Consider the following 57,046-nt stretch of genomic DNA (forward strand, 5'->3'; position numbering starts at 1 on the left):
GTCACGGAACGGCGGCAGGCCCTCGAGGGGGTCGCCCCCGGGACCTGCGGTCCGGTAGACGTCCACAGGCTCGTGGACGGAGCCGTCCGGGGCATCATGGAGGTGAACCCGGGTCACGGGGACCTCCATGCCCTCGCTGTCGCTGACGCTCGCCCGTTCGTGGGCAGGGTGGACCTCCATGGTGGGGGAGGTGGAGACAGAGGTGTGCTGAGAGAAATCGCTCATGATGAGCCCTCACTTCCTACGCCGGCATGACCCGGTCAGGTTCGACGGTCCAGGCGTGCATCGCCTGATCTCAGCCCCTGCAGGGGCACCCGTGTGGACTCGTCGAGCGTAGCCCACTGCACGGCGCGGACGTCGGCATATGACGCGTGACCTGGGAGGACGGGAGCGCGTCGGGTGTCGGTCGTGCATCGCGTCACGTGTCCCGGGTGCATCCCGTGGCCGCGAATCACGGGATCTGGAGGTGCTCGTCGGCGCGCCCCGGGCAGATGCCGTCAGACGTGGCCACTCGAGAAGTGTGGGGTGCGGAGAAACGTTGACGCCGGGAGAGGAAACGGCACCGCAGACGCGACGAGGCCCCCGGCCAGATGACCGGGGGCCTCGTGCTGTGGGCGGAGGATGGGGGATTTGAACCCCCGAGGGCGTGAACCCAACACGCGTTCCAAGCGTGCGCCATAGGCCGCTAGGCGAATCCTCCTTCAGCGCTCGATCTGCGGGTGCGAACACCCGGCGTCGCGAGAGCAGACTCCATGCTAGCGGAGAACAGCAGGAAAATGCACATCGTGCCCGGATCTGGGTTCCGGCGGGTGCTCAGCTGGCGTGTGTGGAGCCCTGCGGGCTACCATGGTTGCCGGCCCCACGTGTGGTGTCATCCTGCTGAACTCCCCCAGGACCGGAAGGTAGCAAGGGTAGGCGGGCTCTGGCAGGTGCACGTGGGGCCTCCTCATGCCTCCGGGCGGAACCACGAACTCCCCCTCCGGGATGACGACGACGCCGTGCTTCCTCCCTACCGTGGAGCACATGACTGATCCCACGCCTCGACGCACACCGTCTCCGCTGCTCCAGATCTGCCGTGGTCCCATCGGCCAGGGCCTGGCGAGTGGCGCCGTCGCACTCATCCCCGTCCGCCGCTACCCGCGCTGGCTGCGGGAGACCATCGTCTGGGCCCCCTCGATCACGATGGCGGGGATGTTCCTCTGTCCCGAGCAGGCGCAGCGGATCGCCCGGCAGATCGGGCTGGAGGGCGACGAGCGAGCCGAGCCCCCTCGATCCGAGGCCGACGGCGAGGCCGAGGCCGAATGCGAGTCCCCGCTGGCCGTCCGTCTGGCTGCCGCCGGATTCTTCGGAGGTGCCGCCTACGCCGTGATGCGCACGGGCCTCTGGGCAGACACGGCACTGGAGTCAGGGCTGCGCCGGCTCCGTGTCCCCGCACCGCGGGTAGTACTGGCACTGGCCGGAGGTGTCGTCACCTGGAGGATCGCTGAGATGGAGCGCCGACAGGCGGACGGGCAGGGCACCCCCGGCTGACGCGCGCGGGACCTCCGGACTTCCTGGACAATGGGGCAGGCGCATCCTGTGACCCGGGACGCACTGACCTCTTCAATCCGGCGGACGCCCACAAGGCGGACCGCCATGACCGGAAGGCTGACCACGTGTCCGAGAACCCCACCCCTGAGGCTCCGGCTTCGTCTCCGAGCCCGAGCACGCCGGGCTACACGATCGGCGACTACCTGCTCGACCGGCTCGCCGAACTGGGCCTGACCGAGCTCTTCGGCGTCCCCGGTGACTTCAACCTGCATTTCCTGGACCACGTGGTCGCCCACCGGGACATCCGATGGGTCGGCTCCGCCAATGAGCTCAATGCCGGCTACACCGCCGACGGTTACGCGCGCATCCGCGGGATCGGTGCCTTCCTGACCACCTATGGCGTCGGTGAGCTCTCCGCGATCAACGCCCTGGCCGGCTCCTACGCGGAGTCAGTGCCGGTGGTGCAGATCGTCGGCGCCCCGCCGAAGGAGACGCAGGCGTCCGGACGCAAGATCCATCACTCGCTGGGCGACGGCGACTTCAAACACTTCCTGCGCATGGCCGAGGAGGTCACCTGCGCCCACGCCGATCTCGATGCCGCCACCGCCACCTGGGAGATCGACCGGGTCCTGCGCGACGTCGTCTTCCGCCGTCGCCCCGGCTATCTGATGCTGGCCGCCGACGTCGCCGCGGTCCCCGCCTTCCCTCCGTCGGAGCCGCTGACCACCGACCTGCCGGTGACCACCCCCGGTGCGGAGGCCGCCTTCGAGGAGGCGCTGCGCCGCTTCCTGCCCGGCCGGCGCACCGCCGTGCTGGCGGATCTGCTGGTCCACCGGCTCGGTGCCACCGAGGAGCTCGCCTCCTTCCTCGCCGACTCGAACCTGCCCTTCGCGACTCTGGCCTGGGGTAAGACCCTGGTGGACGAGTCCGATGAGAACTTCGTCGGCATCTACTCCGGGGCGGCCTCGCAGCAGCGGGTCAGGGACGTCATCGAAGGTGCGGACGCACTGATCACTCTCGGAGTCGAGTACACGGACAACACCACCGCCGGATTCTCCATGGATCTGGACCCCGCTCGGCTCATCGACGTCTCCCGCTTCGGAGCACGCATCGGCGACGAGGTCTTCACCCCGATCTCCCTGGAGCGGGCGCTGGCTGTGGTGCACCGGGTGGTGGTCGACCTCGACGACGTCGTCCCCATGCCTGCCGCCCAGGCGCCCGAGCCGGAGGCTCCACGCCACCCGACCGAGGGCCCGCTCACCCAGAACGGAATGTGGGAGATCCTGGCCTCCCAGCTGGAGTCGGAGAACATCGTGGCCGCCGACCAGGGCACCAGCTACTTCGGCATGGCCACCCACCGGTTCCCGGCCCGATCCACCTTCATCGGCCAGCCCATGTGGGGCTCCATCGGCTACACGCTGCCGGCCATCCTCGGGGCAGGCCTGGCCGACCGCAGCCGCCGGCCCATGCTCCTGATCGGCGACGGCTCCGCCCAGCTGACCATCCAGGAGATGGGAGTGATCATCCGCGAGAAGCTGCCCGCCGTCATCGTGCTGGTCAACAACGACGGCTACACCGTCGAGCGCGCCATCCACGGCCCCGACGAGATCTACAACGACATCGCCCCCTGGCGGTGGGAGCTGGTGCCGCAGCTCTTCGGCGCCACGGAGGAGGGCCACCTCTTCCGCCGGGCCACCACCGAGGCCGAGCTGCTGCAGGCCTGCCAGGATGCCATGGAGAACCGCGAGAAGCTGGTGTTCATCGAGGCCGTGACCCACCGCGATGACATTCCGCAGCTGTTGGAAGATGTGGCCAACGCGTTGAAGCGCTGACTCTGGCCTGCTGTGATGCCCGGTCCGGGTGCAGTTTTCTGCACCTGGGTCGGGCAGTTGGATGGCTCGCGGACTCATTCCAGGCGGCATAGGCTCGAAAGCGATGACCACGACACCCCAGCTCCAGGCCAGCACGACGCCCGACGACGGCGTCCGGCTCAGCCTGCGGGCGCGTCTGGAGCGGATGGTCACGGAACTGATCTCGGTGATCATGGGGTGGGCGGTGTGGATGCTGCCGATGGCGGCGTTCCTGCTGCTGTGGCGGTTCCTGACCTTCAGCCCCGGAGCTGCCGGCCCCGGCTTCCTGGGCGGCATCGATTCGTGGCCCCTGGCAGCTCGCCTGGCGGCCGTCTGCGTCACGACGGTGGTGGTCCTCCCCGCCGCCGCTCGGATCGCGGACCAGCTGCAGTTCTCTCGGGCAACCCACCTGCTGGGAGAGACGCTGAACCCGCCGCCCACCCCGGAGGGGAAGCCCTGGTGGCGTTGTCTGGTCCTCGCCAAGGACCGGACCAAGCCGGGCATGCTCGGCCGGTCCCTGGGCGGTGCCCTGGCCTCCAGCCTGCTCGCCGCGGGAGCGGTGCTGTGCACCGTCACCGCCGCTGTGCTGCTGATGCTGCTCCTGACCAGCGATGCGGCCTTCCGGAACTCCACACTCTTCGACAGCAGCACGCGGCTGCTCCTGACGGTGCCCGCTGTGGCCACGTTGATCGCCTCTCCGTGGATCATTCACGGCCTGAGCGAGCTCGATCGACGCCTGCTGCGCACCTTCTACGGCACGGATGAGGCCGCCCAGCTCCAGGCCCGCATCCGGCAGGCCGATCAGGCCCGCTCCGACGCGGTGGATACAGCCGACGCCGAGCGACGCCGGATCGAACGTGATCTCCACGACGGCGCCCAGCAGCGGCTCACCGCGCTCGCCGTGGACCTGGGCCTCTCCCGACGCATGCACGCCCAGGACCCCGAGGAGCTGCGCGAGACGCTCGTCCGCGCCCAGGGCGAGGTGACGTCGGCTCTGCAGGAGATCCGGGATCTGGTGCGCGGGCTGCACCCGGCGGTGCTGGAGGACCGCGGGCTCGACGCCGCCGTCTCCGCGCTGGCCGATCGCGCGCCGTTCCCGGTAACGGTTCACATCGACGTCGACCCCCGCCCGGCCGTCAGCATCGAGGCCGTGGCGTACTTCGTGGTCGCCGAAGCACTGAACAACGCCATGCGCCATGCCGGTCCGAGGCGTGCCGAGGTCACGATCCTCCGCGACGGGGGCGAGCTGCGGGTCACGGTCGGGGACGACGGCGTCGGCGGTGCGGACACGGGGGCCGGAACCGGGCTGAGCGGTCTGCGCCGCCGGGTCAACGCCGTCAACGGATGGCTGGAGATCCACAGCCCTGACGGTGGGGGCACCACGGTGACGGCGGTGCTCCCATGCGAGTGATCATCGCGGAGGACTCCGTGCTGCTGCGTGAAGGTCTGGTGCGCCTGCTGGCCCACGACGGGATCGACGTCGTCGCCTCCGTCGGAGACGCCCAAGCCCTGCTGGAAGCCGTCGCCGCGCATCGGCCCGATCTGGTGATCGTGGATGTGCGCATGCCGCCCACCCACACCGATGAAGGCATCCGGGCCGCTCTGCAGCTGCGCCGGGAGGACCCCGCTCTGGCGGTGGTGGTGCTGTCCCAGTACGTGGAGGAGCGCTATGCGGTGGATCTGCTCACCGGGGAGACCCGCGGCGTCGCCTACCTGCTGAAGGACCGGGTGGCCGACGTCGATGAGTTCCTGCGGACGGTGCACACCGTGGCCGACGGCGGCACGATCCTGGACCCGGAGGTCGTCTCCCAGCTGCTGACCCGCCGGGCCGGGCGCGACGGGATCGACCTGCTGACCCGCCGTGAACGGGAGGTGCTCGGACTCATGGCCGAGGGGCGCTCCAACGCTGGGATCGCCGCGGCGCTGCACCTGAGCGACTCGGCGGTGTCCAAGCACATCAACGCCATCTTCTCCACGTTGGACATCCCTCCGGCGAGCACCGACAACCGACGGGTCCTGGCCGTGCTGACGTACCTGTCCTCCGGCCCGGAGAGGGGGCACTCATGAGCTCGACGACCGACCGGCCATGGCCCCGGAGGCTGTGGGGCGGCATCGGTGCGGTCCTCACCGCTGTGGTGCTGGCCGCCTGTGTGCACCCGTCTCTGGTGGGGATCCTGCAGATGACCTGGTTGGCCGACGGCCGCGAGTCGGAGCAGGTCCAGCGCACACTCGGTGATCCGCAGGACACGATCTGGTACTCCGGCGAGGCGCTGCAGATGACGTTCTCCGGGGAGGACCGTGACGGCATGGAGCTGACCGAGAACCTCCACCGGACCCCCGGAGCCCCCTTCACCGAGGTCACCCAGCTCGACGGCGCCACGGCCGTGACCACCCGCTGCGCCCCGGACTGCGGGACCCTGGTCGATCAGGAGCTGCAGGTCCCGCGCGAGACGGACCTGAGTGTGGTCTCTGCCGAGGGCATGTACTACACGGTCCAGCATCTGGAGGGCGACCTGGACCTGTGGCTGACTGGAGGAGACCTCGCCGAGGTCACCTTGGTGGGCGAGCCCGACTACGTGGCCGGCCACGTCATGCTGTTCGGGATCCAGGGAGACGTCGAGGTCCGGACTCTCCAGTCCGGGGTGTACGCCGAAGGACTGGGCGGCCAGGACGTCGCTGTGCAGACGGGCGCCGGATCAGTGGACCTGACCCACACCTCCGTGCCCGAGGACCTGGAGGTCAGCACCGGCCGCGGCGACATCAGCATCACCCTGCCGGCCCAGGAGGATCCGTGGCGGTGCACGGTGGAGACCGAGGCGTCGGGGGAGGTCGACGTCGACCTCGGAGAGGGCACAGACGACCGGGAGGATGACGCCGAGGCGCCCTGCCGGATCGCCCTGCGCACCGGGGACGGCGACATCACCGTGTCCAGTGCGCGGCCCCAGCCGTGGCAGCAGGATTGAACACGGCCCACAGAGTCGGTTCGTGACCCCGTCCCACCGTGCGAGGGTCGATGACGGCGGGCCGGCCGCCGAGGATGTCTCCCCAGTGGCCGGCCCGCCGTGGCCGTGGTGTCACCGACTCGGCGTCACACGCTGGCCGGGACCTTCGCCGCCAGCTCAGCGCGCACGACGGCGGTGGCGTTGACCAGATGACGGAGCGAGGCCTCGGTCTCCTCCCAGCCGCGGGTCTTCAGCCCGCAGTCCGGGTTGGACCACACGCGCTGGGTCCCGAGCACCTCGGCCGCCAGCCGCAGCCGGTCGATCAGCTCGTCGACGCCGGGCACCCGGGGGGAGTGGATGTCCCACACCCCGGGGCCGATCCCGCGGGAGAAGCCGTGCTCGGAGAGCGCGGAGACCACCTCGAAGCCGGAGCGTGAGGCCTCCAGGGTGGTGACGTCGGCGTCCAGGGCGTCGATCGCGTCGATGACGGTCTCGAACTCCGAGTAGCACAGGTGGGTGTGCAGCTGAGTGGCGGCGTTGGCCCCGGAGGTGGAGAGCCGGAAGGACTCCACCGACCAGCGGAGGTAGTCCGGACGCTCGGCCACCTGCAGGGGGAGCAGCTCGCGCAGCGCGGGCTCGTCCACCTGGATGATCTTCACCCCGGCGGCCTGCAGATCCTGCACCTCATCACGCAGCGCCAGGGCGATCTGATCGGCAGTGTCGGCCAGCGGCTGGTCATCACGCACGAAGGACCACGCCAGGATCGTCACCGGGCCGGTGAGCATCCCCTTGACGGGCTTCTTCGTCAGCGAGGCCGCATACCGGATCCAGTCCACCGTGATCGGCGCCGGACGGTGCACGTCGCCGAAGAGGATCGGGGGACGCAGGCACCGGGAGCCATAGGACTGCACCCAGCCGTGGGCGGTGGTGATGAACCCCTCCAGGTTCTCCGCGAAGTACTGGACCATGTCGTTGCGCTCGGCCTCGCCGTGGACCAGCACGTCCAGCCCGAGGTCCTCCTGCCGGCGGACGCAGTCGGCGATCTGCTCGCGGATGGCCTCCTCGTAGCCCTGCTGGTCCAGCGAGCCGCGGCGGTGCGCGGCACGGATCCGCCGGATCTCGCCGGTCTGCGGAAAGGACCCGATGGTGGTGGTCGGCAGCGGCGGCAGGCCCAGTCCGGTCTCCTGGGCGGCCCGCCGATGCTCCGCCTCGGCGCGACGCCGGTCCTGAGGCTCCACAGCGGTCAGTCGGCTGCGGACGGACTCCACGTGCACCTGCGGGTGCTGCTCCCGCAGACGGCGCCGAGCGGCGTCGTCGGCGCGCAGGCCCTCCAACGCGTCGGCGCCTCCGGTGAGGTGACCTGCCAGGGCCAGCACCTCGCCGACCTTCTGGTCCGCGAAGGCCAGCCAGCCGGCTACCTGCGGGTCCAGCTGGGTCTCTCGGGCGGCGTCGTGGGGCACGTGCTGCAGGGACGTGGAGCTGCTGACCGTGAGCGGACCCTGGTGACGTTCCCCCAGGGTGTCCAGCAGCGCGGCGGCGCGGGAGACATCCGTGCGCCAGACGTTGAGGCCACCGACGACGCCGGCCGCGAGGGTCGTGCCGGCCAGCGGCCGCAGCGCCTCTGCGGAGGGGAGTGCGCCGCGCTCCAGATCGATGCCGACAGCCTCCACGGCAGTTCCGCCCAGGGCGGCCAGGGCGTCGTCGCCTGCGGTGCCGTAGCTGACGGGCACGAACAGCGCGGGCCGCTCGGTCAGCCTCCCCAGCTGCTCGTAGGCACTGCTGATCCCGGCGATGACCTGCTCCCGGGGGATGTCCCAGCCGTCGGAGGACAGCACCGGCTCCTCCAGCTGGATCCAGGCGGCTCCGGCCTCGTGCAGGGCGCCCAGCAGGGCCGCGTAGGCGCCGACCAGCTCCTCGAGCCGGTCGAAGCGAGCGGCCTGGGAGGTCTCAGCGGCGGCGCCGACGGACTTGGCCAGCACCAGGAAGCTGACCGGGCCGAGCAGGGTGGGGCGGGGCAGGGGTGCCGCGCCCACAGTGCGCTCCGACTGCTCGGCGAGCGCGCGGAACGCCCGGAACCGGTCGGCGAGGGCCGTGGCCTGCGGAGCGAAGGCGACGTCGGCCTCGATCTCCGGGACGTAGTAGTGGTAGTTGGTGTCGAACCACTTGGTCAGCTCCAGCGGCTCCACCTCGGAGGTCCCGCGGGCCAGCGCCGAGATCAGCGTCAGACCCTCCGGGGCGTCAGGGGCGACGGCGGCGAATCCGGCGTCGCGGAACCGGCGGGGGACCAGACCCAGCAGGACCGAGGCGTCGAGGACCTGATCGATGACGGCGCCGTCGGCGGGGACCGCGGAGTCCTCCTCCAGGCCCAGACCCACCAGATGGTCCAGGGTGCGGCGGCGGTGGGAGCTGATCGCCTCGATCAGTGCGGCGACGTCCCCGCCGCCCCAGTGGGCCTCCAAGGCCTTCTTGATCTCACGGTCGGGACCGATGCGCGGATAGCCGAGCACGGTGGGGGGCAGTGCGTGGGTGGGCGGTGCGGTGGTCATGGTGACTCCTTGTCGATGTGTCAGGGCAGGTCGTGCCTGGGCGGGATGTGAGGAGGGGATGTCAGGACGGACGCCCGACGGGGTGGCTGGGCAGCGCTGCGCGTACTGGGGAGAGCGTGGCCCCGGCGTCGCGGAGCCGGCGTGCGGCCGGGTCTTCTCCGGCCGGAGGTGCTGCGGGGCCTCGGTCAGCCGGCGTCGAAGATGTTGCGCTGTCGGCGGGCGGCGTCGCGGATCCTGAGATGGTCCAGGATCGCCAGCGCCGGGGGGTGCTGGTTGAAGGTGAACAGGTGCAGCCCGGGGCAGCCGAGCTCCAGCACCGTGTCGATCAGGTTCAGCGTGGCGGCGACCCCGCGACGGCGCCGTTCGGCCGCGTCGTCGACGTCCAGGTAGTCCACCAGGTGCCGGGGCACCGGGACCCCGGTGATCTCCTCCAGTCGGCGCAGACGCCTGGGGCTGGTCAGCGGGGCGATGCCGGCGACGATCGGCAGGTGGATGCCCTGGGATCGGGCTGAGTCCACCAGCTGCGCGTAGTCCTCCGGATCGTAGAAGACCTGGGTGACGGCGTAGTCTGCGCCGGCCTCCTGCTTCTCCCAGAGGGCGTGGAGGTCGGCGGCATGATCCCGATCCGTGCCGGAGGGCGGATACGCGGCCACTGAGACCGAGACCGGCCGAGCTCCGGGCCCCTCAGGCGGGGACAGCCGCTCCTGCTCGACCTCGCGGACCAGCTCGACGACCTCCGCGGCACGGTTCAGGCCTCCGGGCTGGTGGATCCACTCCTTGCCGCCGTCGGGCGGGTCGCCGCGCAGCGCGAGGATGTCCCGGACTCCCAGGTCCAGCAGCTCGGTGATGGAGCCGCGGAGCTGGGAGGAGGTGCTGCCTGCGCAGATCAGATGCGCCATCACCGGTGAGGGCGTGGTGCGCAGCAGGTGGCGGATGACCTCCACGTTCGCGCCCTCGGGCTGGTTGTGCCCGTGGGTGACGGAGAAGTAGTCCGGGGCGGCCTCGGCCATCAGCTCGATGCTGCGCCAGGGATCCCGACCCGCGGTGGCGGGGCGTGGCGGGAAGACCTCGAAGGAGATCAGCGACCTCCGCCGAGTGCGCTGGACCAGGACGGATGTGGTGTGGGACGGGTCCGACGTCGCAGGCGGCGTCAGACGGACGGCGCCCGGAGAGGGCGTCGAGACAGGCATGGAGAGTCCTCCGTGTTGGCGTTCATCATCGTTCATGAGGCGCCACAGGGAGGCTTCCCCTGCGCCGTGCTTGCCGCTGAAGATAAAGCCATCTCAGTGAAGATGGCCGGTGCGGCCGGATCGTCATCTGGGGCACCCCGTCACGCGGGAAAGGGTTGCCGACCGGCCAAGCCAGAGCTGTTGTGACCGGTTCTCGTGATCCATCTGTGCCTGTGACGTTAGCACGGGGGCGCCGGGTCGGAAACCTGCGACGGGAACAATGACGATATATGAACATATTGAGCACTCGCGGATGAGGTGGCGACGCGGCAACCCCCGCGCGCAGGTGGAGCAGGGGCGGCGAGGCTCTGCTCGCCGCTGCTCAGGGCGATCTGCGGCCAGCCCTCCGTCGCGTCAGCGGCGCCGGATAAGGTGGAGCGCATGCCCGATCGGTATCTGAAGAATGCGATGCGCCGCAACGCACGCAAGACCGTGCGCCGGTCGCTGCGCACCGCTCCCCGCGGCGGGCGTCGGGGCGGAGGGAGTCAGGGCCTCCTGTGGTGGCTGCTGGCCGTGCTCGGGGTCATCCTCATCGGCGCCGTGATCAGCTGGCTCCAGGGGCTCGGTGCGGAGGAGCCGCAGGAGCGCCCGGAGGGTGCCGAGGCCGGCACCCTGGTGCGCGTGATCGACGGCGACACCCTCATCGTGGAGCTCGACGGCCAGGACGAGCGGATCCGGCTCCTCAACATCGACACACCTGAGTCCGTCCACCCCACGGAGCCGGTCGAGTGCTTGGGACCGGAGTCCTCCGCCCACATGGAGACCCTGGTGTCGCCGGGGGACGAGGTCTTCCTGGAGTACGACCAGGAGCGCACCGATCGCTACGATCGGATGCTGGCCGGAGTGTGGGCGGATGAGGTGCTGCTCAACGTGCAGATGGCACGAGCCGGCTATGGCGCGCCGGTGCACTATCCGCCCAATGATCGGTTCCTCGCCGCGGTCGAGCAGGCCTGGGAGCAGGCGGAGGCGGACGGCGTTGGGCTCTTCGCCGCGGACCTGGACTGCGAACCGGCGCTGCCCTGACGCGGGCAGATGCCCTCCCGAAATAGGATGGACCCATGAGCAGCTCCCCGGCGCCGGCGACCCGGCGGCAGAAGATCGCCGTCGCGACAGGCACCATCGGAGTCCTGGGTGCGATCACCGCTGGCAGCTGGCTGATGATCGACGGCACCATCGACGTGGACCTCATCGGCGGCGGTTCGATCCCGGCCGGCGAGGACTGCCCCACCGGCACATTGTCCCCGGTGGTGCCCGAGCGGGTGCCGGTGATCGTGCTCAACTCCACCAATGAGCCCGGACTCGCCGGCGACGTGGCCGAGGAGCTTGCCGACCGCGAGTTCCGAGTGGCCTCCGTGGACAACGACTACTTCGCGGACACCGGTTTCCAAGCCATCATCCGCGCCGGGGAACGGGGTCTGCGGCAGGCCTACACGCTGCAGCAGCACCTTCCGGGAGCGCTGGTCGACCTCGATGATCGTGACGGCTACAGCGTCGACCTCGTGCTGGGCTCGGAGTTCGCCGGACTGACGGACTCCGAGGAGATCGAGATGGAGCCCGGGCGTCTCGACTGCTCCGGCAGTCCCGGCTGAGCCGCGACCTCGACGACGTCCGCCGAGACGCCAGCGGGCCGCCCCGAGGTTCTCGGAGCGGCCCGCTGCGGCGGCGCTGGACGAGTTCCGCGCCGCAGGATGAGGCTCAGGCTTCGGTGTTCTTCCATCGCCGGGCACGGATGAAGGAGCGCACTCCGACGACGATGTAGACGATCAGCAGCACGAAGGTGACGGTGCTGACGATGACCGCGGCAGGCCGCTCGGCGTCGCCGGCGAACAGCGCGCCCAGCTGCATCACGTTCATCGAGGTGCCGATGGCGCCCAGCAACGCCACCACCAGGGCGATGTGGATGCCGATCTTCGCGTTCTTGAAGCCGATCAGGCCGCTGACCAGCAGTACCAGGCCCAGGAAGGCCGGGATCAGAGCGGTCACACTGGCGAAGGACGTGGCGGCGTAGGCGATGATGCCGAGCAGGATGAGGATCCCGCCCAGCCCGACGGTGATGCGGGGCATGAGGCTCCTTGGTGTGAGGTCGGGAGGACGTGCTGTCCTCCATCGAGGGCCGGCCGGAGCGCCCGAAGGGTCCCTCCGGGCGGAGGCTCGGCCGAACGTTCTTCTACACAGTGTAGTAGGCCCACGCTCCAGGAGAAGTCCTGATCAGTCCGGAATCTCCGGGGTGAGCGGGAGCCAGCAGGCGGGGGAGGCGGGATGCGGAGAGCTCAGCCGACCTTGGTCCAGGTTCCGCAGGTCTCGGTGTTGAAGATCAGATGCTCGCGCGCGTCAAGGGTGATCTGCAGCGGCTCACCGAACTCCGGATCCTCCTGGGGTACGACGTCGGACTCCGTCGGTTCCACGCCGCTTCGGATGTCTCCGTAGATGTCCCACCAGCAGAACGACGTCTCCAGGTCCCAGGTCAGCTCGTAGTCGCCGGGCTCGATGTGCCCGCCGACCACGTACATGCCGGTGCCGAACTCGGTGGCCGCAGAATCTGGGTAGGTCTCCTCCAGCGGGAGCCAGTCGCCGCAGTCGACGGAGTCGAAGACGGTGCCATCCTCGAGGACCGCGATGCCGCGCTCCTTGGCGCCGGTGCGGACCACCGTGGGGTCGGAACGGTCGGCATAGATCACATAGAAGCAGGTCGCATCCTCGGAGCCGGAGCCCGGGTCCTGGCGGTAGGCCCCGGGGGCGATGTCCTCGCCGACGATCAGTCCCTCACCGTCGGAGAAGGGGGCCCCGCCTCCCGGCAGCGGATCCTCCACGGCCTCCTTGCGGAGCCGGGCGCCGCCGCCAGGCTCCTCGGCGGGGGCGTCGCCGCTGTGTGCCTGCTCGTGGGCAGCGGTGTCCTGCGGCGAGTGGGAGATACCGGAGCCGTGGACGGTGGTGAGTGCGACGACGAGGACCACCAGCACCAGGGCCCAGTAGCCGATGAGGAGCAGGCCCCACCGGTACTGGGAGACGAAGCTGATGTCAGCGGCGGGTGAGGAAGCAGGTGTGGGGTGGGCAGGTCGGGAGCGGGCGTCGGCGGGCTCCTCCGGTGAGGCGGGCTCCTCCGGTGAGGCGGGCTCCTCGGGCGAGGCAGGTTCTGCAGCCGGCGTTCGCCGGTCCGGCGGCGTCGGGCTCATCGTTTAGTTCTCCCCATCCGCAGGCGGCATCCTCTCTCCTGTGATCGTCCTCCTGTCGGCGTCCAGAGTGCGGCCAGGCCGCCGGCGTGTCCCCAGGGCTGGGCACGCCGCATCCCGCGGCATCACCGGGGCTCGAGCCTCACTGCCCCGTCGAGGCGGATCACCTCGCCGTTGAGCATCGGATTCTCCAGGATCTGCCGCACCAGCAGGGCGTAGTCCTCGGGTCGGCCCAGCCGTGCAGGATGAGGGGTCTTCGTGGCCAGCGCCTCCCGGGCCGCTTCCGGAAGGCCCGCCATCATGGGGGTCTCGAAGAGCCCCGGGGCGATGGTGACGGTTCGGACTTGTGAGGAGGCGAGCTCTCGGGCCACCGGCAGCGTCATCGACGCCACAGCTCCCTTCGAGGCGGCATAGGCCACCTGCCCGATCTGTCCCTCGAAGGCGGCGGCCGAGGCGGTGTTGATCAGCACGCCGCGGTCCTCGCCGTCGAGTTCGTTCTCCCGCATCGCTGCCGCCGCCTGGGCCATGAAGTTCATGGTGCCGCCGACGTTGATGGCGAGCACCTTCATGAAGGTCTCCACCGGAAGAGGACCGCCGCGGCCCACCAGTCTGCCGGGCGTCGCGACGCCGGCGCAGTTGACCAGAATCCTCAGCGGAGCGTGCTCCTGGGCCGTCGCCACGGCGCGTGCCGCCGTCTCCGGGTCGGTGACATCACCGGGGCAGAAATGCGCGCGTCCACCGATGGCGGCCACAGAGTCGGCGCGCGCCCCGCCCTCCGCGGTGCTCTCGTCAGTGTCAGGGAGGTCCACGACGACGACGGCGGCACCGGCGTCGTGCAGTGTCTGGGCGGTCGCACGGCCCAGTCCTGAGGCTCCGCCGGTGACGATCGCGCTGGCGCTGGTCAGATCCATCGATGAGTCCTCTCCTCGGCCGGAAGATGTCCGTGGCACCAGACTACGGCCGTGTGCATGGCGTGCCCATTCGCATGCCTGAATTCGTCCGGGGGCTGGCTGCATGCCTCCATGGCGAGGTCCCTCCGGAGCCCTTCTCGCGCATCTTCGCGCAGCTGAAGCGCTTTGTCCCTCCTCAGTGGCTGCGGCGCCTCCGATCCGTCGCTGATTCCGGTGAATCTTGCGAATCTGCGAAGAAGTGCAGATCTTTTCCCAGATGTCTGTGGTCGGCAGCTGCAAGAGGGGCCAAAACTGGAGAAGTACCAACCACTGGTCACCGATTCGAAGGAGAACACCGTGACTGCCACCGTCAACGCACCCACCGACATCCGCGGAGACTTTGAGGAGCGCGTCGAGCGCATCGAGCAGGACTGGGCCTCGAACCCCCGTTGGGAGAACGTGCGCCGCGACTACACCGCGGACGAGGTGGTCAAGCTCCAGGGCTCGGTCCAGGAGGAGCAGACTCTGGCCAAGCGCGGGTCGCAGAAGCTCTGGGAGCAGCTCACCTCCGAGCACGCCGAGGGCACCTACACGAATTCGCTGGGCGCCCTGACTGGCAATATGGCCGTCCAGCAGGTCAAGGCTGGGCTGCGCGCCATCTACCTCTCCGGCTGGCAGGTCGCCGGTGACGCCAACCTCTCCGGCAACACCTATCCGGACCAGTCGCTCTACCCGGCCAACTCCGTGCCGCACGTGGTCCGTCGCATCAACAACGCCCTGCAGCGCGCCGATCAGATCGAGTACCTCGAGGGCATCCGGACCGTGGAGGACTGGCTGGTGCCGATCATCGCCGACGCCGAGGCCGGCTTCGGGGGACCGCTCAACGCCTACGAGCTCATGAAGTCCATGATCGGTGCGGGGGCCTCCGGCGTGCACTGGGAGGACCAGCTCGCCTCGGAGAAGAAGTGCGGCCACCTCGGCGGAAAGGTGCTGGTCCCCACCGGACAGCACATCCGCACCCTGCAGGCCGCCCGGCTCGCCGCCGACGTCGCCGGCACCCCCTCGGTGATCATCGCTCGCACCGATGCTGAGGCCGCCAGCCTGATCACCTCCGACGTGGACGAGCGCGACGCCGAGTTCCTCACCGGAGAGCGCACCGCGGAGGGCTTCTACAAGGTGCGCAACGGCATCGAGCCCTGCATCGCCCGCGCCAAGGCCTACGCCCCCTACTCGGACCTGATCTGGATGGAGACCGGCACCCCGGACCTGGAGCATGCCAAGCAGTTCGCCGAAGCGGTGAAGGCCGAACACCCGGACCAGATGCTGGCCTACAACTGCTCGCCGTCCTTCAACTGGAGGAAGCATCTCGACGACGCCACCATCGCGAAGTTCCAGCGTGAGCTCGGCGCGATGGGCTTCACCTTCCAGTTCATCACCCTGGCCGGCTTCCACGCCCTGAACTACTCGATGTTCGAGCTGGCCAAGGGCTACAAGGCCGAACAGATGAAGGCCTACGTGGAGCTGCAGGAGAAGGAATTCGCCGCTGAGGGCGAGGGCTACACCGCCACCAAGCACCAGCGCGAGGTCGGCACCGGCTACTTCGACGCCATCTCCACCACGCTCAACCCGGAGTCCTCGACCGTCGCGCTGAAGGGCTCCACCGAAGAAGGACAGTTCCACTGACCCGAGACGGAGCGCGGTGACGGCCTCAATGGGGAGGCCGTCGCCGCTCCCGCCGCAGCACCTCTTGAGGAGACAGCCATGAACACCCCTGAACTCTCGATCACGATCAACGGCATCGCCCTGTCGGCCCCGCGGGTGCCGCGGCAGAAGGAGGTCCTCACGGCCGAGGCCCTCAGCTTCCTGGCCAGGCTCCACGAGGAGTTCGGTGCACGGGCCACGGCTCTGGGAGTGCGGGAGGACGGCGCCGGCGCCGACCTGATCATCGAAGCCTCCTGGCGAGCGCTGATCACCAAGCAGCTCGCCGAGCCGGCCAGCTCCATCGTCCGTCCCCGCTGCCTGGGACGCCGGGAGGGTCGGATGTTCTACCGGGGGGAGGCGCTCTCTGCAGGACTGGTGGACTTCGGGATCCACGTCCACCACAGCGCCCGGCGTCTGCTGGCCGAGGGGCGAGCTCCGTTCGTCGAGCTGCCGTCCTTCGAGCAGGAGGAGGAGGTCGCGCTGTGGCAGGAGATCTTCAGCCGTGCCGAGCAGCTGCTGGAGATCCCGGACGGCACCATCCGTGCCATCCACCTGAATCCGCGGGCCGCCGCTGAGGCGCGGTCCGCCCGGACGGCCGGCACCACCGGGAGCCGGCGGCTCACCGGAGCAGCAGCCTAGGGACCTGCAGCACGCTCCGTGGGGTCGGCACGGCCAGGGCGCCGCACCATGAGGTCTGGTGCGGCGCCCAGGCCGGCCCGGCCGACCGCCGTCTGAGTCTTCGAGGTCGGCTCAGACGGCGGTCGGCCGTATGAGAGAGCGGCGTCGTGCCGGTGCTCAGTGGAAGCTGAACAGGCCCAGCGTCAGGGCCCCGAGCATGACGAGGATCGAGAAGCCCCAGATGATGAAGAAGGAGTACCGCAGGTGCTGTCCCAGGTTCGCCCCCGAGAGGCCCAGCGCCAGCCACAGGGCGGGCGAGAACGGGCTGACGAAGGTGCCGATCACGTTGCCGGCCATCATCGCGTGGGCGACCTCCATGGAACCGATCCCGAACTGCGCCGAGGTGGCGTCCACCAGGGGCAGCACGGAGAAGTAGTACGCGTCGGTGGAGGTCAGCAGGTCCATCGGCACACCCAGGACGCCCATGATGATGTGCAGGTTCGCCCCGGCGCCCTCCGGGATGACCGCCAGGGTGGACAGCGCCACGGACTCGAGCATCTCGGACTCGTTGAGCACTCCCAGGAACACCGCGGCGCCCAGGATCACCGCGCCCATCATGAGCGCGTTCGGCGCGTGGGCGCGGATGCGCTCCATCTGCAGGTTGGAGCCCTTGAAGTTCAGCGGCAGCGCGAGCGCCACACCCAGCATGAACGCCAGCGGCGGGGGCAGGATGTCGGCGAGCATCAGCCCGATGACGCCCAGCGCGAGCACGGCATTGGCCCAGAAGATCGCCGGGTGAGAGTTCATGCGCTCCACGATCTCGGCGCGTGCGTAGTGCTGGCGCTCGGTGAACTCGTCGGCGATCTGTCGCACGTCCACCGCCTCCGGAGAGCCGCCCTCGGTGGCCATCACCCGGCGCCTGATCCGGCGCACCTCACGCAGGCCCAGCAGCCAGGCGATGACCAGCACCAGTACCACGGCGATGATCTGCAGCGGGATCAGCGGACGATACAGCTCGATCGGGTCGATTCCGGTCACGGAGGCGGCACGGCCCAGCGGCCCGCCCCAGGGGATCATGTTCACGATCCCGGCCGAGAGCGCCAGGAGCAGTAGCAGGAGGTATCGGCTCATGTGCAGCGCCTGATACAGCGGCAGCAGGGCGGGGACGGTCAGCAGGAACGTCGTCGCCCCGGCGCCGTCGACGTGGGCCACGATGCCGATCAGCGCGGTGCCGACGGCCACCAGCACGACTCGGCCTCGGGTCAGCAGGATCAGGGACCGCACGATCGGATCGAAGAGCCCTGCGTCCGAGAGGATGCCGAAGAACAGGATCGCGAAGATGAACATCACCACGACGCTCATCACCTGGTTGACTCCGGAGTCGAAGAACTCGACGATGTCACCGACCCCGAAGCCGACCAGGAGCGCTCCGAGGATCGGAGTCACCACCATGGCCACCACGGGGGAGACCTTGTTCCACATCAGCAGGCCGACTGTCACGGCGATGATGCCGAGTCCGCCGACGGTCAAGAGAGTTGAAGGCTCGTCCATGAGCAGCTGTAATCCTTGCGAAGTTCCGTCAGGGTCAGGGGGCAGGCTCGGCAGGCAGGTGTGCGCCGACCGCCACGCACAGAGGTCCTCCGTGCCGTCAGCGGGGCTCCTCTCCGAGGGTGTGAGGAGAGCTGGGACGCCCCGGATCCGTCCGACCGTCCTGCGAGCCGGATCACACCCTAACCGCTGCATCACAGATGTGCACGTCTGCTCTGTAGAATGAGCGCCATGCGGCCCGTGCCCGACACCCCGCGCTCAGCGCGGCCGACGACGACGTCTCCGACCGGTTCAGGGGGCAGGATTCCCGCCGGTCGGGCACATCTGCGCTCCGTGGACCCCGGCGCCGACGGCGAGCCGGGCCTCGACCTCATCGCGCTGGGGCGCCGGGTGCGGCACCTGCGCAAGCAGTCCGGAATGACCCTCGACGTCCTCGCAGAACAGCTGGGCACCGCTCCGAGCCAGCTCTCACTGCTGGAGAACGGCAAGCGGGAGCCGAAGATCTCTCAGCTCAGCCAGCTCGCCGGGGCCTTCGGCGTCACTCTCGACGACCTCTTCGGCGCCGAGCCGCCGTCGCGCCGCGCGGCCCTGGAGATCGAGCTGGAGAAGGCCCAGCGGGGCCCCCTCTATGCTGCGCTGAATCTGCCCACGGTGCGGATCAGCAGCCGGCTGCCCATGGACGTGCTGGAATCCCTGGTGGGGCTGCAGCGCGAGCTGCGTCGTCGTCTCGAGGAGCAGGCGGCCACCCCGGAGGAGGCGCGCCGGGCCAACACCGAGCTGCGCGAGGAGATGCGCGACCGGAACAACTACTACCCCGAGATCGAGGCCGCCGCGCAGCAGCTGCTCGACGCCGTCGGGCATGGTTCCGGTCCGCTGTCCCACCATGTCGCCGCCGACATCGCCGAGCACCTGGGCTTCTCCCTGCGGTTCGTGCCCAATCTGCCTGATTCCACCCGCTCGGTCACCGACCAGCGCAACCGGATCATCTACATGACCCAGGGGCGCTCCCGGGACTGGGACGCCCGCTCGGTGCTCCTGCAGGCCCTGGGACATCATGTGCTGGGCCACACCGAACCGGAGGACTACTCGGACTTCCTGCGTCAGCGGGTCTACACCAACTACTTCGCCGCGTCGCTGCTGATGCCCGAGCGCAGCACGGTCGCGTTCCTCAAAGAGGCCAAGGCGCGCAAGGAGCTGGCCATCGAGGATCTGCGCGACGCGTTCGCGGTCTCCTACGAGTCCGCTGCCCATCGCTTCACCAATCTCGCCACGGAGCACCTGGGTATCACCTGCCACTTCCAGAAGGTCCATGAGTCGGGAATCATCCACAAGGCCTATGAGAATGACGGCGTGAACTTCCCGGCCGATCACTCCGGGGCCATCGAGGGCCAGACCGTCTGCCGGAACTGGACTTCACGGGTGGTCTTCGACGTCGAGGACAAGTTTCGTTCCTTCAACCAGTACACGGACACCTCGGTGGGGACCTTCTGGTGCACGGCACGCACGGAGGGCCATTCCTCGGGCATGTACTCGCTGAGCATCGGGGTGCCCTTCGAGCATGTGAAATGGTTCCGCGGACGTGACACCACCGAGCGCTGCACCTCGCGGTGCCCGGACGACCCGACCTGCTGCCGCCAGCCCCCGCGGGAGCTCGCCGAGGTCTGGGAGGGCAAGGCATGGCCGGCGGCCCGCGCCAACACCCATCTGCTGGCCGCTATGCCGCAGGGGGCGTTCCCCGGGGTGGACACCACCGAGGTCTACGAGTTCCTGGCCCGCCACGAGGCGCGGGACTGAGACGGGCTCAGCTGCGGCGAGGTCTCCGGGATTCGCCCTGCTTGACGCTGAACCGACCGTGCAGCATCCAGTAGAGCACCAGGGTCAGCGCGACGATCACTGCGCAGGCGCCGAACATGATCCGGTAGCTGCCGTGCTCCACCAACGGCCCGAGCACGAGCGGGGAGAGGCCGAAGCCGGTGTCGAGCAGGATGAAGAACGTGGAGATGCCGATGCTGGTCCGGGTGGTGGGCAGCATCGAGGCGATGGTGGCCTGGAACGCCGGCAGCAGCGCACCGAAGCCCAGTCCCGCCAGCACCCCGGCGATCAGGATCGTGGCCTGGTTCGGTGACCAGGCCAGCAGGCCCAGGGCGACGGCGTAGAGCACGATCGTGGGATAGACCACCACGTTGTCTCCGAACCGGTCCTGGATCTTGCCGGCGAAGAGACGCGTCACCAGCACTGCCACCGCGTAGATCACGAAGAACATCGAGGCGGCAGTGATCATCCCCTCGCTGCGGGCGAAGCCGTTGAGGAAAGTCATGATCGAGGCGAAGCTGAAGCCCAGCAGCATGGCGATCGACGCCAGGGCGAAGGCCCGCGGTTCGATGATGTCGGCCGGACGCAGACGCAGGCGGTCCCGCCAGCGGCGCGGGACGTTCTCCGGCGCGGGCAGGCGGATCACCAGCGCGGCCACCAGGCCGATGACGGAGATCACCGACGTGCACACGAACATCGCCCAGAAGCCCAGATGCTGGGTCAGCTGCAGTGTCAGCATCGGTCCGATGGCCGGGGGCAGGGCGACGGCGAGCATGTAGTAGCCGGCGCCCTCGCCGCGGCGGCCGGCCGGGATCAGGGCGAAGACGGCGGCATTGAGTGCGGTCTGCCCGAAGCCGAAGGAGATGCCGTGGATCACGCGCAGTGCGATCAGGGCCTCGTAGCTGTCCACCCAGAGGTAGGCCAGGCCGGCCAGGACGTAGACGAACAGGCAGACCAGGATGGTGCGCCGTCGGCCCAGGAAGTCCACGTACTTCCCGGCGGCGAAGCGGGAGGCCAGGGCTCCGATCACGAAGGCCGAGGCGGCGAAGCCGGCCGCAGTCTGCCCGGCCTGGAACTCCTCCACCGCGTACACCGCCATGCCGGTGATCAGCATGTAGAAGACCAGGGCGAGGATGACGTTGACGACGATCGCCAGCAGGAAGTCCTTGGTGAACAGGCGGGGCTGCTCCATCCCGGGCGCTCCGGCTGCGGCCCCGTCGTCCGCAGGTGCCGCGGCGGGCCCCTGGGCGTCTTCGGGGAGGGGCTGCTCGGCGGCCTGGTCGGCCGGCCTGTCAGCAGGCTGCTCGGGCTGCTGAGGCGTCGGGCGTTCCGTGGCGTCTCCTCCGTGGTGTCCTGGGCTGTCCTGTTGCACCAGTGCATTATTCCACGGTGCAACAAACTCCGCTGAGGCGTGGGTGCTCTGCCCGCGTCGCCGGAATGCCCGGGATGCGGACTTCTGAACGCAGATTGTTGAACAATCCAGGAGTGTGGGGCATGCTGGAGATCACACACGTGATCTCGGCGATAGTGATCGCGACGGAGCCCGCCCCTCCCGGTGCGGGCAGGGGAGGAGCAGCCATGGCAGCAGGAACCGCCGCCGGACGGAACAGTGCACCGCGCATCGACCTGAACTCCGACGTCGGGGAGTCCTTCGGCAACTGGCGGATCGGCGATGACACCGCCATCCTGGGGACGGTCTCCAGCGCCAACATCGCCTGCGGCTTCCACGCCGGAGATCCGCTGACCATCCAGGCCACGGCCCGCACCGCCGCGGAGAACGACGTCGCCATCGGCGCCCACATCGGCTACCGGGACCTCGCCGGCTTCGGCCGCCGTCATCTGGAGTGCTCCTACGCCGAGCTCGCCGCCGACGTGCGGTATCAGCTCGGCGCCCTGCAGGCCATGGCCGGCGCAGCCGGCGCCCGGATTCGCTACGTGAAGCCCCATGGCGCGCTGTACCACTCGATGATCGGCCACGAGGTCCACTCGCGGGCCGTCATCGACACCATCGCCTCCTTCGGCCCCGAGCTGCCGGTGCTGCTGCTCCCGGGCTCGATCGCCCTCGGCCACGCCGCCGAGGCGGGACTCCGCGGCGTCGCCGAGGCCTTCGCCGACCGGAACTACAACCCGGACGGCACACTGGTCTCCCGGCGTGAGCCCGACGCTGTGCTCCACGAGACCGGCCAGGTGGTGGAGAACATGCTGCGCCTGGCCCAAGACCGTCAGATCATCGCCCGCGACGGGACCCGCGTCCCGGTGGAGGCCGAGTCCATCTGCGTCCACGGCGACACCGCCGGCGCCGTGGAGATGGCCCATGCCGTGCGCACCGCTCTGGAGGAAGCCGGCGTCGAGATCCGCAGCTTCGTCGCATGAGTGGCCAGCTCATCGGCATCCGGGAGGCCGGTCCGCGCGCCCTGCTGCTGGAGTTCGCCGACCTCGAGCAGGTCCTGGCCCACCACCAGCATCTGACCCGGAATCCGCTGCCAGGCCAGCGGGAGGCTGTCGCCGCGGCTCGCACCATCCTGCTGCGCTTCGAGGATCCGCGTGCCGCCCGCCGTGCGCGGGAGGAGATCGCCGAGCTGCGCGTGGACGCATCCTCCACCCAGGACACCGCTGTGGTGGAGCTCGAGGTCGTCTACGACGGAGAGGACCTGGCTGAGGTCGCCGCGCTGGTCGGGATGAGCGTGGAGGCGCTGATTGACTGGCACACGGCCGGGGACTGGACCGGAGCCTTCGGCGGATTCGCCCCCGGTTTCACCTACTGTGTGCCGACCGCGACCGACCGGGCCCTGGATGTGCCCCGCCGCACGACCCCGCGCACCGCGCTGCCCGCCGGATCAGTCGCGCTGGCCGGTGAGTTCTCCGCGGTCTATCCCCGCGTCTCGCCTGGCGGGTGGCAGCTGATCGGCCGCACCGCCGCCCGCATGTGGGACCTGGAGCGGACCGCCGAGGGTGCGGCGGAACGGGGCGGGGCCCCCGACGACGCCGGCGTCTCGCCGGCCCTGGTGCGCCCAGGTGACACTGTGCGGTACCGGGCGGTGCGCGAGGCCGCTGTGCTCACTGCTGAGGGGGCGGGCCGCAGGCCCGGGACGACCACGCCACAGCAGGCCGCCGGCGTCGTCGGCTCCACCGGCCCTGCGGAGGACCCGCCACTGGAGGTTCTCGCCCCGGGCCTGCTGACCCTCATCCAGGACTTCGGGCGCGAGGGGCTCAGCGATCTCGGCGTCTCCCGAGCCGGGGTCGCCGATGAACCCGCCATGCGCCAGGCCAACCGGCTCGTGGGCAACACCCCCGGCGCCCCGGTGCTCGAGGCGCTGCACGGCGGTCTGAGCCTGCGCACCGATCGGAACCTGGTGATCGCCGTGGCCGGTGCTGAAGGGCCGCTGCACATCGCCCATCCCGACGGCGGCTCCCGGTCCGCAGAGGCCCGGGCTCCTTTCCTGCTCGCCGCCGGGGAGAGCCTCACCGTGGGGGCTCCGCATCGAGGACTGCGTGCCGTGCTGGCGGTGCGCGGCGGAATCGCCGTGGGGCCGGTGCTCGGCAGCGCCTCCGCCGACACGATGTCCGGACTCGGCCCGGCCCCGCTGCAGGCCGGCGACCGGATCGCCCTGGGCGCCCACGCGGTGGCCCCCGTGGGCGCCCCGGAACCCAGCACGCTGCCTGTGCCCGAGCACGACGGCGCCGTGACCCTGCGCTTCACCTGCGGGCCGCGCGATGACTGGTTCTCCGAGCAGGAGGTCACCCGGCTCCAGACCCAGCGTTGGGAGGTCACCCAGGAGTCGAACCGCATCGGGATCCGGTTGGGACTGCCCGAGGGGGAGTCCACCTCCGCCCGCCCCCTGGAGCGAGCCCGCGACGGGGAGCTGCCCAGCGAGGGCGTGCCCCGTGGATCCCTGCAGATGCCGCCGGCCGGGCTGCCGGTGCTCTTCCTCAACGACCACCCGGTGACCGGTGGCTACCCGGTCATCGGCGTCGTCATCGAGGAGGACCTCTCGGCCGCCGCCCAGCTCGCCCCGGGGGACGTCGTGCGGCTGCGCGCGGTCGACCCTGTGCGGCTGCGCGCGGTCGACCCTGTGCGGCTGCGCGCGGTCGACCCGTCCGCACCCATGACCCGCACCCCTTCCACCACGACCTGCGAGGACCCCGTATGACCACCATCCTCATCGCCAACCGCGGCGAGATCGCCGTCCGCGTCATCCGGGCTGCGGCCGAGCGCGGCCACCGCACCGTCGCCGTCTATGCCGACCAGGACGTCACCGCGCTGTACGTCGAGCTCGCCGACGTCGCCGTGGCGCTGCACGGTGCCACCGCCCCTCAGACCTACCTGGATCAGGCGAAGGTCCTCGCCGCCGCGGAGGAGACCGGCGCCGAGGCGATCCATCCCGGCTACGGCTTCCTCTCCGAGAACGCCGACTTCGCCCGTGCCGTCATCGACGCCGGAATGACCTGGATCGGCCCCACCCCTGAGACCATCGAACGTCTCGGGGACAAGGTCGCCGCCCGGGCGCTCGCCGTGCAGGTCGGTGCCCCGCTGGCACCGGGCACCGACGGCCCGGTCAGCGGGGCGGAGGAGGTCCGTGCCTTCGCCGAGGAGCATGGGCTGCCCGTGGTCATCAAGGCCGCCCATGGTGGAGGCGGCCGCGGTATGCGGGTGGTCCGCGCCTCCGAGGACATCGACGACGCTCACGCCTCGGCCGTCCGGGAGGCTGAAGGAGCCTTCGGCCGGGGGGAGTGCTTCGTGGAACGGTTCCTGGACCGTCCCCGCCATGTGGAGGCCCAAGTGGTGGCGGATGCCCATGGGGAGGTCGCCGTCGTCGGGATCCGTGACTGTTCCCTGCAGCGCCGGAACCAGAAGCTCGTGGAGGAGGCCCCGGCGCCGTTCCTCTCCACGGAGCATCGCCTCGCCGTGCTGGACTCCGCGCGGGACATCTGCGCAGCGGCCGGCTATGTGGGCGCCGGCACGGTGGAGTACCTGCTCAGCCCGGACGGAGTGCTCAGCTTCCTGGAGGTCAACACCCGACTGCAGGTGGAGCACCCGGTCACCGAGGAGACGGCACGGGTGGATCTGGTCGCCGAGCAGCTGCGCATCGCCGCCGGAGAGCCCCTCAGCACCGCCGCCCGCCGCGCCGCCGCCGAACTGCGTGAGACCGGCGTGCTCGACGGCGGGCACGCGATCGAGTTCCGCATCAACGCCGAGGAGCCGGCGCACGGCTTCCTGCCGACCCCGGGGCCCGTGGAGCTGCTGCAGCCTCCCACCGGCCCGGGCATCCGCGTGGACACCGGGGTGCGCAGCGGCGACGAGGTCTCCGGTGCCTTCGACTCGCTGATCGCCAAGCTCATCGTCACCGGCCCGGACCGGGCCACGGCCCTGCGTCGGGCTCGTGTCGCGCTGGCCGAGATGCGGGTCGAGGGGGTCCCCACGGTGCTGCCCTTCCACCGAGCGGTGCTCGAGGCCGACGACTTCCTCGCCGCCGACGGTGCCGAGAGCTTCCGGGTGCACACCCGCTGGATCGAGACGGAGTTCGAGGCGGAGCTGGCAGAGTCCGAGCATCTGGCCGCCGCGGTGCGTCACCGGGAGCAGGGCATGCGTCGGACAACTGTGGAGATCGACGGGCGAGCGGTCAGCCTCGGGCTTCCCGGAGGGCTGCTGGGTCTGCTCGGTGCGGCCTCACAGGAGGCCGACCCACGCGGTGCGGGCGAGCCCGGCCGGTCCGAGGACGACGGAGCAGTCACCTCCCCGGTGGCCGGGACTCTGGTCAGCTGGTCCGCGGAGGACGGCGACGACGTCGAGGAGGGTGCGCCGGTCGTCGTCGTGGAGGCCATGAAGATGGAGTCCACCGTGCGCGCTCCGCGCGCCGGGACACTGCACCGTGAGGACCTTGCCCCCGGCTCCTCGCTGAATGCGGGTCAGGTGCTCGCCCGGCTCCGCTGAGGTGCCCGGCGCTGACGCCCGATAGGTTGGTCTCATGCACGGTGCACAGCAGGATGTCCAGGAGACCACGGCGGGCCCGGGCCGATCCCCGGAGGAGATGGCTCTGGAGGAGCTGCTCGCTGATGCGGAGGTCCGGCAGGGCCTGACCGATCATGCCCACGTACCGGACCGGGTGGCCGAGATCCTGCGTCGACTCATCAGCTCCGGAAAGATCCTGCCCGGCACGAAGGTGCCTGAGGTGCGGACCACCCAGCTGCTCGGGGTCTCCCGGCACACGCTGCGCGCCGCGTTCCAGTCGCTGGCCGCCGAAGGGCTCCTGGAGCGCCGGCCCAACCGTGGTGTCTTCGTGCACGCGCCCACCACCGAGGACATCCGCGAGACCTATCGTGTGCGTCGGGTGGTGGAACTCGGCGCGGTGCGTCAGGCCGACTTCGACGACGCCGCGCTGGCCGAGCTGGAGGCGGTCATCGACGTCGCGCGTCGGGCGAGCGCGGCCGGGGACCTCCCCGCCGTCGCGCAGGCGAATCAGCAGCTCCATCGGCTGATCATCGCCCAGGTGGGCAGTGAGCAGCTCAGCGCCTTCATGGAGCAGATCCTTGCCCGGATGCGGCTGGTCTTCCACACGATGCGGGGTGACCCCACGTTCCACACCGACTATGTGGAGCGCAACGCCAGGCTCGTGGAGCTGCTGCAGACCCGCGACGGTGCGGCCGCAGAGGAGCACCTGGCGGGCTACTTCGACGTCGCCGAGGAGCAGCTGCTCGAGAACCTCGGGTGATCCCACCCCGTTCGAGGCGCCCCCCCACCCTGTTGAGAGGGTGAGTTTCCGCCGGAATGAGGCCTTCAGAGCGGAAGTTCGGGCGGAAACTCACCCTCTCGACCGCGTGGTCAGCGTCCGCTGCGGGCGACGACGAGCGTCATCGTCACCCCGAGCAGGGCCAGGACCCCGTAGCTGCAGGCGATCTGCACCAGGCCCACGGTGTCGGAGACCTGCCCGGCGATGAGGCTGGGGATCGCGGCAGAGGAGTAGTTCAGCAGGTAGACCGTGGAGACCAGCCCAGCACGTTCCTGTGGGGCGGTCAGCGGCAGCAGGGAACGCATGCCGCCGGTCTGGGCGATCCCCTGCGCGACGCCCGCGGCGAGGCTGAACAGCAGGAAGGGCAGGATCTCGCCGGCCGCCAGCGAGGTGAGGATCCCGGCCAGCAGGAGCAGGTAGACCACCGCTCCCACCCGCAGCCCGGTGACGGGACGCCAGCTGGAGGTCAGCGGGCCGCCCAGCATGTTCAGCACGGTGAACGACGCGAAGACGGCCGCCGCGGTGAGTGCGGCCGAGGACCCCAGCTCCACTGCGGTGATCGAGGGGCCGAAGGCCTGGTAGAAGCCGCCGACCGACCAGGTCGCCAGGATGACCCCGGCCATCGCCACGAGCGGCCGCCCTGCACCCTGGGGCACCAGGATTCGAGGCCGCAGGGATGCCGCGGCCCGGTCGAGCGCCTCGCGCCAGGGGGCCGGCGGGGCCGTCTCCGGCCCGAAGGACACCGCGACGGCGGCCAGCAGCAGGGCGCCGAGCAGGATGCTGAACGTCAGGTGCCGAGGGTCTGGACCGTGGTCCACCAGCGCCCCGGCGAGCAGGGCGCCCGAGGGGATGCCCAGCATCGGGGCTGCGGAGGTGGTGACAGCGGCCAGCCAGTGCGGCCTGGTCGGGGCCGTGTCGATGGCGTAGGCGCCCAGCGTGCTGGTGGCGATCCCGGTGGCCAGCCCCTGCATCGTGCGGCCCAGCAGCAGCGGGGCGGCGCTGTCCACGGTGAGCAGCACCCCCATCCCGGCGGCGGCCAGGACCAGGGCGACGACGGCGACGGGGCGGCGTCCCATGTGATCGGAGAGTCGTCCGAGCACCAGCAGGGCGAAGGCCGCTGCGATGAGGTAGACGGCGGCCGCGGCGGCAAGGTCGCCATGGGTCAATCCGTCCTCGAGACGGTAGGTGGTGTACAGCGGAATCGGAGTGCCTGCGGCGACGAACACCAGCACCAGGGAGCCCGAGGCCGCGGCGAAGCCGAACAGCCTCGAGCGAGGGGACCGGGGCGGCGTCTCCGTGATGACCTCCTGCAGGATTGTCCGGACATCCGTGTCCCAGTCAAGCACGGGAGGACGAGACGCTCAGGAGATGCGACAGAATGAGACTGAGCCCGAGAGCGACGCCGTGTCCGTTCAAAGACAGCAGGAGGACCTATGCCCGCCCCCCGCACCTACACCCGTGATGCCGCCTACCGGTCGCTGCCCGGTGGCGCGCTCGACGTCGACCATGACCTCTATGAGCGGATCGCCGCCGCAGACCGACGGCTCGTGCAGGAGTTCGAGGTCCCCGTGCGTTCCGGGCGGGCCTGGGAGGTTCCCGCCGGGCACATCGTCCGCCTGCTCCAGGTGGATGGTCCGCAGGTGGGAGACTTGAACCTGTGGAGTCTGCATGACCCGCGGGAGAGGTTCTGGGCCGCGCGGACCCGGCAGCTGCAGCGGTCCTCGATGACCACCTATGACCGGTTCTGGTCCACTCTGCCCCACCTGCGGCCGCTGGCGACCGTCGTGGGCGACTCCCTGGCCGGTCATCCGGACGCCGAGGTCATCCATGACCTGCTGGGCACGCGCTGTGACCCCTATGTGAACCGCATGCTCGCCGGGGTGGACTTCGACCGGCACTGCCACTCCAACCTCACCCGGGCGGTGCTGCCGCACGGGCTCACCGAATACGACGTCCACGACGTGCTCAACGTCTTCCAGCTGGCCGGGCTGAACCACGAGCGTCGGTACTTCATGGACGCCTGCCCCGCTCAGCCGGATGACTTCTTCGAGTTCTTCGCCGAGACGGACCTGCTCTGTGCCCTGTCCACCTGCCCGGGAGGGGATCTGTCGGTGCACATGTGGGGGCCCGAGGCGGCGTCCACGGAGGAGCAGCTTCAGCACTGCCACCCGCTGGGGGTGAAGGTCTACGCCCTCGACGACGAGGCTCTGGCCGGCTGGGAGCCCTCGCAGCGTGCCGCCTACCGGGGAGCGGACGGTCTGCACGGAATGCGGCTGCGGGACTGACAGGCGCTGCGATGCTCTCCCCGGAGGTTGCCTCTGCGCTTTGGGCCCTTATGACGCCTCACAGCGTCTGAAAAGGGCCCAAAGCGCAGAGGCAACCTCGGCAGCGGACCTGCTCAGGGCACCTGGAGCTCGGCGTCGGGCAGATCGGTGACGAGCATGTGCCCGGGGGAGTGGCTGATCGCCAGCTCGGGCTTCGACTCCATCACTGCGGCCTGAGGTGTCACCCCGCAGGCCCAGAACACCGGGATCCACCCGTCAGGGACGTCGACGGCGTCACCGAAGTCCGGGCTGTCCAGGTCCTCGATCTCCAGCGCGGCGGGGTTCCCCACGTGCACCGGTGCTCCGTGGACGCCGGGATAGCGGGAGGTGATGCGCACGGCGTCGGCCACCTGGTGGGCTGGGATCGGCCGCATGGAGACCACCAGCGGCCCGGACAGCGAGCCGGCCGGGGCGCAGCGCCGCGCGGTGCGGTACATCGGCACGTTGACCCCGAGATCCAGGTGCCGGACGGGGACGCCGGCGCGGCGAAGCGGAGTCTCGAAGGTGAAGCTGCATCCCAGCAGGAACGTCACCAGGTCATCGCGCCAGTGCCCGAGTACGTCGTCCGGTTCAGCGACCAGCTCACCGTCGCGGTAGACCCGGTAGGCCGGCACATCGGTGCGGATGTCACCTCCGGCGAGCAGCCCCGAGGTGACCTGCACCGGTTCCAGCACGCCCAGCACCGGACAGGGCTTGGGGTTGCGCTGGGCGAAGAGCAGCATGTCGAAGGCCAGATCCTTCGGCAGCGCCAGGACGTTGGCCTGGGCGAAGCCGGGGGCGTATCCGCTGGTGGGGGCGCGCAGTCCTGTCCTGAACGCCTCGCGGGCCTGGGCGGGGGAGAGGCTCTCCGGGGTCGGCGTCATGGGATCTCCTGCGCTGGGTGTCTCGGGACGGGTCCGGGCGGGTGGGTGCTCAGCCGGTCATCCACAGTTCGGCCAGGCCCGTCAGCGAGTTCGCGCCCATATAGAGGGTGAGCCCCCAGGCCAGAAGCCCGATGATCAGCAGCCACTTCGGGTACACATAGCCCTGCAGGAGGTCACGACGGCGCCAGGCCACGTAGAGCACCACGGTGAAGCCCAGCGGCAGCACCACCCCGTTGAAGGCGCCGGCCATGATCAGCAGGGTCTGTGGGGCCTGGCCCAGGGTCAGGAACACCCCACAGGTCAGGGCGAGGAACGCGGCGAAGTAGATCGTCTTCGTCCGCTCCGTGGTGTTCTTGGTGGTCAGAAAGGAGACGGTGGTGAAGGTCGCCCCGAGGATGGAGGTGATGGCGGCGACCCAGAACACCAGGCCGAAGACGCGCAGCCCGATCTCACCCAGCGCCGCACCGAAGGCCTCGGCGGCGACGTTGTCCTCGGTGAGGCTCACCCCTGTGGCGACGACGCCCAGGATGGCCAGGAAGAGCAGGAAGCGGATGATGCTGGCCACCATGATGCCCATCACCGAGGTGCGGCTGATGGCTTTGACGTTCTCCGGCCCGGAGTTGCCGGAGGCGATGAGCCGGTGCGCGCCGGCGTAGGTGATGTATCCGCCCACGGTGCCGCCGACTAGGGTCGTGATGATGAAGAAGTCCACCTGCTCGGGCAGCACGGTCTGGCGCAGAGCCTCACCCACGGGAGGGGCGGTGGTGATGGCCATGTAGACCATGAGCAGGATCAGCACCGCTCCGCAGGCCACCACGACTCGGTCCAGAGCGATGCCTGCCTTCTTGGAGAGGAAGATCAGCAGGGCGATCGCCACGGAGATCGCGCCGCCGACGCGGGCGTCGAGGCCTGCCAGAGCGTTGAGCCCCATGCCCGCACCTGCGATGTTGCCGATGTTGAAGACGATGCCGCCGAAGAAGATCAGCACGGCCAGTGCCCACCCGACTCCGGGGAGGATCCTGTTGCCCAGCTGCTGGGCGTAGAGGCCGGAGACGCCGATCACCCGCCACACGTTGAGCTGCACGGCGATGTCGATGAGCACCGAGATCAGGATTGCGAAGGCGAAGGCGGCGCCGATCTGATGGGTGAATGTCGCCGTCTGGGTGATGAACCCGGGGCCCACTGCGCTGGTGGCCATGAGGAACATCGCCCCCAGCAGGGCGGTGCGTCGAGTGCGGGCGAGCTTCTTGATGGACTCCGCGGATGCGGGTGCCGTCTCTGCCATGGGTTCACTCCCCAGAGTGGTGCGGGTGCTGGACGTCGAGCGCGATGCGGACATCGGCGAGGCGGTGGGCTCGAGGAGCCGACTGCACGGATGTGACACAGATCAACTGTGCGACTTCCCACAGGCTAGTGGTTGTTCAACAATCCTGGCAAGAGATTGTCCAACAATTTGTAGGTGAAGGTCGCCGGTTCTCACACTGTGCGGCCCTTCAGCCCGGGCGCGGCAACCCTTGCCGCCCGTCATCGACGCCGTCAGGATGGTCGCATGTCCGAGTCCCGAACCTGTGTCATCGCCGGGGGAGGCCCGGCCGGCATGATCGCCGGGCTGCTGCTCGCTCGGGCCGGGGTCGACGTCCTCGTCCTGGAGAAGCACCATGACTTCCTGCGCGACTTCCGTGGTGACACCATCCACCCCAGCACCATGCTGCTGCTCGATGAGCTCGGACTCATGCCCCGCTTCTCCCGGATCCCCCACCAGCGTGTGGAGTCGGCACGGCTCCCCGCGGCCGCCGGGGGCCGGGTGACCTTGGTGGACTTCAGTCGGCTCAGGCACCCCTATCCGTACATCGCCATGGCTCCCCAGTGGGACTTTCTGGACCTGCTGGCTGAGGCCGCGGCCGAGGAGCCCGGCTTCGAGCTGCGCATGGGCACCGAGGTCATCGGGCTGCTCAGCGAGGATGCAGGCGACGACGGCGCCACGGCTCCGCCGGCGCAGGGCGGTGCCCCTCCGCCGCAGGCCCGCATCACGGGGGTCCGAGTGTGCGGGCCTGCCGGTGAGGAGGAGATCCAGGCCCTGCTCACCCTCGCGGCCGACGGACGCTGGTCCCAGGTCCGGCAGCAGGCCGGGCTGCCCGCGGTCTCCTTCCCCGTGCCGATGGACGTCTGGTGGTTCCGGCTGCAGGCCGACGGTGCCGCCCAGAGCGCGGCCGGGACCATCCTTCCCAGCTTCGACACCGAGCATCCGCTGCTGCCCATTCCGCGCGGGGACTACATCCAGACGGCGATGCTCATCCCGAAGGGCTCCGACGCGGCGCTGCGCGCCCGCGGGATCGAGGCGCTGCGTGAGCAGGTCTCCGCCGGACTGCCCGCGCTCGCCGACGCCGCCGCGAGGCTGCAGCTGGAGGACGTCAAGCTCCTGGAGGTGCAGATGGATCGGCTGACCCGGTGGTGGCGCAGCGGGCTGCTCTGTGTGGGTGACGCCGCCCATGCGATGTCCCCGGTCGGGGGTGTGGGGGTGAACCTGGCCGTCCAGGATGGAGTGGCCGCCGCGACCAGGCTGGCACACCCGCTGCGGGAGGGGACGATCAGCGATCGCGACGTGGCCGCCGTCCAGCGTCGCCGGATGCCGCCCACCCGTCTGACCCAGGCCGTGCAGGCTCAGGTGCACCGGGGCCTGGAGTCGATGTTCGCCCAGCATTCCCCGCCTCAGGTGCCGGCTCCGGTGGCCTGGGCGCTGCGTCAGGCCCCACAGCTCAGCGGCGTGATGCCCTGGGTCATCGGGGTCGGGGTGCGCCCGGAGCATGCCCCGAGCTGGGCCCGCCGCTGACGCTCACTCGATGGTCCGCCCGTAGCGTTCGAGGCTGAAGGCGCGCAGGCGCGCGACCAAGCCCTCCAGCGACTCTGCGGCGTGATGGCCGCGCCGCCAGGAGGCATGCAGTCGGATGTGCAGCGGCCGGTGGCTGTTCTCGGGGCCGGTGCGGATCCGTACCGGCACCAGGTCGAAATGCGGGTCGTCGGTGACCACGCCGGCTCCTCGCCCCGCCGCGGCCAGCGCCTGGGCGACCCTCCCGTGGCGGACCTCCAGCACGCTGCGTGGGGTCAGGTCGGCCAGGTCGAGCGCGGCGTCGAGAAGGCGACGGGCCTTGAAGTCCGCCGAGGTGACCACCAGCTGCTCCTCGGTGAGCTCCTCCAGGGTGATCTCCTCCCGGCCTGCCCAGCGGTGGGAGGCCGGCACATAGGCCCAGACCGGCAGCTCTGCGATGAGGCGGGTGTCGACGTCCTCACCCGGTGACTGCGGAGCGATCACCAGGTCATGGTCGGCCACCAGGCGGTGCGGCTGCTCGTCACCGCCGATCTCCACCACCGAAGGCACCGGATCCTCCGTGGTGAAGGTGGCCACGAAGGGCGCGACGACGTCGATCAGCGTGGTCCGGGGCGCGGCCAGCGAGACCTTGCGGAGCCTCCCGGAGGCGAGCCGGTCAGCGAAGTCTCGGGCATGGGCGTGGGCCTGCAGCACCGTGCGCGCGGTGCCCAGGAACTCGCGGCCCTCCGGGGTGAGCCGGAGCCGCAGCTCGCCGCGGTCGAAGAGGGTGAGCCCCAGGCTGTGCTCCAGGCTGCGGATCTGCCGGGAGAGCGCGGGCTGGGTGATGTGCAGGGCGTCGGCGGCGGCGGAGACGCTGCCCTCCTCGGCCACGGCCACGAAGTATCGGAGCAGACGAGAGTCCATGCCTACAGAGCATACCCTTCATCAAGGAGAGGCATTGGACGGCATGAGCAATCTGCGACACGATCACAGGGAGAAGATCTGCCCGCCCGGCCCCCACGACGTCGTCGCCGGCCGCCGTCCCTTCAGGAGGACCCCATGACCGCAGTGCCCCAGTCCCGCCACCTGGCCACCGAGATACCCGGCCCGCGCGCCGCCGAGCTGCTCGAGCGCCAGCGCGCCTCCGTGCCCGCCGGTGTGGCCTCCGTGATGCCGACCTTCGCAGCGCGCGCCGACGGCGGCATCATCGAAGACGTCGACGGCAACCGGTTGATCGATCTCGGTTCCGGGATCGCGGTGACCAGCGTCGGCGCGTCGGCCGAGCGTGTGGTCGCCGGTGTGCAGGAGCAGGTCGCCCAGTTCACCCACACCTGCTTCATGGTCACCCCCTACGAGGGATACGTCCGGGTCGCGGAGAAGCTCGCCGAGCTGACGCCGGTGGAGGGGGAGGCTCGCACTGCGCTGTTCAACTCCGGCGCCGAGGCCGTAGAGAACGCCGTGAAGATCGCCCGTGCCTACACCGGCCGCCAGGCCGTGGCCGCCTTCGACCACGCCTACCACGGGCGCACCACGCTGACCATGGCGCTGACCTCGAAGAACATGCCGTACAAGCACAGCTTCGGCCCTTTCGCCCCGGAGGTCTACCGGGCCTCCGGCTCCTACCCGCTCCGTGACGGGCTCGACGGCGTCGCAGCGGCCGCGCGCGCCATCGACCAGCTGGAGAAGCAGGTCGGCGCCGAGAACCTGGCCGCCGTGATCATCGAGCCGATCCAGGGCGAGGGCGGATTCATCACCCCCGCCGAGGGCTTCCTGCCGGCCATCGTCGACTGGTGCCGCGCCCACGGCATCGTGTTCATCGCCGATGAGATCCAGACCGGCTTCGCCCGCACCGGCCAGTGGTTCGCCTGCGAGGACGAGGGCATCACCCCGGACATCATCACCACCGCCAAGGGCATCGCCGGCGGCCTGCCGCTGTCCGCGGTCACCGGCCGCGCCGAGATCATGGACGCCGCCCACCCCGGCGGCCTCGGCGGCACCTACGGCGGCAACCCGGTGGCCTGCGCGGCAGCCCTGGGCGCCATCGAGACGATCGAGGCCGAGGACCTGACCGCCAAGGCACGTCGCATCGAGGAGATCGCCGCCGGTCGGCTGCGTGAGGCCCAGCAGAAGGACCCGCGCATCGGCGAGGTCCGCGGCCGCGGGGCGATGCTCGCCGTCGAGCTGGTCGACCCGGAGACCGGGGCCCCCGACGCCGCCCTGACCGGCACCGTGGCCGCCGCCGCCCGCGCCGCCGGCGTCATCACCCTGACCTGTGGCACCTACGGCAACGTCATCCGCCTGCTGCCCCCGCTGACCATCGGCGAGGACCTGCTCACCGAGGGCCTGGACATCATCCTCGACGCGCTGGCCGCCGCCTGAGCCGGCTGCCCGCCCCACCCGCTTCACATCACCCTCTGGAGGACACCATGACCGAGTTCGAGGTCCGCAATCCCGCCACCGCCGCGGTGATCGACACCGTCCACGACCACACCGCCGAGGAGGCCGCCGCCCAGGTCGACGCCGCGCAGGCCGCCTTCGAGCAGTGGCGCACCGTGGCCCCGCGGAAGCGTGCAGAGATCCTGATGGCCGCCCACCGCGGCATGCTCGACGACGCGGAGCGGCTGCGCGACATCATCGTGGCCGAGAACGGCAAGTCGCAGGCCGACGCCGCCGCAGAGGTGGCCTACGCCGCGGAGTTCTTCCGCTGGTACGCGGAGGAGGCCGTCCGTGCCCCCGGTGAGTACGGGGTGGCTCCGGCCGGAGGCGTGCGCAACGTGGTCACCCGCCACCCCGTGGGCGTGGCGGTGCTCATCACCCCGTGGAACTTCCCGGCCGCCATGGCCACCCGGAAGATCGCTCCGGCGCTGGCCGCCGGCTGCACCGTGCTGCTCAAGCCCGCCAGCGAGACCCCGCTGACCGCCCTGGCGATCGCCGAGATCCTCCAGCAGGCCGGCGTGCCGGAGGGCGCGGTCCAGGTGGCAGCATCCTCCAGCGCCTCGACGGTGGTCTCGGCCTGGCTGGCCGACGACCGGGTGCGCAAGCTCTCCTTCACCGGCTCCACCGGGGTGGGCCGTCGGCTGCTGGCCCAGTGCGCCGAGCGAGTGGTCAACACCTCCATGGAGCTGGGCGGCAACGCGCCGTTCATCGTGACAGCCGACGCCGACGTCGAGGCCGCCGTTGAGGGGGCGATGGTCGCGAAGTTCCGCAACTCCGGGCAGGCCTGCACCGCGGCGAACCGCTTCTACGTGCACGCCGACGTCGCCGAGGAGTTCATCGCCGCCTTCGGACGGCGCATCGAACAGCTGACGGTCGGCGACCCGGCCGCCGGTGCGGCCATCGGCCCGGTGATCCACGCGAAGGCGGCCGCCGAGATCCGGGATCTGATCGACGGCGCCGTGGCCGCCGGGGCACGCATCGCGCATCAGGCGGCGCTGCCCGCAGGCGAGGGTGCCGCAGGCCTGGACCAGGAGGCCTTCGTGGCTCCCACCCTGCTGGCAGACGTCCCGGCCGACGCGGCCATCCTCAGCGAGGAGATCTTCGGCCCGGTGGCTCCGGTGGTGGTCTACACCGACCAGGACGAGATGATCGCCCGCGCCAACGACTCCGAGGTGGGCCTGTCCTCCTACGTCTTCGCCGGGAACCTGCAGCGTGCCATGCAGATCGGTGAGAGGCTGGAGGCGGGGATGGTCGGGATCAACCGCGGCATCGTCTCCGACCCGAGCGCACCCTTCGGCGGCGTCAAGCAGGCCGGCATCGGCCGTGAGGGCGGCAGCTTCGGCATCGAGGAGTTCACCGAACCGCAGTACCTGAGCGTCGACTGGTCCACGGTCTGACCTGCTGGTCCGATCCGCCGGACTGACCCGCCGAACTGACCGCACGTCCACGAGGGAGCCGAGACGATGACCGAGACCACCAGTTCCGAGACCACCAGTTCCGAGACCACGAGCTCTGAGACCACCCGTCTGGAGTACCGCACCCGGGATCCGCGCACCAACACCGTGCTGGAGACCTTCGACGTCCTGGAGCCGGCGCAGCTGGAGGAGGTGCTGGAGGTCGGCCACCAGGCCTTCCAGGACTGGCGGACCCTGGACATCGAGGACCGTGCGGTGTTCGCCCACCGCATCGCTGACCTGTTCGAGGAGCGACGCACGGACCTGGCCGTCATCGCCTCCACGGAGATGGGCAAGGCGCTGGACCAGGCGGACGGCGAGGTGCAGGAGTGCATCGACATCTTCCGCTATTACGCCGTCAACGGTCCCCACCTGGGCGCTGACGAGGTCATCAAGGAGATCGACGGGCGCCGGGCCGTGATCCAGAAGCGTCCGCTGGGGATGCTGCTGGGCATCATGCCGTGGAACTTCCCGTTCTACCAGGTGGCCCGGTTCGCGGCGCCGAACCTTTTGCTGGGCAACACGCTCCTGCTCAAGCACACGGAGTCGTGCCCGCGCTCGGCGCTGGCCCTGCAGCGGCTCCTCGACGACGCCGGGCTGCCGGCGGGCGTCTACCAGAACGTCTTCGTCACCCATGACCAGGTCGAGCAGATCATCGCCGACGACCGGGTCCAGGGAGTCTCGCTCACCGGCTCCGAGCGGGCCGGCTCGGCAGTGGCCTCCCTCGCGGGGCGGCACCTGAAGAAGGTGGTGCTCGAGCTGGGCGGCTCGGACCCGCACATCTACCTGTCGGCGGAGGACGTCGCCCAGGCCGCCCGCGAGGCGGTGGAGTTCCGTCTGGACACCATGGGTCAGGCCTGCACCTCGAACAAGCGGCTGATCGTGCTCGAGGACCTCTACGAGGAGTTCGTGGACGCGGTGGTCGAGGAGATCGGCGCCCTGGAGCCAGGTGACCCGCTGGAGCCTCGGCCGGGGCACTACTATCCCCTCTCCTCCGAGCAGGCCGCCGAGGGTCTGCACGGTCAGCTGCGGCGCGCCGTCGAGCAGGGGGCGCGGCTGCGAGTGGGCGGCGACCGGCCGGATCGTCCGGGAGCTTGGCTGCGGCCGGCCGTGCTCACCGATGTCAGCGAGCACACGGACGCCTACCGCCAGGAGCTCTTCGGACCGGTCCTGACGATCTACCGGGTCCGTGATGAGGAGGAAGCGGTACGCCTGGCCAACGACTCGTCCTACGGTCTCGGCGGCGCGGTCTTCTCGCAGGACCGGGCTCAGGCATTGCGCGTGGCCCAGCAGCTCGAGGTCGGCATGTCCAATGTCAACGTCGGCGGCTCCGAGGCCGCGGACATGCCCTTCGGCGGTGTGAAGCGCTCCGGGTTCGGCCGAGAGCTGGGACCGCTGGGGATGGACGAGTTCGTCAACAAGCGCCTGCTGAACATCGTCGACCCGGAGATTGCGGGGCGCGAGGGCTGAGACACCCCACCGGGTGCCGGTGAGGGTGCGACATGTCGAGGCGGGGGGGGGAAGCCCGATGACGTCTCCGGAGGCCTCCGTGCCCCATGACCTGAGTCGACCCATCCACGACGCGATGATGGTCTATCCGGGCGATCCCGCCGTCGTGCTGGGGCCCGGGCTCACGCTTGAGGGCGACGGCGTCGCCGTCGCGCGTCTGACCTGCGGCTCACACACGGGCACCCACCTGGATGCCCCGAGCCACACGGTGCCCGGGGGGCGGACGACCTCACAGATCCGGCTGGAGGAGCTCATCGGCCCGGCCCGGGTGATCCACCTGGAGGCTGGTCCGGGGCACCTGGTGGCACCGCAGGATCTGAGCCTCGGAGACGCGGAGCGACTGCCCCGCCGGGTGTTCCTGGCCTTCGGCTGGGACCGGTTCTTCGGCACGGAGCAGGCGCTGCAGCACCCGGGGCTGAGCGTGGAGGCCGCCGAGCTGCTGTGGTCGCGGGGGATGCGGGTCCTCGGCACCGATGCGCTGAGCCCTGACCTCACCGGAGCCGCCCTGACCGACCCAGCCTCGACCGACCCGGAGGCAGGGTTCCCCGTCCACGAGCTGGTGCTCGGCCGCGACGGGCTGATCGTGGAGAATCTGACCGGACTGCGCGATCTGCCGGCGGGGGAGCACCACGTGGGGATCTTCCCGCTGCCGCTGGCCGACGTCGACGGCGCTCCGGCGCGCGTGGTGGCCTGGCGGGGAGCTGCTCAGGGGCTCAGCGCCGGTGACCCGCCTGCGCCGCCAGCAACGTGAGCTGCTCCGGATCCTCGAGCGCTGATCCTACGGCCACGACGCTCACACCGGCATCGAGGAACTCTTGGGCGTTGTGGGCGTTCATCCCGCCCGTGGCCACGAAGTTCACGTGCGGGAAGGGGCCGCGCATCATAGCGAACCAGGAGGTCCCCAGCCACTGCGCGGGGAAGGCCTTCACCCAGGTCAGCCCGAGTGTGGTCGCGGCCTGCAGCTCGGTGGGAGTGGTGATGCCCGGGAGGAATGGCAACGACTCCTGCGCTGCGACGCGGACGAGCCCTGCGTCATAACCGGGGGAGACCAGATACTCCGCACCGGCCTCCTTGGCGGCGGGGATCTGTTCCTCGCGCACGATGGTGCCGGCGCCCACAGACCTGCCCCGTTGAGCGGCCAGACGGGAGACCTCGCGCAATGACACAAGGTCCTCGTCGGTCTGGAGGGGCAGCTCCACGGAGTCGATGCCGAGGTCCCAGGCCGTGGTGGCGAGCTCCATCGAGCGCTCCACCCCCATGCCGCGGAGGATGGCCATGACGGGGGCGGAGCCGAAGGCGTGGTCGAACCAGGTGTTCTCCACCGCGGAGGATGTCGAGGTCATGCGGATGCTCCTTCGTCCATGAAGTCAGTGGTGGTCTGCAGTGTCAGTGCGGCGCGGCGGTGTCCGGCCGTGAGCCGGGCGGAGGAGTCGCCGCCGTCGAGCAACGCCGCGAGATACCCGGCGGCGAAGGCATCACCTGCTCCCACCACTTCGACGACCTCGGTCGGGATGGCGGGCTCGAAGACGTGCTGATCGCCGGTGAATTCGGTGGCGCCGACGTCACCGTCCTTGATCACCAGGGTGGGCGTGCCGTCAAGGAAGTCGCGGACGGCTGCGGCCGTGCTCGTTCCCCAGAGCAGCTCCGCCTCGTCGCGGCCCACGAAGACGACGTCGGCCCGCCGAGCCAGAGCCAGGAGGGCCTGAGCGGCCTCCTCGCGCGGCCAGAGCGCGGCACGGAAGTTCACATCGAAGCTGACGGGGAGGTGGGCCTCCCGGGCGCGCGCCATCAGCCGGTCGATGAAGGCCGCCGCTGCCGCGGACAGTGCGGGTGTGATCCCTGAGAGATGCACCAGCCCGTATGGACTCAGGTCCAGGGCGTCGGCGTCGGCGGTGGAGAGCCGGGACGCGGCAGATCCTCTGCGGTGGTAGAGGACGCCGTGGCCTGGGTCTTTGAAGTAGACGCCGGTGGGGGCCTCCGGGTCGTAGATCACCGGGGTGAGATCCACGCCGCGAGAGGTGAGCGTATCCGAGACCCGCCGACCGAGCTCGTCGTCTCCGAGTCGGCTGAACCAGACGCTGCGTCGTCCGAGCGCAGCGAGGTGGGCGGCCACATTGGACTCGGCCCCGCCGACGTCGAGGGTGAACGCGGCGGCCGTCCTCAGCCGTCCGGTGCTGCTGGGGGTGACAAGAGCCATCGTCTCGCCGACGCACAGCACAGGAGAGGATGTCGTCGTCATGTCGTGCCTTCTTCCGGTCAGAGGCGTCCGGGGCCGATGTGGCCGCCGTGGAGCCTGCCAGGCGACTCAGGAGTTGCGGATGGTGTCCAGGTAGCTGTAGGCCGTGACCTTGGAGATGCCCAGACGTTGGGAGACCCGGTCCACGGCGCGTTTGATATGGAATGCTCCGCGCGCTTCAAGCCTGCGCAGCACGGCGATCCGGTCCTCCTTGACCATGACCGGCGGGGGCTTGCCGATCTCGGCGATGGCCGACTCCAGCATCCCGTCGAGGACGGCGTCGATGCTGGGGCCGACGATCTCCTCGGGCTCATCCTTCTGAGCGGGCAGGAGGGAGGAGATGATCGAGCGGACGTTCTCCAATGCGGTGAGGTCCACATTGATGCACAGTGCCCCGATCACTGAGCCGGCGCGATTCCGGTAGTACACCGAGGAGCAGTGCAGTTCGCGGCCGTCGGCCGTGCGACCGCGGTAGCCGAAGGCATCATGGTCGGCCTTCTCATCCTTGAGGAGCGTCAGGCCGCGGTCCGTGGAGGGGCCGCCGACTGGCCTGCCGCTGACGTGGCCGTTCTCGATGGCGTGGATGGTCTGGTCCATATCGCGGCGACTCAGATCATGAAGGACCACCTCGCAGTGCTCCCCGATGGTGACGGCGACAGCCTTCATCACCGGGGCCAACACCGCATGGAGCTCCTGGATGCTCTCGAACCGCGGCGAATCTGCCGTCACATCACTCACAGTCTTCCTCCCGGTTGTGCGCTGCCGCAGGGGTGTGTGTTCCGTAGGGTACCCCGTGGTCAGAGTCGCGACCTCGCGTTCACATGTAAAAGTTACATCAAGTGTATAGATTCTCGGTAAACCATGGGTTATGGTCGATCCCGGCACAGTGTTGCCCAGGACACATGGGCGGCCGACGACAGCACGGGAGGCGATGATGCACGACCGACAGCTCATCCGGGGCGGGGATCTTCTCGACGGCACCGGGCGCCGCCGCCGTCGCGCCGATGTCCGCATCGTCGGCGGACGCGTGGAAGAAGTCGGCGCCGACCTGCCCTCCGTGGAAGGCGAGACGCTGCTCGACGCTGCGGGCCGCCTCCTGCTCCCCGCGTTCGTGGACGTCCACTCCCATGACGACGCCGCCCTCTTCCGCCCTCGGGCGCTCGACCCGAAGCTCTCCCAAGGTGTGACGACCACCATCGTGGGCAACTGCGGCCACGGATGCGCGCCCTCCGTCGCCGGGGGAGGCCTGGAGGACTACGCCACCCCTGTGTTGGGCCCTTTCCCGGAGGAGGTGTTTCCCCGCTTCACCGACTACCTCGACGCGGTGGAACGTTCCGCCCCGGCACTCGACGTCATCGCGCTGGTCCCGCACGCTCCGCTGCGGGCCGGCGTGATGGGCATGGAGCAGAAGCCGGCTGATGCGGCCCAGCTCCGCGAGATGGCCGCCCATCTCGACGAGGCGCTCAGCGCCGGCGCGGTGGGCCTGTCATTGGGGCTGATGTATGCCCCAGGGAGCGCGGCGGAACGTGAGGAGCTCCTTGCACTCGCTCAGGTGGTGGCCCGCCGGGACAAGGTCCTCGTCGCTCACATCAGGAACGAAGGTGGCCGGTTGGAGAGCTCCTTGGACGAGTTCCTGGCCCTGGGCCGAGACGCCGGATGTGCCCTGCACGTGAGCCACCTCAAGGTCACCGGTGCCGCCAATTTCGGCACGATGCCTCAGATCATCGACCGTCTCGAGGCCGCCCGCGCGGAGGGGATCGATGTCACCGCAGACGTCTACCCCTACACCGCCGGCAGCACCACCGCCTCCACGCTGTTCCCCAGCTGGACGACCCGACGCGGCACAGACTCGCTTCTTCAGGTCTTGACCGATCCGGACGCCCGAGCCCGGGCGCTGGACGAGGTGCGCAGGCCGTGGGACGGCCCGTTGGAGAATCAGTTCACCTCGGTGGGGCCGGATGCGATCCTGCTCGCCGGGTTCAGCCATCCCGAAACCCGTGCGTTCGATGGTCGTGCGTTGGTGGACATCGCAGCTGAACGCGGTCAGGACCCCGCCGAGGCACTGGCCGATCTCGTGCTCTCGGAGGACGGAGTGCTCACCATCATCGTCCACCATTCCGACCCGCAGGGGATGCGGGAGGTGCTCTGCTGGCCCCACGCCTTCCTCGGATCCGATGGTCTTCCCCGAGAGGAGGGCTACGTGCACCCGCGGCTCTTCGGCACCTTCCCCCGCGCGCTGAGCACGTATGCGTGGCAGGACGGGCTGCTGCCCGCCGAAGCGGTCGTGAGGAGGATGAGCTCCGCCCCGCGGGCGCGGTTCGGCGTGCCCGGCGGGTCGATCGTCCCCGGGGCACCGGCGGACCTGCAGATCATCGACCCGAGCACCTACACGGACCGGGCCGACTACCAGAACCCCCGCCGGGAGACGCACGGACTCGATGCGGTGCTGCTCGGAGGTCGGCCGGTCTGGCCGCGGCCACCGGGAACGCCGGACGCTCCAGGCTCCGGCTCGGGGCAGCTGCATCGGACCGGTCCTGTGGCCACGTCGCTGCCGTCAGGGCGCACCACAGGCCAGTAGGCCGCCACACGTGAGGAGACACACGATGAACCAGCACGACACCCACCCGATACGAGCCGCCGTCCTGGCGGAACGCGAGGCGCCGGGCCCGCTCTCCAAATCCTCCCTGGGCGGCATCGGCCCCGGCCAGGCCCTGAACATCAGAGACGAGCTCCCGACGCCGATGCTCACCGTGGACACCGAGACAGTCGTCTCCAACATCGAACAGATGGCTGAATGGACGGCCGAGCAGGGCGTGCAGCTGGCACCTCACGGCAAGACGACGATGACGCCGGCCCTCTGGCGAGCACAGCTGGCCGCTGGCGCCGTGGGCATCACCGTGGCGAATTTCTCGCAGGCACGTGTGGCCGTGGAGGCGGGTGCGCCCCTGGTGGTGATCGCCAACGAGTTCCTCACCCCGCCCGGGCTGTCCTGGCTTCGGGGGGTCCTGGCGGAGGATGGGCCCGAGATCATGTGCTGGGCAGACTCAGTGCGGGCTGTCGAGCGGATGCAGAGCGCTCTGGGGCGCACTCGCCGCCGCGTCCAGGTGTGCGTGGAGGTCGGCATCGAGGGAAAGCGGGCCGGTGTCCGCCAGGACGGAGACGTCGGTGAGATCGTGGAGGCGCTCACTGGTGCTGAGGCGCTGGCCTTCGCCGGGTTCTCCGGCTTCGAAGGAGTGCTGCCTCCGGAGCGTATCGAGGAGGTCCGGTCCTACCTCCGACGCATGGCTCGTCTGTTCGAGGAGCACGAGGACAGGATCGAGGTGGATCACCCCGTGCTCACCGCCGGCGGCGGACTCTACTTCGACCTGGTGGCCGAGCTGCTCAGACCAGCCGCAGACTCCGTCGACGGGGGACGGGTGATCCTCCGTCCTGGCTCATACCTGCTCCATGACCATGGGCATTACGGTCGGCTGACTCCGGCTCGACTGCGCGGCTCCGGGCCGCAGCTGCGTCCGGCAGCCACCCTCTGGGCACGGGTGCTCTCCACGCCGGAACAGGGACTCGCGATCCTCGACGCCGGCAAACGGGACCTGGCCTATGACATCTCCCTGCCCCGACCGCAGCGGATCCACCGGGCCGACGGGCGCATCGAAGAGTTCACCCAGGCGGAGCTCGTGGACACCAACGACCAGCATGGCTACCTCGAACACGCCGACCAGGAACTCGAGATCGGCGACGTCATCGAATTCGGACAGTCCCACCCCTGCACGATCGCCGACAAATGGCGGGAGCTGCCGCTCGTCACCGCCGTGGAGCCGGGTCGGCTGCGTTGGGACGCCTCCGCCCGGACCCACTTCTGAACACCCACATCCCACCCGAAGACTCATCAGAGCATGTTCACCGTCACCACTGAAAGGACGACACTATGACCAAGAAGCCGATTATGACCCCTGAGGCCTGCCGTCCGGGAGGCCCGTATGCGCATGCTGTGCGCGCCGGCGACTTCGTGTTCCTCTCCGGGGCCACACCGCACCGGCCCGACGGAACCCTGGTCGACGGCGGCTTCGCCACCCAGGCCAAGGTCACCTTCGACCACCTGGCCGCCATCGCCGCCTCCGCTGACGCCAGTCTCGATCAGGCCGTCCGTGTGGGTGTCTACCTGCTGGATCTGGGCAACTTCGCCGGCATGAACGAGCTATTCCCGCAGTACTTCGGGGAGGGGCAGGTGGCCCGCACCACGTTGCAGGCGGATCTTCCCGGATTCGAGATCGAGGTGGATGCGGTGCTGTATTCGCCCCTCTCAGGCTCCGGGGGGTGACCGGCAGTGGACGTCACACCACACCCTGTCTATCTGGGTGTCTTCATCGGATTCGTCATCCTCATGCTGGTCGTCGGGATCCTGATAGCCCGGAGGACCAAGACGGGTGAGGACTTCCTGCTGGCCGGGCGGAACCTGACCACGCCGCTGCTGCTGGCGACCACGCTGGCCACGCTGGTGGGGACCGGCTCCAGTCTGGGCGCCGTCGGCTTCGGCTATGAGAACGGGTGGGCCGGGGCCCTCTACGGCATCGGCGGAGCCACCGGCGTGCTACTCCTGATGCTGCTCTTCGCCGGGGTTCGGAAACACGGCTTCATGACCTACTCCGAGGAGGTCAGCTTCTACTACGGGGCGGACCGGAAGGTGAAGGGCCTCGTCGCCGTGGTCCTCCTGCTGGCCAGCGTGGGGTGGCTGGGTGCGCACATCATGGGCGGATCCATCTACCTGACCTACCTCACGGGAATCGACATCGACCTGGCCAAGGTCATCGTGGCCCTCGGCTTCGGGATCTACACCGTGGTCGGAGGTTACCTCGCCGTGGTGATCACCGACGCCATCCAGGGGACCCTGCTCTTTCTGGGCTTCACCGGACTGGCAGTGCTGGCCGTCGTGACGTTGGGCGGATTCTCCGGCCTGGACGCCGCCTCTGGCGAGGAGGCCATGGGCTTCCTCGGCTTGGAGGCCATGGGAACGCTGCCGGCTGTGTCCTTCGCGGCCGTCATCGCCGTGGGCGTGCTCGCCACTCCCTCCTTCCGGCAACGCATCTACTCGGCCAGGAACACCCAGGTGGTGCGACGCAGCTTCCTCTGGGTGGCGGGGCTGTTCGCGGCCTTCGCTGTGATGCCCGCGCTCGTCGGCATGGCTGCCTACAGCCTGAACCCGGATCTGGCATCACCTGACATGGCGTTCCCCTACCTCGCCACGGAGGTCTTCCCCCTGGCGGTGGGAGCGTTCCTGCTGGTGGCGGGGCTCTCGGCGACCATGTCCTCCGGGGACTCCGATGCGGTGACGGCTGTGACGATCCTGCTGCGCGACGTCGTCCAGATGGTCACCGGTCGGATGCCGAAGAAGGAGAAGATGGTCCTGTACTCACGGGTCTCCCTGGTCTGTGTCCTAGTCCTGGCGCTGGCCGGAGCGTTGATCGCCGACACGGTCATCGGGTACATCACCACGATGATCTCGACGATCCTCGCCGGACTCTTCGTGGCCTCCGTGCTGGGGCGGTTCTGGTCCCGTTCCACCTGGCAGGGTGGAATGGCGGCGATCGTGGCCGGCTCCGCCACGTCCCTCATCGTGCAGGCCAACGCCACCTGGAGCGAGTTCTGGGGGAGCCCGGTGTTCCCCTCCCTCGCCGTGGCCACGGCGGCCTGCGTGCTGGTCAGTCTGATCACTCCCCGGTCCCAGGTCTCCGAACAGGAGGCCCTGGACCAGCTCGCGGCGGAGCGGGCCCAGATCGACGTCGGCACCACCGTGCGGGCGGACGCTCCCTGACCCCGGCGCCCGGGCCTCAGCCGACGGGCTGAACCTACAGCCTGAATCGACGGCCCCGCGTGCTCTGCTCAGATCGCAGAGCCGTGGGGTCGTCGGCCCAGGAACTCGGCGAAGCGGTCGGCGTCGATGTTGCCGCCGGTGATCACGGTCAGCACCTTCTTGCCGTGCAGCCGGCCCAGCAGCTCGTGCCGGAACGCCGCGACGCCGACGGCGCCGGAGCCCTCCACCATCTGTCGGTGGTGCTCGGCCAGCCATGCGACGGCGTCGGCGATGCTGTCCTCCCTCACGCTGACGAAGCCGTCGACCAGGCGCAGCACGATCTCCAGGTTCAGCGTCCCGATGTCGCCGGGGAGCCCGTCCGCCCAGGACGAGCGGTAGGGGACCTCCACACGGTGACCGGCCTCATAGCTGGCCCGGAACTTCGCGGAGACCTCCGGCTGGACGCCGATGATCTCGATGTCCGGGTTGATGGCCTTCGCCGCCACGGCGATCCCGGATATCAGCCCGCCGCCGCCGACCGGGACGACGATCGCGTCCAGATCGGGGACCTCGAGCAAAGCCTCCAAGGCCACGGTGCCCTGCCCGGCGATGATGCGCGGGTCGTCGTAGGAGTGCACGTAGACGGCACCGCGCTCCTCGGCGAGCCGCCAGGCGTGGGCCTCGGCGTCGTCATAGGAATCTCCATGGACGATCAGGTCCGCCCCGAGACCGCGGGCTCCGGCCTTTTTGGTCTCCGGGGTGTTCTCCGGCACCACGATGGTCGCGGGCACACCCTGGGCGGAGGCGGCCCAGCTCAGGCCTTGGGCGTGATTGCCGGAGGAGGCGGTGACCACCCCGCGGTTTCGCTGCTCGGGACTGAGCGCGTCCACAGTGTTCAGCGCGCCCCGGACCTTGAAGGACCCGGTGAGCTGCTGGTTCTCCCATTTCAGCAGCAGCTCCGTGCCCGTCTGCGCGGAGAGCATCGGGGAGTGCTCGATGGAGGTCTCCCGGATCCGCCCGCGCAGGCGGCGGTGGGCGGTGACGACGTCGTGCAGGCTCGGCGGACGGTTCATGGGGCCTCGTTCTTCTTGGGGTGGCTTGTTCTCACTGGGCGGCTGGTTCTCACTGGTCGGATGGTCCCCAGTGGGGCGGTGCGGATCTCGGGCGGTGCGGGCGACGACGCCCCAGCCGCTGCAGGCGGCCGGGGCGTCGTCGGGGCTCTGGCTCGGCAGCCGGGACGATCAGTAGAACAGGTGCGCCAGGCCGATGATGATCGGCAGGGTGATGAGCGTGCGCAGCAGGAAGATCATCACCAAGTGGTGGAGACGGACCGGGATCTTCGAGGCCAGCAGCAGCCCGCCCACCTCGGACATGAAGATCAGCTGGGTGACGGAGAGGCAGCCGATGATGAACCGGGTCATCTCCGCCTCGATGCCCGCACCGATCACCGCCGGCAGCAGCATGTCGGCGAAGCCGATGAACAGCGTCTCCGAGGCGGCGGCGGCCTCCGGGACGCCCAGCAGCTCCAGGACCGGCACGAAGGGCGCGCCCAGCCAGGAGAACAGCGGGGTGTGCTCGGCGATCAGGACCGCCACCGTGCCCACGGCCATGATGATGGGGATGATGCCGACCCACATCTCCAGCACGTTGGAGGCACCACGGCGGCCGATGTCGCCGATCCGCGCCGTGGATGAGCGCTCCAGGGCGCTGTCCCATGCCCGGCGCAGGACATGGGCCCGCCCGCCGACGGCAGCTCCGGCGGCGTCGGCGTCGTGCGCGGCGTGGTCCTGCGCCTCGGTGCCCTGGGCCGGGACCCAGTCGGCGTAGCTGTCGCTGAACCGGGAGAGCGGCGGGATGCGCGGCATGATCATCGCCGCCGCGAGCCCGGCGACCACAATGGTGGCGTAGAAGGGCGCGAACATGTGCTGCAGGCTCAGGTAGCCCATGATCACGATCGTGAACGTCAGCGAGACCACGTTGAACGTGGTGCCCAGCACCGCCGCCTCACGCTTGGTGTAGTAGCCCTGCACATACTGCTGGTTGGTCATCAGCACACCGATGGTGGCGTCACCCAGCCAGGAGGCGAGGCTGTCGATCGAGGAGCGTCCGGGGACGGTGAACAGCGGGCGCATCACCTTGTTGAGCAGCACCCCGGCGAACTCCAGCAGGCCGAAGTTCAGCAGCAGCGGCAGCAGGAACCCGGCGAAGAAGAACACGGTGACCATGACGGCGGCGAGGCCGAAGATCAGGTCCCCGGTGTCCTCGCCCCAGAGCCACTCCGGGCCGAGCTGGAGCACCGTCATCAGTCCGAACACCAGGCCGAGCACACGCAGGCCGAACCAGACCGGGGTGGTCGAGAACAGCGCCCGCACGAGGTGGCGCTCCTTCCACGTCTCCGGGAAGGTCCGGTAGGCGAGGGTCCCGACGACTGAGACCGCCATCAGACCCACTGTCAGCCAGGGGAGAGCCCCGGCCAGTCCGTCCTGCGCGGCGCCGGCGAGGAAGGCCACCGGGATGGTGATCGAGCCCTCGCCGTCCGGGACGGGCACGACGAAGATCATGAGCCCCAGCAGAGAGGGGATCAGGAACCAGGGGACGGCGCGCTGAGTGGATGTCTGGGTCATGGTCGGGTCCTCACCTTGTGGTGGACAGCAGAGCGGGGGAGTCTGAGGTGGGCAGGGGCGGTGTCCGAGTGTGCCAGGAGAGCGCCAGGTATGCGGCGGCGCTGAGCAGGAACGCCGGGATGCTCGCTCCGACGGCCAGCGGCCAGACGTAGGTCCAGCAGTAGATGGACGCCGCACCGGCGACCCAGACGACGAACGCCCGCCAGTTCGCTCCGTGGCGGTACCAGTAGTCACCGCCGGAAGCCTCCAGGATGTCCCGGGTGTAGCGGGCACGGCGCAGCACATAGTAGTCGATCAGCAGGATGGCGAAGACCGGGATGAAGAACGCGCTGATCATCACCAGGAAGTCGGTGAACTGGTCCAGCAGGGCGAGCCAGGTCGACCCCAGCACCGAGATGCCGCCCAGCACCAGTGCCGTGGGCAGGAAACGGAACCGACGCCCGGCGCGGAAGCCCACCGCCGAGGTGGTCATGCCGTAGACGGCCATGGTGTTGGTGGCCATCACGGAGAAGAAGATCACCACGGCCACCGGTGTGCCGAAGCCCTCCACGAAGGCCACCGGATCGAAGGCCTCCGGCGAGCTGCCGGAGGCGATCAGGTAGGAGATTCCGGTCAGTCCCAGCAGCATCGCCAGCACGGTGGAGGTGGTGTAGCCCAGACCGGAGCCGACGACGCCGGCCCGCGGAGTGCGGGCGAAGCGGTTGAAGTCCGCCGAGAGCACCGTCCAGGAGATCGCCGTGGCGATGACGATGTCCAGGGCGGTGATCGAGGTCATCTCGGCCCCGGGGTCCTCGGGCAGCGCCTGGAAGTCCGTCACCGAGAAGGCAGAGAGCGCGAGGTAGAAGACGTAGCCCATCACGACCAGGATGAAGACCGCCAGCCACGGCTCCACCTTGGCGATCCCGGAATGCCCGAAGATCGCCAGGGAGACCACGATGATCTCGCAGACCACCGACCACAGCACCGGGTTGGACCAGCCGGTGAAGCCTGAGACCAGATGGTCCACCGTGATGCCGGCCAGCATGGCCTGCACCCAGCTCCATCCCATGAGCACCACGACGTTGGCGGCCACCGTCAGCATGGATCCGCGCAGCCCGAACGGCCCCCGGGTCAGCGCCATGGTGGCCAGTCCGGTGCGGGTGCCGATGGCGCCGACGGCGGTCAGCACCGCCGCGCCGACCAGCGTGCCGATCAGGATCGCGGTGGCCGCAGCCCCGTAGCCGATGCCCGGCACGAACAGGGTGCCGGTCAGCATGGTGGTGACCACCAGGTTGGCGGCCAGCCAGATCATGAAGATCCGGCGGCCGGAGAGGTGACCGGTGACCGGGTGGCCGGTCTCGGAGTGCGTCTCGAGGTGCTGGTCCAGGCGGCGGTAGAGGTTCATGGGATCAGTCTCGCTGGGTGTTCTCGAGCTGGGTGTTCTCGAGCTGGATGTTCTTGGACCGGCCCATCGCGGAGATCAGCTCGTAGACCACGTGGCTGGCCGCGACCGCGGTCAGTTGGGCGTGGTCATAGGCGGGGGCCACCTCGACGACGTCGGCGCCGACGATGTTCAGGTCCGAGAGCGCGCGGATGATCCGCAGCAGCTCGCGGGAGGTCATGCCGCCGGCCTCCGGGGTGCCGGTGCCGGGGGCATGGGCCGGGTCGAGGACGTCGATGTCAATGGAGATGTACACCGGGCGGTCGCCGAGCCGGGCCCGCAGCCGCTCGACGGCGGCGGGCACCCCGTGCTCCTCGATGAAGTCGGTGGTGGTGATCTCGAAGCCCAGGCGGGCGTCGTCGTCGAGGTCCTTCTTGCCGTAGAGCGGGCCGCGGATGCCCAGGTGGGCGCTGGCGGTCAGGTCGATGTAGCCGTCCTCGGACGCGCGGCGGAAGGGGGTGCCGTGGGTGACCGGGGCACCGAAGTAGGTGTCCCAGGTGTCCAGGTGGGCATCGGCGTGGAGCACGGCTACCGGGCCGTGCTTCTCCGCCATCGTGCGCAGCAGCGGGTAGGCGATGGTGTGGTCTCCGCCGATGACGACCAGCCGGTCTGCGCGGGTGAGCAGATCGCGGGCGCCGTCGGCGACCTGCTGGACGGCCTCGTCCAGGTTGAACGGGTTGGCGACCAGGTCACCGGCGTCGGCGACCTGCTGGACCTCGAACGGGGAGATGTCCTGAGCCGGGTTGTACGGGCGCAGCAGCCGCGAGGCCTCGCGGACGTGGGAGGGGCCGAATCGGGCGCCGGGCCGGTAGCTGACACCGGTGTCGAAGGGTACCCCGGCCACGGCGATGTCGGCGTGGCCCACTTCGTGGAGCTCAGGCAGCAGGGCGTAGGTGGCGCGTCCCGCATAGCGCGGGGTCTTGGAACTGTCACGGGGGCCGACAGGGGTGTTCTTGGTGGAGTCCTGAGGTGTCATGGTGTCCTTTCGGGCGGGGGAGGCAGGAGGAGCAGGCTGCCCGGTGCAGGCAGGAGGGTGGTGGGGAGGCTTCAGTCCAGAGAGATGGGCTTGAGCTCGTCCCAGACGTCTCCCGGGCCGGGGTTCTGGGCCGCGGTGGTTCCGCCCAGGTGGTCCATCACGCCCCAGACGGCGTTGAGCGCGGTGGTGACGGCGCCGTCCGCCCAGCCTGCGGTGAAGGAGATGTCGTCGCCGGCGAGGAAGACGCCGCGCTGGTGCTCGGGCAGGTCCTTCTGGACGAAGTGGTTGAAGAGCCTCTCCTGGTACCGGTAGTGGCCCGGGAGGTTGTTCTTGAAGGCGCCCATGAAGTTGGGGTCCGCCTCCCAGGAGACGGTGATCGGCTGGCCGATGATGTGGGATCCGATGTCCAGGTTCGGGTAGATCTTGTGCAGCGAGTGCAGCATGAGCCGGGTGCGCTCGTCGGCGTCCAGCGGCAGCCATTTCAGGGCGTCGTCGTTCCAGGTGTAGGAAAGCAGGATCGCCGCAGGCCTGCCCGGCCCCTCGTCCAGCAGGTAGGTGGCCCGGGGGAGGCGGTCGGTCAGCGTCATGGACATCACTGGGCGACCGGTCTCGGGGTCGATGTCGCGCCAGAACGGGCGGTCGACCATGACGAAGGTCTTCGAGGAGAGCATGTAGTGGCTCTTCTCGATGGCGTTCCACATCTCCGGGTCGAACAGCTCCTCATCGGTGTCGATACGGGCCGAGAGCAGCCAGGACTGGCAGGTGACCACGGCGGCCGGGTAGGTGACGGTGCGTCCCCACTTCTCGGTGATGGTGACCCCGCCGGCGGGCAGGGAGTCGTCCTCGCCGCGGTGGATGCCGATGACCGCGCCGCGGGGCGCGCCGCTGTGCAGCGACTCCAGGGACGTGCCCTGCGGCCAGTGGACGATGTCCTCCGGTGCGTGGCGCCACAGCGATTCGGGGAGCCGCTGGGCCCCGCCGACGATGCCGCGATGGTCGTCGTCGGCGTCGGTGAAGACGACGCGCAGGACCTCGAGCACGGAGTTGGGGAAGTCGGTGTCCCAGCCGCCGGAGCCGAAGCCCACTTGGCCGAAGGTCTCGATGTGCTTCCAGCTCAACGCCTTGAACGCCTCGGAGCCGGCGACGAAGCCGTAGAAGGACTCATCGTCGAAGCGGGACACCAGCTCGTTCCAGAGGCGCTTGAGCTCGGCGGCGTCACGGTGACGGATGGCATCCTGGACGGCGTCGAGCTCGGCCTCGTCGCGCAGGGCCTTCTTCCAGGCCTCGGCGACGTCGCGGTAGAGCTGCGGCAGCTCGGCCTCGGTCTCGGCGTAGGTCGGCTCGGGCTCGTGCGCCAGATCGATGACGGTCGAGGGGGTCACCGGGGAGAGCGGGTTCGGGAACGCCCGGGTCTCCAGGTCCAGCAGGTCCACGTAGTGGTAGAAGGCGCGGCCGGTGGTGGGGAAGCGCATCCCGCCGAGGTCCACGACGACGTCGGGGGCGCCGTCGAAGGACTGGGACTTCAGCCGGCCACCGATCCCGGCGGCCTCATAGATCACCGGCTTCAGGCCCATCTTCATCAGCTCATACGCCGCGACGACGCCGGCCAGCCCGGCTCCCACCACGGCCACCTCGGTGCCGTGGGCCTGTTGGGGGATCTGCCCGAGGCCGGCGGCGCTGGCCAGGTAGTGGTCGTAGCTGAACGGGAAGTCCGGGCTGAGCATCGTCAGAGGCGGAGCGTCGGCGGGACGTTCGGCGGCGTAGGACTCGTCGTGCAGCGGGGTCGACATCGTCATGGGCGGATCCTTGGTCTCGAGCAGGTTCAGGTGTGAGCCTCACGGGCGGCCGTGATCAGGGTATCGAGCGGGTCTGACCCCGCAGAGGGTGGGCGGCGCGGGGCAGAGGAGTGTGAGGTGAATCTACTGAGATGGACGTCACAGGGCAAGGCTGGAAGAATTGTCTCACGCTGCATCTGATGCAGTTCTGTCCACTCATCGTCGCCAGCGTGCACCGTATGAGACTCAAGTGCGGCTATATGCTTCGTTTCTGTCAGCTTTCGCTGGCAGGGGATGGTTTCTCGGGCGGGATCCGGAGCTCAGGAGGGGAGACGGCATGGCGACGTCGATCGACGATGAGCTCATCGCTGCGCTGCAGGAGGACGGGCGGGCCAGCTATCAGGCCCTGGCCGAGCGGCTCGGGGCCCCGCGCGCCGTGGTGTCGGCGCGGGTGCGGGAGCTGCTGGACTCCGGGGCGGTGCGGATCGTGGCCGCGGCGGATCCGGCCTTCCTGGGGGAGAGCTGCCTGGCCCATGTGGCCATCACCGGCAGCGGTGAGCTCGGCGCAGTGATCGAGGAGCTGCGTGCCCGTGATGACATCCCTCTGGTCTCGGCAATCTCCGGCTCGCAGGACCTGGTGGTGGAGGTGCGGGCCGCCGACCATGCCGCGCTCTTCGAGGTGCTGGCCCACGTGCGGGCCTTTCCTGAGGTCGCGCGGCTGCGCACTGCCGTCTACACCGATGTCCTGCGCGGCTCCTTCATCTCTGACTATGGCGGGGGCGGACGGATCGACCAGATCGACAGCGAGCTCGTGGAGCTGCTGCGCCACGACGGCCGCACCAGTTACCGGGATCTCGCCCGGCAGGTGCGGCTCTCGCCCACGGCAGTGCGCAGCCGGGTGCGGCGGATGCTCGAGGACCGCATTCTGCGGATCAGCGCCGTGGTCACCCACAGCGCCCAGGCGCGCCGGGTGAAGGTCGGCGTCGGACTCCACCTCGGTGGGGACGACCGCTCGGTGGCCCAGCGCCTGATGGGCTACCCGGAGACGGAGTTCGCCGCGTTCAGCGTGGGCCCCTTCGACCTGATCGCGACGCTGGCGTCCTCCGTGCCTGCGGATGTCTTCGCCCGGCTCGACGACCTCAAGGGTCTCGCCGGGGTGACAGGCATGGAGACTTGGTTCCACCTGCAGACGCTCAAGGAGGACTACTCCCGCGCGATCTGAACGCCGCTGAGCTGTTGCCTCCGATTTTCAATCTCTCACCGGAGGCGATGTCTCGGTGGGGAGTCAGTCCAGTCAGTCCTCTGGGGAGTGGGCGAGGCTCCAGGCCCGCAGGGCCAGATGCACGTCCAGGTGGCGCGGGGCACGATCCCAGCCTTCCCCGAGCACCCGGCGGATCGACTGGAGCCGCTGTTTGACCGTGCTGCGGTGCAGGAACAGAGCCTCGGCGGTCCGATCGATGCGTCGGTCGGTCTCGAAGTAGGTGGCCGCCGTGCGGGTCAGCTCGGTCCCGCGCTGGGCGTCATGGGCCACCAGCGGGGAGATCGGCACGGTCAGGTCGATCGGTTCGCCCCGGGCGTCGGACTGCTCGGCGGCATGGACGACGGCGCCCACGAGCCCGACGTCGTCGGCATCCACCAGCCCCTCCCGGCCGCCTAGGCGCATCGCCGCCAGCGCCATCTGGGCGATCCTGTGGTGACGCGGGAGCGCCCGCACCGAGGACATCGGCCCGGACCAGGTGCCGCGCACCGTCAGCCCCTGCTCGGAGATCCGGCTCAGCGCGGCCTCGACCCAGCGCTGCTCGTCGAAGATCACGCACAGCTGGTCGCCGAGCGGCGCCGCCAGGCGGGTGCCGGGCAGGCCACGGATCAGCCGGCGCAGGACGGCGTCGGCGTCCTTGCCCGGGGCGAGCACCGCGACCCACGCCGGGTCGTGGACTCCCAGATGCCAGCGCCGGAGCCGCTGCGCGAGCCGGTGCTCGGAGATGGGCCGTGCGGCGAGCAGCTCCTCGATGACGTCGAGCTGCTGCCGATGCTGCGCGTCCTCCTGGGCGCGGACGAACTGCAGGGCCAGGGCCATGTGGAGGGCGGCGTGGTCGAGCAGCTGCCGACCGGCCGGGTCCTCCGCCGCCTGCGTGGCCAGGAAGCCCATCGCCTCGTCACCGGAGCGCACCGCGACCACGGTGACGTCGAGCTCCCCGTCCTCACCGTCACGGCGGTCGGCCTCACCGTCCTGGTGCAGCGTCCGTCGGGTGCCGACGGCCTCCTCCAGCTGGGCGGGGCTGGGCGGCCGGCGGAGCAGCGGACCGGCGTCCTCGGGAGCCACGGCGATCTGCTCCCCGGAGGCGGACAGCAGCGCCACGGGAGCCCCGAGGGCCCGGGCAGTCAGAGTGAGGACACCGTCGTCGGTGGGGGAGCGCAGGATCTCGTCGAGGAGGTCGGCGTCGAACTCCATGACCTGGGTGCGGGAGACCAGCTCCTCCTGGCTCCGCTCGTGCTGACGGCTCAGCAGCTCCGCGTCCCGCAGTGCCCGGGTGTAGCGTTCCGCGTTGTCCAGGGCGACGGCGGCGTGCTTGCCCAGCGAATCCGCGGTGTCGATCTCCTCGGGGCTGAACACCCGGGAGGCGCGCTCTGCCACCATGAGGGCGCCGATGACCCGCCCGCCGATCAGCAGCGGGACCCCCATGATCGTCAGCACGCCCTCGCCGGCGACGATCTCATCGATGGAGTCCAGGTGCGGGATCGACTCGTCGCGCAGGTAGTCGGTGGTCTGGTAGGGAGCGACGCCGGTGGCCACCCGGCCCAGGATCCCGTAGCCGATGGGCATTCTCAGCGTCCGGTACTCGGTGGTGGCGACGCCGTCGGACTGCCGGATGTAGGTCTCTCCGGAGGGATGATCGTTGAGACTGATGTAGGCCATGTCGGAGCGCAGCAGGTGCCGGGTCCGCCGCACGATGGACTGCAGCACCGACTCCACGTCCTGCAGGCTGGAGAGCTCTGCGGCGGTGTCCAGCAGCGCACGAAGCAGGGCCTCCCGCCCGTGCCCCGGCGAGATGTGCGGCGGAGAGCTGTGTGGCGATGGCCCGTGCTCCGTGGGGCTCCGGCGGGCAGGATCCCGCGCCGCGTCTGTGTCCGTCATGGACACATCATAGGTGCAGAACCCTCCACCATGGCTGTGGCCGATCTGTCGTGCAGCTGATGTGATCGTTCAGACGACGACGTGGCGGAGGCCACATCCGCGCACACGCCCAGCGCCGGCCCCGCACCGTCGGCCCACCACCACCTGCACCCGCCCGCACCGCCCCTGGAGATGCCCTGTGAAGATCAGAGGTGCCGTCCTCGAAGAGATCGGCCGCCCCCGCCCCTATGCCTCCACTGCTCCGCTGACGATCAGCGAGCTCACCCTGGAGGATCCCGGCCCCACCGAGATCCTGGTCAGGATGGAGGCCGCCGGCGTCTGCCATTCGGACCTCTCCGTGGTCAATGGTCACCGGGAGCGTCCGGTCCCGATGCTGCTCGGCCACGAGGCGGCCGGCATCGTCGAGGCCGTAGGAGCCGACGTCGACGATCTCACCTGCGGTCAACGCGTGGTGATGACCTTCCTGCCCCGCTGTGAGGCGTGTGAGAACTGCGCCGCCGGCGGCCGGCTGCCCTGCTCCCGCGGCTCCGCGGCCAACAACGCCGGAGAGCTGCTGCATGGCCACCGCCGCCTGCACCGTGGGGGTGACACCGTGCACCATCATCTCGGGGTCTCCGGCTTCGCCACTCACGCGGTGGTCGACCGGGCCAGCGTGGTCCCGGTCGGCGACGATGTCCCGCCCCATGTGGCCGCCGTCCTCGGGTGCGCCGTGCTCACCGGCGGCGGCGCTCTGCTCAACGCCGCCCGCCCCGGGCCCCAGGAGAGCGTGATGATCGTCGGGCTCGGCGGCGTCGGGATGGCCGGGCTGATCACCGCACTGGCCGAGGGCTGCCCGCGCGTCATCGGGGTGGACACTGCCGACGACAAGCTGGCCATGGCCACGGACCTCGGCGCTCATGAGGCCTGGACTCCGCAGCAGATCACCGATCAGGGCATCACCGCCCATCACGTCATCGAATGCGCCGGCAACCCGCGGGCCTTCGAGGCCGCTTTCGCCGCCACCGCCCCGGGCGGGCGCACCGTCACCGCAGGTCTGCCGGCACCGACCGCGACCGCCACGATCTCCCCGCTGCGCATCACCGCGGAAGCTCGCACGGTGATCGGCTCCTACCTGGGCTCCTCGGTGCCGAGTCGA

47 protein-coding genes, 1 tRNA gene, 1 other RNA gene and 2 riboswitches (2 of these 51 running past the window's edge) are annotated in these 57,046 nt (G+C 69.8%); of the genes, 27 read left to right on the forward strand and 22 right to left on the reverse strand.

The features are described 5' to 3' along the window. Together thiC and HNR09_RS10660 are read right to left on the reverse strand one after the other, a co-directional pair. On the reverse strand, window positions 1-180 hold the beginning of the coding sequence (gene thiC / locus HNR09_RS10655; RefSeq protein WP_281366406.1) for a phosphomethylpyrimidine synthase ThiC. 1,569 nt of this gene lie to the left of the window's left edge; 180 of the gene's 1,749 nt are visible here — the first part of the coding sequence; its start codon is at window positions 178-180; the stop codon falls past the left edge of the window. A 41-nt stretch (window positions 181-221) separates the two neighbouring features. After that, window positions 222-328, reverse strand: a riboswitch (TPP riboswitch). A 287-nt stretch (window positions 329-615) separates the two neighbouring features. Continuing rightward, window positions 616-700 (reverse strand) — tRNA-Ser (locus HNR09_RS10660). A gap of 152 nt (window positions 701-852) precedes the next feature. On the opposite strand from HNR09_RS10660, the gene ffs reads away from it, so the two are divergent. The 6 genes from ffs to HNR09_RS10690 all read left to right on the forward strand — a co-directional run bounded on the left by ffs (window position 853) and on the right by HNR09_RS10690 (window position 6,343). Then, window positions 853-949: signal recognition particle sRNA small type (gene ffs, locus HNR09_RS10665), an RNA gene on the forward strand. A 74-nt stretch (window positions 950-1,023) separates the two neighbouring features. Beyond that, entirely contained in the window at window positions 1,024-1,530 is a 507-nt protein-coding gene (locus HNR09_RS10670; protein WP_179542012.1) for a hypothetical protein, read from the forward strand. A 125-nt stretch (window positions 1,531-1,655) separates the two neighbouring features. Then, window positions 1,656-3,362, forward strand: coding sequence for a thiamine pyrophosphate-binding protein (locus HNR09_RS10675; RefSeq protein ID WP_179542013.1), 1,707 nt, complete (start codon window positions 1,656-1,658; stop codon window positions 3,360-3,362). 103 nt (window positions 3,363-3,465) lie between these two features. Beyond that, window positions 3,466-4,791, forward strand: coding sequence for a sensor histidine kinase (locus HNR09_RS10680; protein ID WP_179542014.1), 1,326 nt, complete (start codon window positions 3,466-3,468; stop codon window positions 4,789-4,791). After that, entirely contained in the window at window positions 4,782-5,447 is a 666-nt protein-coding gene (locus HNR09_RS10685; RefSeq protein ID WP_179542015.1) for a response regulator transcription factor, read from the forward strand. Before HNR09_RS10680 ends, HNR09_RS10685 begins: the two co-directional genes overlap by 10 nt. Further along, a complete protein-coding gene (locus HNR09_RS10690; RefSeq protein ID WP_179542016.1) occupies window positions 5,444-6,343 on the forward strand; it encodes a DUF4097 family beta strand repeat-containing protein in 900 nt (299 codons plus the stop codon). The genes HNR09_RS10685 and HNR09_RS10690 overlap by 4 nt, the downstream gene beginning before the upstream one ends. Window positions 6,344-6,468: 125 nt before the next feature. Here the strand turns inward: HNR09_RS10690 and metE are convergent, their stop codons facing one another. Both metE and HNR09_RS10700 read right to left on the reverse strand, forming a co-directional pair. After that, complete coding sequence (gene metE / locus HNR09_RS10695) at window positions 6,469-8,868, reverse strand: 5-methyltetrahydropteroyltriglutamate--homocysteine S-methyltransferase (RefSeq protein WP_179542017.1); 2,400 nt, start codon at window positions 8,866-8,868, stop codon at window positions 6,469-6,471. A 185-nt stretch (window positions 8,869-9,053) separates the two neighbouring features. Next, window positions 9,054-10,058, reverse strand: coding sequence for a methylenetetrahydrofolate reductase (locus HNR09_RS10700; protein ID WP_179542018.1), 1,005 nt, complete (start codon window positions 10,056-10,058; stop codon window positions 9,054-9,056). 61 nt (window positions 10,059-10,119) lie between these two features. Further along, a riboswitch (SAM riboswitch) is annotated at window positions 10,120-10,259 on the reverse strand. A gap of 219 nt (window positions 10,260-10,478) precedes the next feature. On the opposite strand from HNR09_RS10700, the gene HNR09_RS10705 reads away from it, so the two are divergent. Next, window positions 10,479-11,120, forward strand: coding sequence for a thermonuclease family protein (locus tag HNR09_RS10705; protein ID WP_179542019.1), 642 nt, complete (start codon window positions 10,479-10,481; stop codon window positions 11,118-11,120). A 35-nt stretch (window positions 11,121-11,155) separates the two neighbouring features. Next, window positions 11,156-11,686 carry a LytR C-terminal domain-containing protein gene (locus HNR09_RS10710; RefSeq protein ID WP_179542020.1) on the forward strand — a complete coding sequence of 177 codons (531 nt, stop codon included), beginning with the start codon at window positions 11,156-11,158 and terminating at the stop codon, window positions 11,684-11,686. A 106-nt stretch (window positions 11,687-11,792) separates the two neighbouring features. On the opposite strand, the gene HNR09_RS10715 is transcribed toward HNR09_RS10710, so the two are convergent. The 3 genes from HNR09_RS10715 to HNR09_RS10725 all read right to left on the reverse strand — a co-directional run bounded on the left by HNR09_RS10715 (window position 11,793) and on the right by HNR09_RS10725 (window position 14,178). Then, window positions 11,793-12,161 (reverse strand): hypothetical protein, encoded by a 369-nt coding sequence (locus HNR09_RS10715; protein ID WP_179542021.1) that lies wholly within the window; start codon window positions 12,159-12,161, stop codon window positions 11,793-11,795. A gap of 206 nt (window positions 12,162-12,367) precedes the next feature. After that, on the reverse strand, window positions 12,368-13,270 hold the full coding sequence (locus HNR09_RS10720; protein WP_179542022.1) for an Rv1352/Rv1906c domain-containing protein: 903 nt from the start codon (window positions 13,268-13,270) through the stop codon (window positions 12,368-12,370). Between the two features lie 122 nt (window positions 13,271-13,392). Continuing rightward, the gene (locus HNR09_RS10725) at window positions 13,393-14,178 is read right to left on the reverse strand and encodes an SDR family NAD(P)-dependent oxidoreductase (protein WP_179542023.1); all 786 of its coding nucleotides are present in this window, start codon (window positions 14,176-14,178) and stop codon (window positions 13,393-13,395) included. A 366-nt stretch (window positions 14,179-14,544) separates the two neighbouring features. Between HNR09_RS10725 and aceA the strand changes: the two genes are divergently transcribed. Both aceA and HNR09_RS10735 read left to right on the forward strand, forming a co-directional pair. After that, entirely contained in the window at window positions 14,545-15,840 is a 1,296-nt protein-coding gene (aceA, locus tag HNR09_RS10730; protein ID WP_343047585.1) for an isocitrate lyase, read from the forward strand. A 78-nt stretch (window positions 15,841-15,918) separates the two neighbouring features. Further along, window positions 15,919-16,497 (forward strand): aldolase/citrate lyase/malate synthase family protein, encoded by a 579-nt coding sequence (locus tag HNR09_RS10735; protein WP_179542025.1) that lies wholly within the window; start codon window positions 15,919-15,921, stop codon window positions 16,495-16,497. A gap of 156 nt (window positions 16,498-16,653) precedes the next feature. On the opposite strand, the gene HNR09_RS10740 is transcribed toward HNR09_RS10735, so the two are convergent. Then, on the reverse strand, window positions 16,654-18,027 hold the full coding sequence (locus tag HNR09_RS10740) for a CitMHS family transporter (protein ID WP_179542026.1): 1,374 nt from the start codon (window positions 18,025-18,027) through the stop codon (window positions 16,654-16,656). 228 nt (window positions 18,028-18,255) lie between these two features. Between HNR09_RS10740 and HNR09_RS10745 the strand changes: the two genes are divergently transcribed. Then, on the forward strand, window positions 18,256-19,818 hold the full coding sequence (locus tag HNR09_RS10745) for a helix-turn-helix domain-containing protein (RefSeq protein ID WP_179542027.1): 1,563 nt from the start codon (window positions 18,256-18,258) through the stop codon (window positions 19,816-19,818). A gap of 7 nt (window positions 19,819-19,825) precedes the next feature. Here the strand turns inward: HNR09_RS10745 and HNR09_RS10750 are convergent, their stop codons facing one another. After that, window positions 19,826-21,208 carry an MFS transporter gene (locus HNR09_RS10750; RefSeq protein WP_179542028.1) on the reverse strand — a complete coding sequence of 461 codons (1,383 nt, stop codon included), beginning with the start codon at window positions 21,206-21,208 and terminating at the stop codon, window positions 19,826-19,828. Window positions 21,209-21,414: 206 nt separating this feature from the next. On the opposite strand from HNR09_RS10750, the gene HNR09_RS10755 reads away from it, so the two are divergent. Genes HNR09_RS10755 through HNR09_RS10770 form a run of 4 tightly spaced genes read left to right on the forward strand, consistent with a single transcriptional unit; the run spans window position 21,415 to window position 26,546 of the window. Next, complete coding sequence (locus HNR09_RS10755) at window positions 21,415-22,209, forward strand: LamB/YcsF family protein (RefSeq protein WP_179542029.1); 795 nt, start codon at window positions 21,415-21,417, stop codon at window positions 22,207-22,209. Next, complete coding sequence (locus HNR09_RS10760; protein ID WP_179542030.1) at window positions 22,206-23,987, forward strand: 5-oxoprolinase subunit B/C family protein; 1,782 nt, start codon at window positions 22,206-22,208, stop codon at window positions 23,985-23,987. Before HNR09_RS10755 ends, HNR09_RS10760 begins: the two co-directional genes overlap by 4 nt. Next, the gene (locus HNR09_RS10765) at window positions 23,984-25,768 is read left to right on the forward strand and encodes an acetyl/propionyl/methylcrotonyl-CoA carboxylase subunit alpha (RefSeq protein ID WP_179542031.1); all 1,785 of its coding nucleotides are present in this window, start codon (window positions 23,984-23,986) and stop codon (window positions 25,766-25,768) included. Before HNR09_RS10760 ends, HNR09_RS10765 begins: the two co-directional genes overlap by 4 nt. Window positions 25,769-25,802: 34 nt before the next feature. Then, window positions 25,803-26,546, forward strand: coding sequence for a GntR family transcriptional regulator (locus tag HNR09_RS10770; protein ID WP_179542032.1), 744 nt, complete (start codon window positions 25,803-25,805; stop codon window positions 26,544-26,546). Between the two features lie 110 nt (window positions 26,547-26,656). Here HNR09_RS10770 and HNR09_RS10775 read toward each other — a convergent pair whose 3' ends face one another. After that, window positions 26,657-27,910, reverse strand: coding sequence for an MFS transporter (locus tag HNR09_RS10775; RefSeq protein WP_179542033.1), 1,254 nt, complete (start codon window positions 27,908-27,910; stop codon window positions 26,657-26,659). A gap of 87 nt (window positions 27,911-27,997) precedes the next feature. On the opposite strand from HNR09_RS10775, the gene HNR09_RS10780 reads away from it, so the two are divergent. Continuing rightward, a complete protein-coding gene (locus HNR09_RS10780) occupies window positions 27,998-28,849 on the forward strand; it encodes an urea carboxylase-associated family protein (RefSeq protein WP_179542034.1) in 852 nt (283 codons plus the stop codon). A 113-nt stretch (window positions 28,850-28,962) separates the two neighbouring features. On the opposite strand, the gene HNR09_RS10785 is transcribed toward HNR09_RS10780, so the two are convergent. Further along, the gene (locus HNR09_RS10785; protein WP_179542035.1) at window positions 28,963-29,751 is read right to left on the reverse strand and encodes a putative hydro-lyase; all 789 of its coding nucleotides are present in this window, start codon (window positions 29,749-29,751) and stop codon (window positions 28,963-28,965) included. 49 nt (window positions 29,752-29,800) lie between these two features. Continuing rightward, complete coding sequence (locus HNR09_RS10790) at window positions 29,801-31,036, reverse strand: NRAMP family divalent metal transporter (RefSeq protein ID WP_246348797.1); 1,236 nt, start codon at window positions 31,034-31,036, stop codon at window positions 29,801-29,803. A 264-nt stretch (window positions 31,037-31,300) separates the two neighbouring features. Between HNR09_RS10790 and HNR09_RS10795 the strand changes: the two genes are divergently transcribed. Further along, window positions 31,301-32,581: an FAD-dependent oxidoreductase gene (locus HNR09_RS10795; RefSeq protein ID WP_179542036.1), complete on the forward strand. Its 1,281-nt coding sequence runs from the start codon at window positions 31,301-31,303 to the stop codon at window positions 32,579-32,581. Window positions 32,582-32,584: 3 nt separating this feature from the next. Here HNR09_RS10795 and HNR09_RS10800 read toward each other — a convergent pair whose 3' ends face one another. Further along, window positions 32,585-33,481 (reverse strand): LysR family transcriptional regulator, encoded by an 897-nt coding sequence (locus HNR09_RS10800; RefSeq protein WP_179542037.1) that lies wholly within the window; start codon window positions 33,479-33,481, stop codon window positions 32,585-32,587. Window positions 33,482-33,616: 135 nt separating this feature from the next. Here HNR09_RS10800 and gabT point away from each other — a divergent pair, with 135 nt between their 5' ends. From gabT to HNR09_RS10820, 4 genes are all read left to right on the forward strand, one after another. Beyond that, on the forward strand, window positions 33,617-34,936 hold the full coding sequence (gene gabT, locus HNR09_RS10805; RefSeq protein WP_179542038.1) for a 4-aminobutyrate--2-oxoglutarate transaminase: 1,320 nt from the start codon (window positions 33,617-33,619) through the stop codon (window positions 34,934-34,936). A 47-nt stretch (window positions 34,937-34,983) separates the two neighbouring features. Then, complete coding sequence (locus tag HNR09_RS10810; RefSeq protein WP_179542039.1) at window positions 34,984-36,390, forward strand: NAD-dependent succinate-semialdehyde dehydrogenase; 1,407 nt, start codon at window positions 34,984-34,986, stop codon at window positions 36,388-36,390. 66 nt (window positions 36,391-36,456) lie between these two features. Further along, window positions 36,457-37,917 (forward strand): NAD-dependent succinate-semialdehyde dehydrogenase, encoded by a 1,461-nt coding sequence (locus HNR09_RS10815; RefSeq protein WP_179542040.1) that lies wholly within the window; start codon window positions 36,457-36,459, stop codon window positions 37,915-37,917. Between the two features lie 58 nt (window positions 37,918-37,975). Continuing rightward, window positions 37,976-38,707 (forward strand): cyclase family protein, encoded by a 732-nt coding sequence (locus HNR09_RS10820; protein WP_179542041.1) that lies wholly within the window; start codon window positions 37,976-37,978, stop codon window positions 38,705-38,707. Here the strand turns inward: HNR09_RS10820 and HNR09_RS10825 are convergent. From HNR09_RS10825 to HNR09_RS10835, 3 genes are all read right to left on the reverse strand, one after another. Next, window positions 38,670-39,299, reverse strand: coding sequence for a bifunctional 4-hydroxy-2-oxoglutarate aldolase/2-dehydro-3-deoxy-phosphogluconate aldolase (locus HNR09_RS10825; RefSeq protein ID WP_179542042.1), 630 nt, complete (start codon window positions 39,297-39,299; stop codon window positions 38,670-38,672). The genes HNR09_RS10820 and HNR09_RS10825 overlap by 38 nt on opposite strands. Continuing rightward, the gene (locus tag HNR09_RS10830) at window positions 39,296-40,195 is read right to left on the reverse strand and encodes a sugar kinase (RefSeq protein ID WP_179542043.1); all 900 of its coding nucleotides are present in this window, start codon (window positions 40,193-40,195) and stop codon (window positions 39,296-39,298) included. Before HNR09_RS10830 ends, HNR09_RS10825 begins: the two co-directional genes overlap by 4 nt. A gap of 66 nt (window positions 40,196-40,261) precedes the next feature. Further along, on the reverse strand, window positions 40,262-40,930 hold the full coding sequence (locus HNR09_RS10835; RefSeq protein ID WP_179542044.1) for a PAS domain-containing protein: 669 nt from the start codon (window positions 40,928-40,930) through the stop codon (window positions 40,262-40,264). 193 nt (window positions 40,931-41,123) lie between these two features. On the opposite strand from HNR09_RS10835, the gene HNR09_RS10840 reads away from it, so the two are divergent. The 4 genes from HNR09_RS10840 to HNR09_RS10855 all read left to right on the forward strand — a co-directional run bounded on the left by HNR09_RS10840 (window position 41,124) and on the right by HNR09_RS10855 (window position 46,001). Then, window positions 41,124-42,770 carry an N-acyl-D-amino-acid deacylase family protein gene (locus HNR09_RS10840; RefSeq protein WP_179542045.1) on the forward strand — a complete coding sequence of 549 codons (1,647 nt, stop codon included), beginning with the start codon at window positions 41,124-41,126 and terminating at the stop codon, window positions 42,768-42,770. 25 nt (window positions 42,771-42,795) lie between these two features. Further along, complete coding sequence (locus HNR09_RS10845; RefSeq protein WP_179542046.1) at window positions 42,796-44,052, forward strand: alanine racemase; 1,257 nt, start codon at window positions 42,796-42,798, stop codon at window positions 44,050-44,052. A gap of 65 nt (window positions 44,053-44,117) precedes the next feature. After that, a complete protein-coding gene (locus HNR09_RS10850; RefSeq protein WP_179542047.1) occupies window positions 44,118-44,510 on the forward strand; it encodes a RidA family protein in 393 nt (130 codons plus the stop codon). A 6-nt stretch (window positions 44,511-44,516) separates the two neighbouring features. After that, window positions 44,517-46,001 carry a sodium:solute symporter family protein gene (locus HNR09_RS10855; protein WP_343047519.1) on the forward strand — a complete coding sequence of 495 codons (1,485 nt, stop codon included), beginning with the start codon at window positions 44,517-44,519 and terminating at the stop codon, window positions 45,999-46,001. 68 nt (window positions 46,002-46,069) lie between these two features. On the opposite strand, the gene HNR09_RS10860 is transcribed toward HNR09_RS10855, so the two are convergent. The 5 genes from HNR09_RS10860 to HNR09_RS10880 all read right to left on the reverse strand — a co-directional run bounded on the left by HNR09_RS10860 (window position 46,070) and on the right by HNR09_RS10880 (window position 52,796). Further along, window positions 46,070-47,053, reverse strand: a complete 984-nt coding sequence (locus tag HNR09_RS10860) for a threonine ammonia-lyase (RefSeq protein WP_179542048.1) — start codon at window positions 47,051-47,053, stop codon at window positions 46,070-46,072. 168 nt (window positions 47,054-47,221) lie between these two features. Then, window positions 47,222-48,604 (reverse strand): YjiH family protein, encoded by a 1,383-nt coding sequence (locus HNR09_RS10865; RefSeq protein WP_179542049.1) that lies wholly within the window; start codon window positions 48,602-48,604, stop codon window positions 47,222-47,224. Between the two features lie 10 nt (window positions 48,605-48,614). Further along, complete coding sequence (locus HNR09_RS10870; RefSeq protein ID WP_179542050.1) at window positions 48,615-49,988, reverse strand: purine-cytosine permease family protein; 1,374 nt, start codon at window positions 49,986-49,988, stop codon at window positions 48,615-48,617. 4 nt (window positions 49,989-49,992) lie between these two features. Next, entirely contained in the window at window positions 49,993-51,000 is a 1,008-nt protein-coding gene (gene speB / locus HNR09_RS10875) for an agmatinase (protein ID WP_179542051.1), read from the reverse strand. A 71-nt stretch (window positions 51,001-51,071) separates the two neighbouring features. Next, window positions 51,072-52,796, reverse strand: a complete 1,725-nt coding sequence (locus HNR09_RS10880; RefSeq protein ID WP_179542052.1) for a flavin monoamine oxidase family protein — start codon at window positions 52,794-52,796, stop codon at window positions 51,072-51,074. A gap of 316 nt (window positions 52,797-53,112) precedes the next feature. Between HNR09_RS10880 and HNR09_RS10885 the strand changes: the two genes are divergently transcribed. Beyond that, window positions 53,113-53,997 (forward strand): Lrp/AsnC family transcriptional regulator, encoded by an 885-nt coding sequence (locus tag HNR09_RS10885; protein WP_179542053.1) that lies wholly within the window; start codon window positions 53,113-53,115, stop codon window positions 53,995-53,997. A 72-nt stretch (window positions 53,998-54,069) separates the two neighbouring features. Here the strand turns inward: HNR09_RS10885 and HNR09_RS10890 are convergent, their stop codons facing one another. Beyond that, on the reverse strand, window positions 54,070-55,911 hold the full coding sequence (locus HNR09_RS10890) for a helix-turn-helix domain-containing protein (RefSeq protein ID WP_179542054.1): 1,842 nt from the start codon (window positions 55,909-55,911) through the stop codon (window positions 54,070-54,072). A gap of 178 nt (window positions 55,912-56,089) precedes the next feature. On the opposite strand from HNR09_RS10890, the gene HNR09_RS10895 reads away from it, so the two are divergent. Beyond that, on the forward strand, window positions 56,090-57,046 hold the 5' portion of the coding sequence (locus HNR09_RS10895; RefSeq protein ID WP_179542055.1) for an alcohol dehydrogenase catalytic domain-containing protein. The gene runs 171 nt beyond the window's last position; the window shows 957 of its 1,128 coding nt (coding positions 1-957); it begins with the start codon at window positions 56,090-56,092; the stop codon falls past the right edge of the window.

Source organism: Nesterenkonia xinjiangensis (assembly GCF_013410745.1).
GTDB lineage: Bacteria > Actinomycetota > Actinomycetes > Actinomycetales > Micrococcaceae > Nesterenkonia > Nesterenkonia xinjiangensis.

Coding starts and splice junctions, on each gene's coding strand:
- HNR09_RS10670 (WP_179542012.1), top strand. CDS start 1,024: ATGACTGATCCCACGCCTCGACGCACACCGTCTCCGCTGCTCCAGATC.
- HNR09_RS10680 (WP_179542014.1), top strand. CDS start 3,466: ATGACCACGACACCCCAGCTCCAGGCCAGCACGACGCCCGACGACGGC.
- HNR09_RS10685 (WP_179542015.1), top strand. CDS start 4,782: ATGCGAGTGATCATCGCGGAGGACTCCGTGCTGCTGCGTGAAGGTCTG.
- HNR09_RS10690 (WP_179542016.1), top strand. CDS start 5,444: ATGAGCTCGACGACCGACCGGCCATGGCCCCGGAGGCTGTGGGGCGGC.
- metE (WP_179542017.1), bottom strand. CDS start 8,868: ATGACCACCGCACCGCCCACCCACGCACTGCCCCCCACCGTGCTCGGC.
- HNR09_RS10700 (WP_179542018.1), bottom strand. CDS start 10,058: ATGCCTGTCTCGACGCCCTCTCCGGGCGCCGTCCGTCTGACGCCGCCT.
- HNR09_RS10705 (WP_179542019.1), top strand. CDS start 10,479: ATGCCCGATCGGTATCTGAAGAATGCGATGCGCCGCAACGCACGCAAG.
- HNR09_RS10710 (WP_179542020.1), top strand. CDS start 11,156: ATGAGCAGCTCCCCGGCGCCGGCGACCCGGCGGCAGAAGATCGCCGTC.
- HNR09_RS10715 (WP_179542021.1), bottom strand. CDS start 12,161: ATGCCCCGCATCACCGTCGGGCTGGGCGGGATCCTCATCCTGCTCGGC.
- HNR09_RS10720 (WP_179542022.1), bottom strand. CDS start 13,270: ATGAGCCCGACGCCGCCGGACCGGCGAACGCCGGCTGCAGAACCTGCC.
- HNR09_RS10725 (WP_179542023.1), bottom strand. CDS start 14,178: ATGGATCTGACCAGCGCCAGCGCGATCGTCACCGGCGGAGCCTCAGGA.
- HNR09_RS10735 (WP_179542025.1), top strand. CDS start 15,919: ATGAACACCCCTGAACTCTCGATCACGATCAACGGCATCGCCCTGTCG.
- HNR09_RS10740 (WP_179542026.1), bottom strand. CDS start 18,027: ATGGACGAGCCTTCAACTCTCTTGACCGTCGGCGGACTCGGCATCATC.
- HNR09_RS10745 (WP_179542027.1), top strand. CDS start 18,256: ATGCGGCCCGTGCCCGACACCCCGCGCTCAGCGCGGCCGACGACGACG.
- HNR09_RS10755 (WP_179542029.1), top strand. CDS start 21,415: ATGGCAGCAGGAACCGCCGCCGGACGGAACAGTGCACCGCGCATCGAC.
- HNR09_RS10760 (WP_179542030.1), top strand. CDS start 22,206: ATGAGTGGCCAGCTCATCGGCATCCGGGAGGCCGGTCCGCGCGCCCTG.
- HNR09_RS10765 (WP_179542031.1), top strand. CDS start 23,984: ATGACCACCATCCTCATCGCCAACCGCGGCGAGATCGCCGTCCGCGTC.
- HNR09_RS10770 (WP_179542032.1), top strand. CDS start 25,803: ATGCACGGTGCACAGCAGGATGTCCAGGAGACCACGGCGGGCCCGGGC.
- HNR09_RS10780 (WP_179542034.1), top strand. CDS start 27,998: ATGCCCGCCCCCCGCACCTACACCCGTGATGCCGCCTACCGGTCGCTG.
- HNR09_RS10785 (WP_179542035.1), bottom strand. CDS start 29,751: ATGACGCCGACCCCGGAGAGCCTCTCCCCCGCCCAGGCCCGCGAGGCG.
- HNR09_RS10790 (WP_246348797.1), bottom strand. CDS start 31,036: ATGGCAGAGACGGCACCCGCATCCGCGGAGTCCATCAAGAAGCTCGCC.
- HNR09_RS10795 (WP_179542036.1), top strand. CDS start 31,301: ATGTCCGAGTCCCGAACCTGTGTCATCGCCGGGGGAGGCCCGGCCGGC.
- HNR09_RS10800 (WP_179542037.1), bottom strand. CDS start 33,481: ATGGACTCTCGTCTGCTCCGATACTTCGTGGCCGTGGCCGAGGAGGGC.
- gabT (WP_179542038.1), top strand. CDS start 33,617: ATGACCGCAGTGCCCCAGTCCCGCCACCTGGCCACCGAGATACCCGGC.
- HNR09_RS10810 (WP_179542039.1), top strand. CDS start 34,984: ATGACCGAGTTCGAGGTCCGCAATCCCGCCACCGCCGCGGTGATCGAC.
- HNR09_RS10815 (WP_179542040.1), top strand. CDS start 36,457: ATGACCGAGACCACCAGTTCCGAGACCACCAGTTCCGAGACCACGAGC.
- HNR09_RS10820 (WP_179542041.1), top strand. CDS start 37,976: ATGACGTCTCCGGAGGCCTCCGTGCCCCATGACCTGAGTCGACCCATC.
- HNR09_RS10825 (WP_179542042.1), bottom strand. CDS start 39,299: ATGACCTCGACATCCTCCGCGGTGGAGAACACCTGGTTCGACCACGCC.
- HNR09_RS10830 (WP_179542043.1), bottom strand. CDS start 40,195: ATGACGACGACATCCTCTCCTGTGCTGTGCGTCGGCGAGACGATGGCT.
- HNR09_RS10840 (WP_179542045.1), top strand. CDS start 41,124: ATGATGCACGACCGACAGCTCATCCGGGGCGGGGATCTTCTCGACGGC.
- HNR09_RS10845 (WP_179542046.1), top strand. CDS start 42,796: ATGAACCAGCACGACACCCACCCGATACGAGCCGCCGTCCTGGCGGAA.
- HNR09_RS10850 (WP_179542047.1), top strand. CDS start 44,118: ATGACCAAGAAGCCGATTATGACCCCTGAGGCCTGCCGTCCGGGAGGC.
- HNR09_RS10860 (WP_179542048.1), bottom strand. CDS start 47,053: ATGAACCGTCCGCCGAGCCTGCACGACGTCGTCACCGCCCACCGCCGC.
- HNR09_RS10865 (WP_179542049.1), bottom strand. CDS start 48,604: ATGACCCAGACATCCACTCAGCGCGCCGTCCCCTGGTTCCTGATCCCC.
- HNR09_RS10870 (WP_179542050.1), bottom strand. CDS start 49,988: ATGAACCTCTACCGCCGCCTGGACCAGCACCTCGAGACGCACTCCGAG.
- speB (WP_179542051.1), bottom strand. CDS start 51,000: ATGACACCTCAGGACTCCACCAAGAACACCCCTGTCGGCCCCCGTGAC.
- HNR09_RS10880 (WP_179542052.1), bottom strand. CDS start 52,796: ATGACGATGTCGACCCCGCTGCACGACGAGTCCTACGCCGCCGAACGT.
- HNR09_RS10885 (WP_179542053.1), top strand. CDS start 53,113: ATGGCGACGTCGATCGACGATGAGCTCATCGCTGCGCTGCAGGAGGAC.
- HNR09_RS10890 (WP_179542054.1), bottom strand. CDS start 55,911: ATGACGGACACAGACGCGGCGCGGGATCCTGCCCGCCGGAGCCCCACG.